General features: G+C 41.6%; 42 protein-coding genes, 1 tRNA gene and 1 pseudogene. 22 read left to right on the forward strand and 22 right to left on the reverse strand.

What is annotated here, in order from left to right; genetic code table 11:
• Positions 1 to 144 precede the first annotated feature (144 nt).
• The 4 genes from IQ230_RS17665 to priA form a co-directional block, all read right to left on the reverse strand.
• Positions 145 to 819, reverse strand: coding sequence for an SAM-dependent methyltransferase (locus IQ230_RS17665; RefSeq protein WP_193933594.1), 675 nt, complete (start codon positions 817 to 819; stop codon positions 145 to 147).
• 128 nt (positions 820 to 947) lie between these two features.
• Positions 948 to 1,154: a hypothetical protein gene (locus IQ230_RS17670; RefSeq protein WP_228055097.1), complete on the reverse strand. Its 207-nt coding sequence runs from the start codon at positions 1,152 to 1,154 to the stop codon at positions 948 to 950.
• 359 nt (positions 1,155 to 1,513) lie between these two features.
• A complete protein-coding gene (locus tag IQ230_RS17675) occupies positions 1,514 to 1,723 on the reverse strand; it encodes a DUF2283 domain-containing protein (protein ID WP_193933595.1) in 210 nt (69 codons plus the stop codon).
• A gap of 261 nt (positions 1,724 to 1,984) precedes the next feature.
• Positions 1,985 to 4,540: a primosomal protein N' gene (priA, locus tag IQ230_RS17680; RefSeq protein WP_193933596.1), complete on the reverse strand. Its 2,556-nt coding sequence runs from the start codon at positions 4,538 to 4,540 to the stop codon at positions 1,985 to 1,987.
• 742 nt (positions 4,541 to 5,282) lie between these two features.
• Here priA and IQ230_RS17685 point away from each other — a divergent pair.
• The 4 genes from IQ230_RS17685 (at position 5,283) to IQ230_RS17700 (ending at position 8,151) form a co-directional block, all read left to right on the forward strand.
• Positions 5,283 to 6,419, forward strand: a complete 1,137-nt coding sequence (locus IQ230_RS17685; protein ID WP_193933597.1) for an RpoD/SigA family RNA polymerase sigma factor — start codon at positions 5,283 to 5,285, stop codon at positions 6,417 to 6,419.
• A gap of 102 nt (positions 6,420 to 6,521) precedes the next feature.
• Positions 6,522 to 7,025: a GNAT family N-acetyltransferase gene (locus IQ230_RS17690; RefSeq protein ID WP_407646678.1), complete on the forward strand. Its 504-nt coding sequence runs from the start codon at positions 6,522 to 6,524 to the stop codon at positions 7,023 to 7,025.
• 102 nt (positions 7,026 to 7,127) lie between these two features.
• Positions 7,128 to 7,334 (forward strand): glycogen debranching protein, encoded by a 207-nt coding sequence (locus IQ230_RS17695; protein ID WP_099701151.1) that lies wholly within the window; start codon positions 7,128 to 7,130, stop codon positions 7,332 to 7,334.
• A 136-nt stretch (positions 7,335 to 7,470) separates the two neighbouring features.
• Complete coding sequence (locus IQ230_RS17700; protein WP_193933598.1) at positions 7,471 to 8,151, forward strand: class I SAM-dependent methyltransferase; 681 nt, start codon at positions 7,471 to 7,473, stop codon at positions 8,149 to 8,151.
• Between the two features lie 63 nt (positions 8,152 to 8,214).
• Here the strand turns inward: IQ230_RS17700 and trhO are convergent, their stop codons facing one another.
• On the reverse strand, positions 8,215 to 9,120 hold the full coding sequence (gene trhO, locus IQ230_RS17705; RefSeq protein WP_193933599.1) for an oxygen-dependent tRNA uridine(34) hydroxylase TrhO: 906 nt from the start codon (positions 9,118 to 9,120) through the stop codon (positions 8,215 to 8,217).
• Between the two features lie 105 nt (positions 9,121 to 9,225).
• Between trhO and IQ230_RS17710 the strand changes: the two genes are divergently transcribed.
• The 3 genes from IQ230_RS17710 (at position 9,226) to IQ230_RS17720 (ending at position 12,767) form a co-directional block, all read left to right on the forward strand.
• Positions 9,226 to 9,298, forward strand: a tRNA-Ala gene (locus tag IQ230_RS17710).
• A 452-nt stretch (positions 9,299 to 9,750) separates the two neighbouring features.
• On the forward strand, positions 9,751 to 10,560 hold the full coding sequence (locus tag IQ230_RS17715; protein WP_193933600.1) for a PD-(D/E)XK nuclease family protein: 810 nt from the start codon (positions 9,751 to 9,753) through the stop codon (positions 10,558 to 10,560).
• The gene (locus IQ230_RS17720; RefSeq protein WP_193933601.1) at positions 10,557 to 12,767 is read left to right on the forward strand and encodes a Piwi domain-containing protein; all 2,211 of its coding nucleotides are present in this window, start codon (positions 10,557 to 10,559) and stop codon (positions 12,765 to 12,767) included. The genes IQ230_RS17715 and IQ230_RS17720 overlap by 4 nt, the downstream gene beginning before the upstream one ends.
• Before the next feature lie 5 nt (positions 12,768 to 12,772).
• Here the strand turns inward: IQ230_RS17720 and IQ230_RS17725 are convergent, their stop codons facing one another.
• The 3 genes from IQ230_RS17725 to IQ230_RS27445 form a co-directional block, all read right to left on the reverse strand.
• The gene (locus IQ230_RS17725; protein WP_193933602.1) at positions 12,773 to 12,988 is read right to left on the reverse strand and encodes a DUF1816 domain-containing protein; all 216 of its coding nucleotides are present in this window, start codon (positions 12,986 to 12,988) and stop codon (positions 12,773 to 12,775) included.
• A 174-nt stretch (positions 12,989 to 13,162) separates the two neighbouring features.
• Positions 13,163 to 14,251 (reverse strand): potassium channel family protein, encoded by a 1,089-nt coding sequence (locus tag IQ230_RS17730; protein ID WP_322742463.1) that lies wholly within the window; start codon positions 14,249 to 14,251, stop codon positions 13,163 to 13,165.
• Positions 14,238 to 14,363 (reverse strand): hypothetical protein, encoded by a 126-nt coding sequence (locus tag IQ230_RS27445; RefSeq protein ID WP_265576227.1) that lies wholly within the window; start codon positions 14,361 to 14,363, stop codon positions 14,238 to 14,240. The genes IQ230_RS17730 and IQ230_RS27445 overlap by 14 nt, the downstream gene beginning before the upstream one ends.
• Before the next feature lie 74 nt (positions 14,364 to 14,437).
• Between IQ230_RS27445 and IQ230_RS17735 the strand changes: the two genes are divergently transcribed.
• Together IQ230_RS17735 and IQ230_RS17740 are read left to right on the forward strand one after the other, a co-directional pair.
• On the forward strand, positions 14,438 to 15,112 hold the full coding sequence (locus tag IQ230_RS17735) for a potassium channel family protein (RefSeq protein WP_193933603.1): 675 nt from the start codon (positions 14,438 to 14,440) through the stop codon (positions 15,110 to 15,112).
• A gap of 2 nt (positions 15,113 to 15,114) precedes the next feature.
• Positions 15,115 to 15,678, forward strand: coding sequence for a DUF3124 domain-containing protein (locus tag IQ230_RS17740; protein ID WP_193933604.1), 564 nt, complete (start codon positions 15,115 to 15,117; stop codon positions 15,676 to 15,678).
• A 63-nt stretch (positions 15,679 to 15,741) separates the two neighbouring features.
• Here IQ230_RS17740 and IQ230_RS17745 read toward each other — a convergent pair whose 3' ends face one another.
• Positions 15,742 to 17,343, reverse strand: coding sequence for a cation:proton antiporter (locus IQ230_RS17745; protein WP_228055098.1), 1,602 nt, complete (start codon positions 17,341 to 17,343; stop codon positions 15,742 to 15,744).
• A 324-nt stretch (positions 17,344 to 17,667) separates the two neighbouring features.
• Between IQ230_RS17745 and IQ230_RS17750 the strand changes: the two genes are divergently transcribed.
• The 4 genes from IQ230_RS17750 (at position 17,668) to IQ230_RS17765 (ending at position 23,741) form a co-directional block, all read left to right on the forward strand.
• Positions 17,668 to 18,945 carry an aspartate aminotransferase family protein gene (locus IQ230_RS17750; protein WP_193933605.1) on the forward strand — a complete coding sequence of 426 codons (1,278 nt, stop codon included), beginning with the start codon at positions 17,668 to 17,670 and terminating at the stop codon, positions 18,943 to 18,945.
• 85 nt (positions 18,946 to 19,030) lie between these two features.
• Positions 19,031 to 19,987, forward strand: a complete 957-nt coding sequence (locus tag IQ230_RS17755) for a helix-turn-helix transcriptional regulator (RefSeq protein ID WP_193933606.1) — start codon at positions 19,031 to 19,033, stop codon at positions 19,985 to 19,987.
• Positions 19,988 to 20,174: 187 nt separating this feature from the next.
• On the forward strand, positions 20,175 to 22,637 hold the full coding sequence (locus tag IQ230_RS17760; RefSeq protein WP_228055099.1) for a TonB-dependent siderophore receptor: 2,463 nt from the start codon (positions 20,175 to 20,177) through the stop codon (positions 22,635 to 22,637).
• Positions 22,638 to 22,724: 87 nt separating this feature from the next.
• Entirely contained in the window at positions 22,725 to 23,741 is a 1,017-nt protein-coding gene (locus IQ230_RS17765) for an ABC transporter substrate-binding protein (RefSeq protein ID WP_193933607.1), read from the forward strand.
• Here IQ230_RS17765 and IQ230_RS17770 read toward each other — a convergent pair.
• A complete protein-coding gene (locus IQ230_RS17770; protein ID WP_193933631.1) occupies positions 23,738 to 24,445 on the reverse strand; it encodes a Uma2 family endonuclease in 708 nt (235 codons plus the stop codon). The two genes, IQ230_RS17765 and IQ230_RS17770, sit on opposite strands and share 4 nt — an antisense overlap.
• Positions 24,446 to 24,540: 95 nt before the next feature.
• Between IQ230_RS17770 and IQ230_RS17775 the strand changes: the two genes are divergently transcribed.
• Complete coding sequence (locus IQ230_RS17775; RefSeq protein ID WP_193933608.1) at positions 24,541 to 25,809, forward strand: MFS transporter; 1,269 nt, start codon at positions 24,541 to 24,543, stop codon at positions 25,807 to 25,809.
• Between the two features lie 84 nt (positions 25,810 to 25,893).
• On the opposite strand, the gene ruvC is transcribed toward IQ230_RS17775, so the two are convergent.
• The gene (gene ruvC / locus IQ230_RS17780) at positions 25,894 to 26,430 is read right to left on the reverse strand and encodes a crossover junction endodeoxyribonuclease RuvC (RefSeq protein ID WP_193933609.1); all 537 of its coding nucleotides are present in this window, start codon (positions 26,428 to 26,430) and stop codon (positions 25,894 to 25,896) included.
• A gap of 251 nt (positions 26,431 to 26,681) precedes the next feature.
• Between ruvC and IQ230_RS17785 the strand changes: the two genes are divergently transcribed.
• The 3 genes from IQ230_RS17785 (at position 26,682) to IQ230_RS17795 (ending at position 31,551) form a co-directional block, all read left to right on the forward strand.
• Entirely contained in the window at positions 26,682 to 28,064 is a 1,383-nt protein-coding gene (locus IQ230_RS17785) for a gluconeogenesis factor YvcK family protein (protein ID WP_193933610.1), read from the forward strand.
• Positions 28,065 to 28,209: 145 nt separating this feature from the next.
• Complete coding sequence (tsaE, locus tag IQ230_RS17790) at positions 28,210 to 28,680, forward strand: tRNA (adenosine(37)-N6)-threonylcarbamoyltransferase complex ATPase subunit type 1 TsaE (protein ID WP_193933611.1); 471 nt, start codon at positions 28,210 to 28,212, stop codon at positions 28,678 to 28,680.
• Between the two features lie 963 nt (positions 28,681 to 29,643).
• A complete protein-coding gene (locus IQ230_RS17795) occupies positions 29,644 to 31,551 on the forward strand; it encodes a CRTAC1 family protein (RefSeq protein WP_193933612.1) in 1,908 nt (635 codons plus the stop codon).
• A gap of 125 nt (positions 31,552 to 31,676) precedes the next feature.
• Here the strand turns inward: IQ230_RS17795 and IQ230_RS17800 are convergent, their stop codons facing one another.
• Entirely contained in the window at positions 31,677 to 33,011 is a 1,335-nt protein-coding gene (locus IQ230_RS17800; protein WP_193933613.1) for a dihydroorotase, read from the reverse strand.
• A 439-nt stretch (positions 33,012 to 33,450) separates the two neighbouring features.
• Here IQ230_RS17800 and lepB point away from each other — a divergent pair, with 439 nt between their 5' ends.
• Both lepB and IQ230_RS17810 read left to right on the forward strand, forming a co-directional pair.
• Complete coding sequence (lepB, locus tag IQ230_RS17805) at positions 33,451 to 34,029, forward strand: signal peptidase I (RefSeq protein WP_193933614.1); 579 nt, start codon at positions 33,451 to 33,453, stop codon at positions 34,027 to 34,029.
• A 151-nt stretch (positions 34,030 to 34,180) separates the two neighbouring features.
• Positions 34,181 to 34,423, forward strand: a pseudogene (locus IQ230_RS17810) (TetR/AcrR family transcriptional regulator C-terminal domain-containing protein); the annotation flags it as partial.
• A 22-nt stretch (positions 34,424 to 34,445) separates the two neighbouring features.
• Here IQ230_RS17810 and IQ230_RS17815 read toward each other — a convergent pair.
• Together IQ230_RS17815 and IQ230_RS17820 are read right to left on the reverse strand one after the other, a co-directional pair.
• A complete protein-coding gene (locus tag IQ230_RS17815) occupies positions 34,446 to 35,723 on the reverse strand; it encodes a dihydroorotase (RefSeq protein ID WP_193933615.1) in 1,278 nt (425 codons plus the stop codon).
• Positions 35,724 to 35,773: 50 nt separating this feature from the next.
• The gene (locus IQ230_RS17820) at positions 35,774 to 37,129 is read right to left on the reverse strand and encodes a histidine phosphatase family protein (protein WP_193933616.1); all 1,356 of its coding nucleotides are present in this window, start codon (positions 37,127 to 37,129) and stop codon (positions 35,774 to 35,776) included.
• A 316-nt stretch (positions 37,130 to 37,445) separates the two neighbouring features.
• On the opposite strand from IQ230_RS17820, the gene IQ230_RS17825 reads away from it, so the two are divergent.
• Entirely contained in the window at positions 37,446 to 39,035 is a 1,590-nt protein-coding gene (locus IQ230_RS17825; protein ID WP_193933617.1) for a CPBP family intramembrane glutamic endopeptidase, read from the forward strand.
• Between the two features lie 113 nt (positions 39,036 to 39,148).
• Here the strand turns inward: IQ230_RS17825 and IQ230_RS17830 are convergent, their stop codons facing one another.
• From IQ230_RS17830 to IQ230_RS17840, 3 genes are all read right to left on the reverse strand, one after another.
• Positions 39,149 to 39,604, reverse strand: coding sequence for a hypothetical protein (locus IQ230_RS17830; RefSeq protein WP_193933618.1), 456 nt, complete (start codon positions 39,602 to 39,604; stop codon positions 39,149 to 39,151).
• A gap of 148 nt (positions 39,605 to 39,752) precedes the next feature.
• Positions 39,753 to 40,532 (reverse strand): PIG-L deacetylase family protein, encoded by a 780-nt coding sequence (locus IQ230_RS17835; RefSeq protein ID WP_193933619.1) that lies wholly within the window; start codon positions 40,530 to 40,532, stop codon positions 39,753 to 39,755.
• Positions 40,533 to 40,537: 5 nt separating this feature from the next.
• Positions 40,538 to 41,461, reverse strand: a complete 924-nt coding sequence (locus IQ230_RS17840) for a glycosyltransferase (RefSeq protein WP_193933620.1) — start codon at positions 41,459 to 41,461, stop codon at positions 40,538 to 40,540.
• A gap of 427 nt (positions 41,462 to 41,888) precedes the next feature.
• On the opposite strand from IQ230_RS17840, the gene aroA reads away from it, so the two are divergent.
• A complete protein-coding gene (gene aroA, locus IQ230_RS17845; protein WP_193933621.1) occupies positions 41,889 to 43,232 on the forward strand; it encodes a 3-phosphoshikimate 1-carboxyvinyltransferase in 1,344 nt (447 codons plus the stop codon).
• 4 nt (positions 43,233 to 43,236) lie between these two features.
• Here aroA and IQ230_RS17850 read toward each other — a convergent pair whose 3' ends face one another.
• The 4 genes from IQ230_RS17850 to IQ230_RS17865 all read right to left on the reverse strand — a co-directional run bounded on the left by IQ230_RS17850 (position 43,237) and on the right by IQ230_RS17865 (position 45,910).
• Positions 43,237 to 43,791, reverse strand: a complete 555-nt coding sequence (locus IQ230_RS17850) for a PsbP-related protein (protein ID WP_193933622.1) — start codon at positions 43,789 to 43,791, stop codon at positions 43,237 to 43,239.
• A 69-nt stretch (positions 43,792 to 43,860) separates the two neighbouring features.
• Complete coding sequence (locus tag IQ230_RS17855; protein WP_193933623.1) at positions 43,861 to 44,844, reverse strand: glutathione S-transferase family protein; 984 nt, start codon at positions 44,842 to 44,844, stop codon at positions 43,861 to 43,863.
• 106 nt (positions 44,845 to 44,950) lie between these two features.
• Positions 44,951 to 45,244 (reverse strand): Asp-tRNA(Asn)/Glu-tRNA(Gln) amidotransferase subunit GatC, encoded by a 294-nt coding sequence (gatC, locus tag IQ230_RS17860; protein WP_099701121.1) that lies wholly within the window; start codon positions 45,242 to 45,244, stop codon positions 44,951 to 44,953.
• A gap of 150 nt (positions 45,245 to 45,394) precedes the next feature.
• The gene (locus IQ230_RS17865) at positions 45,395 to 45,910 is read right to left on the reverse strand and encodes a photosystem I assembly protein Ycf3 (RefSeq protein ID WP_193933624.1); all 516 of its coding nucleotides are present in this window, start codon (positions 45,908 to 45,910) and stop codon (positions 45,395 to 45,397) included.
• Positions 45,911 to 46,091: 181 nt separating this feature from the next.
• Here IQ230_RS17865 and IQ230_RS17870 point away from each other — a divergent pair, with 181 nt between their 5' ends.
• On the forward strand, positions 46,092 to 46,622 hold the full coding sequence (locus IQ230_RS17870) for a GrpB family protein (RefSeq protein WP_193933625.1): 531 nt from the start codon (positions 46,092 to 46,094) through the stop codon (positions 46,620 to 46,622).
• Positions 46,623 to 47,094: 472 nt separating this feature from the next.
• On the opposite strand, the gene IQ230_RS17875 is transcribed toward IQ230_RS17870, so the two are convergent.
• A partial coding sequence (locus tag IQ230_RS17875; protein WP_193933626.1) for a cobaltochelatase subunit CobN occupies positions 47,095 to 48,482 on the reverse strand: 1,388 nt, incomplete at its 5' end.

Below are 48,482 nucleotides of genomic sequence, written 5' to 3' on the forward strand. Positions count from 1 at the left end.
CCCCAACTACTGCATTCAGGGTTGATCTTCTCATTGCCACTGCACTCGATTTAATTAATCCCGTGCATTTGAAAAACTGGTTTACTCACTGTTGCTACTGTGCCTCATAAAACTGCAATAGGCTGTAAGTGCGCCCCTAACTGCTTATTTATTAATCTTCAACATCTGGTTGCCACCTTTTTGAAACTCGTAACTAACTACTTGAATCTGTACATTAAAACCTCTGCTGGAAAGCTCTTGGATAACTGACTCAACATAGGGTGATGGTAAACCATCAAGTTTTAATAAGGGGAAAATCCGAACATCTGGAGAGATTCGCAGGAGTTCATGGATGGATGCGATGTGAAAATCGAGTGATAACTGTTCGGAGTACAGAAAGAGCAAATGGGAACACACGCATAGCTCAAATTGGTTGTCAAACAGTTCTAAACTCGGTAAAGATTGGGGCAAATAGCGTCCTGCTGCTTTACCAGCTTCATAGTCCAATAAAAAATTTTCCATTGCAGCAATTCGGGCATGACCGAGTTCATCTGCATCGCCGAAGTTCTTCCACAGATAACGGTTTGCATTTTGCTTAACCTGTGAGATAACTGGCTCATAGGTTTCTTGGATTCTCTGTTTGATTTGCTCAGCAGAGAATTGGTAGATGGGATCAACGGACACAACAGAATATCCAAGTTGCGTCATCTCAGCGTTGAAGCTAGCCGGACCGTCGCCACATCCAATAATTTTGGTGTTCAAATCTGCTTCTGACAGATTAAACATTAATTTGTATTCTTCCAGCGTTCTGCCCCAAGGCACAACTTCATTTAGTTTCATAAGTGTATATGACAATTATGGTCAAGTGTCGCGATACCAAAAGTTCATGTAAAAAATCGTAAGTTCGGCTATTTCTGACACCATTGACTGCACCACGAAACAGCACCGATTGGGATCAAGCCCGACAGCTAGGTAGTCGAGCATAATCCACGGATGTTGGCTTGGAGCCGTTCTGGGGTAGCAAAATTGTCAGTCAATGCCTGTACATCAGCAATCAAGATGTTTGTTTCGTAGTCATGCTGAAGCTTGAGACGATTTTGCAGACTGCCAAGATAATGCCCCAAATGCAATCTCCCAGTGGGGCGATCGCCGGTCAAAATTCTCTTATGCGTCATGGCTGATAAGTTGTCTAAATTTTATTGAGTCAATTAGGCACAAGCGTGAATGATAGTTTAGATACGCCATCGCCACGGCTGCAAATTTCCAGCCATGTTGCACTCAATCAAATTTCGATTCAACTTTTCACTCATGCTCAGAATATATACAAGCTCTAGAACGTTATGGTAGTCCTAAAAGAAGCACATTGCAATAATTAACTTGAGACAAATTCCTCACCCTTCATCAAGTTTGTTAAAAGTTTAGCTCAATGAAGAAGCTTAGAAAAGAACTGCATTGTTAGCTAGATACAAAATCTTCTGTAGCAGTAGCGCGTAAATCCAAAATCATTTGCTTACATAAAATTCAGTGGTTCGACTCAATGGTGAGATTGACTGAGGTTGGAATTAGCAACAGATTGAGGAAAGTTTTTAATTCGCTTTGAGGCATCTAAAATTTCCAGCCCTACGACATTGCCTTGCTTATCATAATCCACAATAATACCAGGTTCAGTTTCATCGCTCTCATCAATCTCATTACTCCAACGAATCCACAGTACATCATCTTCTTGGTTATAAGTTGCTTTCATCCCCTTCCCTCCAATACTTTTTGAGCTTACTTGTTTTGTATAGCGATTTAACTCGTGATGGATCAACGCTATCGTTAATGAATGCTCTTAGTAAGTAGGTTTTACCATTCGTTGCTAAAAACCTTGACTGATAAACTTTTGTTCCGTCTTCTTGTACAAGAATTTGCTCTGGTGTTTCCAAGAGAATCTAGTAAAATTTGGATAGGAATGTCTCGTTCCTCTAACCGCTCATAAACATGGATAGAAAGTTCAAAATTCACTTTACATAAAATTCAGTGGATCGACATCGATAGTGAGACTGACTGACGTTGGAATCTGCGATCGCACATCTTCCCAATCAGGTAATTCGATTTGTGCAGTGGGTAAGAACTTAAGTAAAATTTGCCAGCGGTAGCGGTTAGAGACTCGAAAAACACTTGCTGGTGCGGGTCCTAAAATCTCACACTCCGAGATACTATTTAACTGAGTAGCAATTTGTTGAGCTGTACTTTCTACCATTGCTGGATCAGTGCTACTCAAACGCAACAAAATCAATCTTCCATATGGTGGATAATTTAGTGCAGCACGTTGTTCTAATTCTGCAGTGGTAAAAGCTTCATAAGCGTGTTGCTGCACTGCTTGAATGACAGGATGTTCTGGCGAATACGTTTGTACAATGACTCTTCCTGGATCTTCACCTCGACCAGCACGACCTGCAACTTGTGTCAAGGTTTGAAATGCACGTTCAGCAGCGCGATAATCGGCCAGATGTAACAATCCATCCGCAGCAACAACACCAACTAAAGTAACTTGCGGTAAATCGAGTCCTTTCGTTAGCATTTGCGTTCCTACCAATAAATCAGCTTCTCGGTTAGCAAATCGCGTCAAGAGTGTACGATGCGCTCCTTTAGTACGAGTTGTGTCACTATCAAACCGAATTATTCGTAATTGAGGAAATTGTCGCGCTAACTCTTGTGTAACTCGCTGCGTTCCACTCCCAAAAAACTTTAAGTAAGGCGAACTACATTCAGGACAATTGCGTGGATGCAACTGTGCATAATTACAATAATGACACCGCAAGATTTCTGGCGCGTTTTCCTCAGTTTGGTGATACGCCAACGAAACATCACAGTGCGGACACTCAATCACATATCCACAACTACGACAAGAAACAAACGTACTGTGTCCTCGACGATGGATAAATAAAATTCCTTGCTGTTCGCGTTCTTGCAATTGTTCTAAAGCACTTTGTAGCGTTCGGCTAAAAATTGAACGATTTCCCTGCTGTAACTCTTGGCGCATATCGACTATTTCCACTGGGGGAAGAGGGCGCGATTGAATGCGTTCGGGAAGCGATAGGTAATGGGAAGCCAGGGCGTTGCGGAGGTGTCCTCCGTTGTAGCAACTGGCGTTAATTGGTAATCGGTAATCGGTAATGGGAGTCGATTCCTCTCGTTTTTTTGTCTCCTCACTCCTTACTTCCACCCAAGTTTCCAAAGAAGGGGTAGCGGAACCTAAGACTAGGGGACAGTGTTCTAGTTCAGCACGCCAAGTCGCTACAGTACGCGCATGATAGGTAGGAATTGGTTGATCTTGTTTGAAACTGCTATCGTGTTCTTCATCAAGGATGATTAAGCCTAAATGGGGTAGAGGGGCAAATACTGCTGAACGAGTTCCGATGACGACTTGCGGTTCGCCTGCAAGCATTTGTCGCCAAGTGTCATAACGTTCTCCATCTGATAACGCACTGTGGTAAACACAGACTTTATTACCAAAACGCGCGCGAAAACGATCTGTTAATTGTGGTGTCAACCCAATTTCGGGAACGAGAACTAAGGCTGATTTACCTTGGTTGAGTAATGGCGCGATCGCCTGTAAATAAACTTCCGTTTTTCCTGAACCTGTGACTCCATGAAGTAAGACTTGGGCGTAGCCATCCAACTTGATAATTGTTTCTAAAGCTTGTGACTGCGCTTGCGTTAAAGTTTTGGGTTGCTCTTGTACAATCGAATCGCGTTCGATGCGTAAAACTTCTCGTTCTTGGATGACAACATAACCTTTTTGTTCTAATGCTTTGAGCGTTGCTGAACTCGTACTACAAATCTGCAACAACTCACTTAACCACATATCGCCACCACGGCGTCGCAATACTTCTAAAATTTCCCGCTGACGGGAAGTTACATCGCCTTCCAGTCCAGTATCTACCAGAGTCACAGCTTTTTGTAGCTTCGGTTTAGACAATCGTGGCGGTTCTAAGTAACTTTCTATTAAGTGCGATCGCAACAGTTCGCGTACTCCGCGATATGCTCCTTTAACTTGACGTTGGATGTGAGTAAAGCTGTAGTCTCCTTGACTCTGCGCTTGCAACAGTTCTAATATTTGTCGTGCTGCGGGAGTCAAAAATTGAGTTGAAGAATTTGTGTTTTTAACTAGCCGAATTCGTCGCTGCGATCGCCCAAGTAACCCTGGTGGTAAAGCAACTCGAATCACTTGTATTAGTGGCGTATAGTAGTACTCAGCGATGCGATTGAGTAACTGCCAATATCCAACAGGAAAAAAGCCCGCACTCACCACGTCTGTCACTTCTTTGATTTTGTCGGGTGCTAAATCTGCTGGTGGCTGTGAAACTAAACGAATTGCGATCGCCCCGACTTGAGATGTACCAAATGGCACACTCAAAATATCTCCTGGTTGTACATCTAATGCTGTCAACTTGTAAGTATAAATACCTTGTGCTCCTGGACAATCTACTAACACCTCAATCCAACGTGAGGAAACTTGAAAAGGAACTCTCGGTTCTGCTACTACAATTGATGACTCCAAACCACGAAGATACATAGAACACATTTTGAAATTCAAATAGAACTTTAAACACTGATGATCCGAACTAGCGATCATTGTGTTATTACTTATACCAGTATTATAAGTATTTTATTTACTAATCCCTTGACTGTGTTGATACTGATTCATTAAGTCAGTAACTTTTTGTAGCCTAATATACTAAGATTTTTGTGCAAAGTTTTTTTGTTAATTAGTATACCTATCCTCATTCTTACAATATAGGTGTTCTGTACAGCATTTTCTCCCTATTGATAGACAACAAACAATCACAGAATATGAGATCCTTGCTTCATGGTGAAGAATAAAAAAATAAATCTTCAATAGATTAACAAGACTTTACAAAGTTAAGTGATCTCATGTGCAAATTTGCAAACAGGTTATTTTAGTAAGTCAGAATAGCAAAGTAGTAACAAGATTTAGATACATTAAATCCGAGTTAAAGAAAACTAAGTTAGAAAGTAAGCATTTACTAATTTTATTATTTTAGCCCACTTATTCTGACAATATAAATTTAGTTTGTTAACATAGCAAAAAGGCTTTACTACTGCAAAAGATAAAAACTATCAAGAGGTATAAGAGAAATCAGCACAAGTAATTGAAGAGGAAAAGTATTCATTTGATAAGCATGAACGATTCAACATAAAACTAGAAAAGTAAATACATTTCCTCTTTAACCAAAGAAGTCAAACAGCACAACTTAGCAAGCCAATCATCTGTCAGTTCTAAACTAATATAAAGTATGAATATTGCTGAATTAGACGCAATCGATTCCTTAAAAGATAGTGATATTAACGGTGCTGATTTGGAAGAACCATCCCCAGAAAATTTAGCAGCAGTAGTATCAGAAATATCACCAATAGACCAAATAGAACTAGAAGACAAAGACAAATTAGCTGTAGCCAAGCCTTCAGGGTATCAGAAAACAAAATCTGATGATGCTGTAGGTGCCTTCTTTAAAGAAATGGCACGATATCCTTTGCTCAAACCAGATGAAGAAGTGGAATTAGCACGGCGAGTTAAGTTCATAGTAGAGTTTGAAGAGCTACAGCAACATCTGCAAGCAGAAATAAAGCGCAAGCCAAGTAAGTTAGAAGTTGCAGCTTTACTAGGAATTTCAGAACGCCAGTTAGAACATCGTCTTTATCAAGGACGAGTAGCAAAGCGAAAGATGATTCGCTCCAATCTAAGATTAGTAGTATCAATTGCTAAGCGGTATTTAAATCGAGGTTTGCCGTTCCTAGATTTAATTCAAGAAGGAGCAATGGGGTTAAATCGGGCAGCAGAAAAGTTCGATCCAGACAAAGGATACAAGTTTTCGACTTATGCTTATTGGTGGATTAGACAAGCAATCACGCGCGCGATCGCTAATGATGCAAGAACAATTAGATTACCCATTCATATTGTAGAAAAATTAAATAAGCTTAAAAAAGCACAAAGAGAACTTAAACAACAACTTCAACGTAATCCTACTGAAGTAGAAATTGCTCAATTTTTAGAAATTTCAGCAGAACATTTACGTCAACTGTTACAACTACGACGTAAATCACTTTCTTTAAACCACCGAGTTGGTAAAGAAGAAGATACTGAATTAGTAGATTTATTGGAAGACGAGGATAGCCAATCTCCAGAGCAACAAATGAGTGAAACTATGATGCGTCAGGAAATTTGGGATGTTTTAGGAGACGTATTAACTCCCAGGGAAAAAGATGTCATCTCTCTGCGCTATGGTTTGATTACAAGTGAACCGTGTACTTTAGAAGAAGTAGGTAGTATATTCAATCTTTCACGCGAAAGAGTCCGCCAAATCCAAAGCAAAGCAATGCGCAAGCTACGTCGTCCTCAAATTGCCAAAAGATTAAAAGGGTGGTTATTTTAGGAGCAATTAGCTATTAGCATTAACTAGTTTTAGTTGCGCTTTGATACAGTAGTGTGACATTGTTAAATAATTTGGTTTTTATCTATAGAAGTTGCAACTCGCGTGATAAGTCCTGAACTAACGTTACGTCCTGCTACTCCAGATGATGTATCAGTGCTATTTCATTTAATTCAAGCACTCGCTGAGTATGAAAAATTAACTCATGCTGTAACAGGCAGTGCTGAAGCTTTAGAAGAACACTTGTTTAGTGCTCAACCCTATGTAGAAGCTATTATTGCTGAAGTGCAAGGGAAAGCTGCGGGTTTTGCGTTATTCTTTCACAACTACTCGACATTTCTGACTCAGCCTGGAATCTATCTGGAAGACTTATTTGTACTACCAGAATATCGGCGCAAAGGTATAGGGAAAGCCTTGATAAAATACTTAGCACAACTTGCCGTAGAGCGTGGTTGTGGACGCCTGGAGTGGAGTGTTTTAGATTGGAATGAACCAGCGATCGCCTTTTATAATCGCATGGGTGCATCGATTTTACCTGACTGGCGCATTTGTCGCGTGAGTGGGGATGCGATCGCATCAATTGCAAATACCGAGGTTTTAGAGTTTTGAGTTATAAATTTCGTCTTTAATTCAAAATTCAGAACTCCACAAAGCGGTAAGCTATCAATTGTCAGGTTGTAATCACTGATTTTCAAGTGGAGGAGCTATCTGATGAAAATCTGGGTAAATGAGCAAATTGATCCTTCTGGTATGATTCATGCTTGTATCGCTTGCGCCAACGAAGAACAAGCCAACGATTGTCATGTTTCCTACGAGCGTAATTTAACTGATACGCAAAAAGCAGCAGGTTGGATCGCGCGCATCCGCACAGTTAATTCTTGGGATGAAGTACCAGTCAACGCTCTTAAACTCGATTAAACTCATTTTAAAATTAAGGATCGTCAAAATCACTACCCCTTGAGGGTTAAAAATAAGGCGCTAGTAGATCTGATGAATTTCACTTCTAATCACTTCACTAGCCCTTTTTTGTTATCTTCCTTTGAGCGAAAACCAGATGGGTGTTCAAACGTTAAAACTTGACGAACAGCTTTACAACTACATGCGATCGGTTTCTTTAAACGAGGCAGAAGTATTAACTCAACTACGACAAGAAACTGCAAATCATCCTATGGGTAATATGCAAATTGCACCAGAACAAGGGCAATTTATCGCGCTACTTGTGCAACTAATGCAAGCCCAAAAAACCCTTGATATCGGCGTGTTTACTGGCTATAGTTCGCTTGCTGTAGCATTAGCCTTACCTCCTACGGGTAAAGTTGTTGCGTGTGATATTAGCGAGGAATATACCAGTATCGCGCGTCATTGGTGGAACCAAGCTGGTGTTGCTGATAAAATTGAGTTACATATTGCACCTGCCCAGGATACTCTGACACAATTACTTGCAACAGGTGCAGCAAATAGCTTTGATTTTGCCTTGATTGATGCCGATAAAAGCAACTACGACACTTACTATGAGCTAGCATTGCAATTAATTCGTCCTGGTGGGTTAATTGCGGTTGATAATGTATTGTGGTCAGGAAGAGTTGCTGATCCTCAAGTACAGGATAATCGAACGAATCACATTCGTGCTTTTAATCAAAAACTGCATCAAGATTCGCGAGTTGCCATTAGCTTAATTCCAATTGGTGATGGATTGACTTTGGCTTGTAAACGCCCTCATATCATATCCGATTAGAATAGCCAGACTATATATTAAGTAATTTAGTGACTAGTAACTAACCACTAATCACTAGTCACTTCAATTTGAGGAGATAACATTAGTTTTATTCTTAGCTAACTCGATCTGTTTTTGTTTTTCTTGCTGACGCTTGCGTTTTTCCTCAGTGAGATTCTCAAAACAGTAAGGGCAAGAAATACCTTCTTCGTAATGCATTGATGCTTTATCAGCTTCAGAAATCGGATGTCCACAGCTACGACACATGTCATGCGTTCCAATTTCTAAATCGTGAACTACTGCAACTCGTTCGTCAAAGACAAAACACTCGCCTTCCCACAAACTCTCTTCGGCTGGAACTTCCTCTAGATATTTCAGAATACCGCCTTTGAGGTGATAAACTTCGGTGAAACCTTGGGCTAACAAAAAAGATGAAGCTTTTTCGCAGCGAATACCACCTGTACAAAACATTGCAACTTTTTTGTGCTTGCTTGGATCGAGGTTTTGATTAACGTATTCAGGAAATTGGCGAAACGATCGCGTTTGCGGATTTTGGGCACGTTGAAAAGTACCAATATCTACTTCGTAATCGTTGCGGGTATCAATCACAGTAACCTCAGGATCGCTAATTAAAGCATTCCATTCTGAAGGAGATATATAAGTTCCTACTTGCTCGTTGGGATCGACTTCTGGCACCCCTAGCGTTACAATTTCTTTTTTGAGGCGTACCTTCATGCGCTCGAAGGGTGGAGAATCTGCCGTAGATTCTTTATACTCTAAATCGGTAAAACGAGGATCGGCGCAAAGAAACGCTAAAACTGCATCGATTCCATCGCGTGTTGCAGCAATTGTACCGTTAATTCCTTCAGCTGCAAGCAGAATTGTTCCCTTGACATTGTGCGTTAAGCAGTAAGACAACAAAGGCTCTTGTTTTTCTGCTGCGTCTGGTAAACTGACAAACTTATAAAACGTTGCAACAATTTGGGTCATTATCCTGACAACTGTTGAAATTTGATCGACAAGGTACTTGATTTAATTTTAATCTATAGGTTAGAATAGCAAAGGCGAGTCAAGCAAGCCACTTCTTAAATTTTCGGGGGTATAGCTCAGTTGGTAGAGCGCCTGCTTTGCAAGCAGGATGTCAGCGGTTCGAGTCCGCTTACCTCCATAAAAGAAACGCAACTTAAGATTAGTACCTATTTACATTGCTCATTTTAAAAGCTTGTCAGCGTTTGATTGGTGTAGACATCAATACTCCTCGCTATCTAATAGCGCAGCGCGAAAAACTTCCTAAGCAAATGGGTTCTCTTGCATTCGCCGAAAAGCAGGCATTGCTTGAGAAGATCTTCATCATGCTATGGAATCCGCCCTGCTAAAAAAATTAATTCTTCTGCGTTTAAATCTCATTTCTGTGCCAGCGATCGCTCTCTAATTTAGACAAGTATATAAAATCCAATACCAATGTTAGCTCACACTGAGTGTATTCCTTGTCTTTACGCGCTCGGCAAAGCAGCTGGCTTTTTACACAATTCACATATTATATTCGATCTTGACGAAAAAATCAACATTGAGTTATTATTTTGTGCGTAAAAAAAATCAATATAACTATTAACAATACACATGACGTGGCTTCCCTTCGCCAGTTATAACTTGTGGTCACTATTTGCACCAGCTGTTGGACAAGAAAACTGGCATTGCGACATGAAACGAGGTTTCACTAAAGCACGTGGAAAAGAAACAGCGATCGCACAAATATTAAAGCAAGATAACATTCCTCAGCGAATTGGTCATTTAGCACAAAGAGGAGTATACGAGTTTCATCAAGACCATTCAATGTTGAATCGCAGCAATGCAGTGCAAATAATCGCAGAAACTTTGCAATTGAATCAAGAAACAGAGCAAGTGCAAGAACGCGTAGACTTGATTTTGAGAAAATATCAAGAAAACCCTATCCTTAAGGATAAACACATCATTCATCTTACACGGGGTGATGAAGGATTCCCCCAACCAATTCAAATTCAACAAGGTAATTATTTATTCAATTTATATGCAGCAATTGATTGTATCTTTACAGAAGATGATATTTTACACATTTTAGATTTTAAAACGGGTAAAACAGATTTCGATCTTCGACAAGGATTTGTTTATCTGTTAGCAGTTAGTTATCTGTATCCACAGCAACCTGCGATTGCCTCGTTTTACAACTTAGAAACTGGTAAATGGTCAAAGCCAATTTCAGCAACAAGTACTCAATTAAAAGCAGTTCAAATTGAGATTGTACAAATTGCTAAAAAACATCAGAATGACCTCCAGAGATATCGAAAAAATATCGCAGCTTTTCATCAGATTTTTCCACCAAATCCTGGTAGAACTTGTCAACATTGTCAATTTAAATCAGCTTGCGAGTTTTCCGATGAGGTTACTGCATGACAGCTACTGTTTCACAAACTGAAACATTTTTAAGTGAAATTTTACCGCTAAGTATATCGAATCATAACTTGATGTGTTTCCGATTAACACCAGAAATCGATCGGGAATTAGGCAATAGATTTGCTTTTCGTTTTAGTTTAAAGCTTCCCAAAGTTGTCACTGTATGGCAAGAAGTATTTTGGTTAGTTGGAATCAAACAATTACCTAGTCAAAACAAGTTGCAAGAAGTACTAGCAGAAATTCAAGATGAGCTGCATAATGATATTGGCGATCGCGACTATTCAATTGAGTGGATACGTCAGCCGTCACCAACGCCGCTCATTCTGGCGCAGCTTGCTGTACAGATATTAAGAATAAATCGTCCTTTTGCTTCTACTTCTGTATTATCGCAAAATTTGGTAGAAGTTGTTCGAGAAGTAGACTTTTGGGCAGAAACAGTTGAATGGCTATTAGCAACACTACCAGCAATGACATTAACGATTTGTAGTAGTATTGTGCCTAAATGTGATTTAGCAGATTTCTTTAATAATCATCCATACAGACACGAACCAGAACAAACTTTAGTTGTGCTTAAAGTTCAAGAAATTGAGCATGGTAATACTTGTAATATTATTAGTATTACTGGAACCGTGGGAGAACAACGAGAAGAACTGTTAGCATTAGCTCAAGGTTCAGTCAGTAAAAGAAAGCTAGAAGAAGCATCAGCAGATCAACCTGTAGTTGCAGTGCAATTTGGTAAAAACAAACAGCGATTTCGCTATCCATTAGCCGCACTACGTCCTTGTGTTACGGCTGAAACGGCAGAGCAATTTCAAGTCGATTATGGAGAGTTACTTAAAAAAACAAAAGTTTCTAATCAAGAGCGACAAAACTTATTAAAATCCTATAAGCAAATTGCTCAAGGTACTTTGATTGCTTATGGTTTTCAACTAGAGCGTAGTATTAACAGTAGAGAGTATCCCAACTTATTTTGGCAACCAGCAACGCCGATTGAACAAACTCCATTGCTTTTTGGTAACGGATTTACGGGAGTGAGAGGCAAAATTCTTCAGGGATTATCTAAGGGTGGTGTTTATCGCCGACACGATGATTTTAGCGATGAATCAAGAAGTATTAGAATTGCAGCATTGAAACTTTGTGATTTTAAATTAAATCCTTTTTTAGAGGAAACTAAACAACGTCTCAAACAATATAAATTTGCTAGTGACATTGTTAATAAAAAAGCTTTAGAACTTCAAAACTTAGCGGGTGCTAGTTTAAGAGTAGAAGTTGAACAAGCTGTCAACGAACTTATCATAGTTCCATGTGATGTTGTTTTAGTATTTCTGCCAGAGAGCGATCGCACTGCTGATCGTGACGAAAGTGGCAGTCTTTACTATCAAATATACTCACAATTATTGCGACGTGGAATTGCTAGCCAAGTCATTTACGCTGATACTTTAGAAAGTGTTGATTCGAGAAATATACTAAACTCCGTTATTCCAGGAATTCTTGGCAAATTAGGCAATTTACCTTTTGTTTTAGCCCAACCATTAGAAATTGCAGACTATATTATTGGGTTGGATGTATCGAGGGTTTCTAAAGCAAAATTACCAGGAACGTTGAATGCTTGTGCCAGTATTCGTCTTTATGGCAGACAAGGTGAATTTATTCGCTACCAATTAGAAGACGCTTTGATTGAAGGTGAAGAAATTCCACGACGAATTTTAGAAAGTTTACTTCCTGTAGCTGAACTAAGGAATAAAACTGTTTTGATTTACCGCGATGGTTTGTTTCGCGGTCAAGAAGTTCATAATTTAGTTGAGTGGGCTAAGGCGATCAGTGCAAACTTTATCTTGGTAGAGTGTCTTAAGTCTGGAAATCCTCGTTTGTATAACTTTAATAAAACAAATAAAACAATCTCAGCACCAATACCAGGGTTAGCCCTACGACTCTCATCACATGAAGCAATTATCGTCACCACAAAAGTGCATTCTAGTGTAGGCTTAGCTCGTCCGCTGCGTTTAAGGGTACATCCGCAAGGATGTCAAGTCGCAATTGAGCGTATTGTCGAAACTACTCTAAAACTCACACTATTGCACTACGGAGCGTTGAAAGAGCCTCGTTTACCAATGGTTCTTCACGGTTCGGATCGCATTGCTTATTTACGATTAAACGGCATAAATTTTAGCGGGGTGTTAACGGGCGATCGCCAACCTTGGTTATAAAGTTTTTATATCTTATCTTCTTCACAAATTGTCAATTCTTTAGGCTGACAGCGTTGAATTACAACAATAATTCCTTTTGCGCCTTCACCATCGAGATCTTTCACATATCCTGGGTAAGCTGCTTTAGCTTCTTCGTTTGTTTCAAACGGTCCAAAATAATAAATACAGCGCGGTGAAAGTGTCGTTATTTCCACCCACCAGTTCGTAGCAGCTTGTTGCATTCTTACTAAGTAGCTTCTTTGTAGAAGTGAGATTGAGTTAGCGTCAAAGTTGTAACATTATTTAATCTACTACGGTTATGTTCCTCTGCTTCTGCCAAAAGAAAGAAACAGGGCAAGGAAAGCCCATTAAATTGAGATATAAGCGCTAAATTGATGAATAAAGACAAAAAATGCTTAATTATGCTTAGGTGGACGGGGAAGCTTAGAATTAATTGGTCCAAGAATTTGATTGAGCCGTCGTAATTGTTCTGCAGTTCCCATACAAATCATTAAATCTCCTGCCATTAACTGCGTATCTGCGGTAGGACCACCAATCAAAGTTCCATCACTGCGACGAATGGCGAGAACTAATGCCCCAGTTTGCGATCGCAATCGGGCTGCACCTAAACTTTGACCAATACACGGACAAGTATCAGGATCGAGTCGGACTTCTTCCATGTATAATTCGCGACCTGCACCCGTGAGAATTCCATCGACAAAATCCATCACTTGTGGTCTCAAAGCGGCGGCTGCCATGCGCCTACCACCTGTAATATAGGGAGAAACAACTGCATCTGCACCAGCACGTTGCAATTTTTGTAGCGCTTCTTGCGTACTAGCTCGTGCGATCGCCCGAATTTGGGGATTCAGTGCTTTTGCGGATAGTACAGTATAAAGATTTTCAGCATCAGAAGGAAGAGCCGCAACTAAACAAGTGGCACGTTCGACACCCACCTTCAATAAAACCTCATCAAGCGTAGCATCACCTTCAACGACGGTATAACCGAGTTGCTGCGCGGCTTGCACCGATTCAGGATCGGAGTCAACCGTCACAAAAGGAATCGCCTCAGTCGCAAACTCTAAAGCAATCTGCCGACCAGTACGTCCAAATCCACAGATAATATAGTGATCCGATAAAGAGTCTATCAATAGTCGCTGTTGCCGGAGTTGAAAACCAATTTGAAAATAGCCCTGAACCAAAGCATCAGTAAATCGATTAACGATGTAACCGATACTGATTACTCCCATGATAATCAGAGTTACAGTAAACAAGCGACCGCGATCGCCCAACGGACGAGTTTCACTATAACCAACAGTGGAGAGCGTAATCACCGTCATATACGCTGCATCTATCCACGACCAGCCTTCAATTAACCAATACCAGAGAGTCCCAACAAGGAGAACAACCCCAAGACCAATGACAGATAAAGTGAGTTCTCGGCGAATACGTCGATATTTCTGCTCAATTTCTGCTTGCGAACTAAACACATTAACTGTACTCACTAAGTTGAGCCGTATACCATTTTGGATTGAAAAATTGTGAATAGTTCATTAGCGATCGCATCAAGCCCACATCTTTCTTCCAAACGGTATTAGTATAGCGATTTTGACTCATACACAATACGATGTGGATGGCTCAATGCGATTACAGTAAAGTAAAACTGAAAGCTTCAATTAAACAATCTTGTAATGTATGTACTTATCGGTGGCGCAGGACTTGTTGGGTTAAGTTTGGCACAAAGATTGATCGAACTAGGACACACTGTTGCAGTAATTGATATCGATCCTACAGCTTGTCGTTATGCTCGCGAACAAGTAGGAGTCATGGCGTTTGAAGGTAGCGCAGTGAATACTGAAGTTCTACTAGAAGCTGGAATTCGCAAAGCCGACTCAGTAGCAGCCGTTCTAAGACACGATGCGTTGAATTTAGCGCTAGTAACGCTTGCCAAGCACTACGGAGTTCCCCACATTCTGACACGGATGCGCCATCGTGATTTTGCCGAACCACTGCGCCTTGTCGGAGCAAATCACATTGTCAGTACTGTTGAACTTGCGGTTTCCACAATGGTAAATGCAATTGAGTATCCGCAAGTCGAATCAATGATGCATTTTGAGCAAGGACAAATCGAAGTCTTAAAGCTTTCCATCCCAGAACATTGCAATGTTTCAGGGAAAAGCGTTGCAGAAGTTGCGCAAGATTCGCGTTTTCCGCGTGGATCTTTAATTATTGGCTACCAAGCGCATCCTCATGAAGACTTAAAGATTCCCAATGGCAGCACCATACTCGAACCTGGTTCCACCGTACTGATTGTGACCAAACCAGGATCATTACATCAAGTAATTGATTTCGTGGAAGGCTGCTAGCGATGTCTGAGAAAATATCCCGTTTTTTGGCAATCGCCGCCATGATTGTGCTGAGTGCGTGTACCTCATCGACAACGACACCACAGGGACAAGGCGATCAAACCTCCGCCAATCAAGCGCAACAGGTAATTTTAGATGAAAATTCTAAAATAGTTACTGGTCAAACGCTTTATGTCCCAGTATATTCGTACATCTATCATGACGATCAAAAACGACTTTTCAACTTAGCAACGACTCTGAGTATTCGCAATACTGATTTAGCAAATCCAATTATTATTACCTGCGTACGCTACTACGATTCGGAGGGTCAATTGGTTCAGCAGTATTTAGAGAATCCTATTCAACTTGCCGCCTTAGCTTCTACCGATTTTTTCATTAGTACATCTGACAATACTGGAGGTTTAGGCGCAAACTTTATTGTCGATTGGGTAGCTCAAACAAACGTTTCTGAACCAATAATTGAAGCAGTAATGATCGGGACTGGCTTTCAGCAGGGAATTTCTTATATTAGTCCTGCTAAGGTAATTCAAAATCAAACTAACTATACTTGCTCGTCAGCGCCTTAGTGACTAATAGCTAGTGGAAGAGTGATTGATGATTAACCTCTTGTCCCTCGCCTCTCAATCATATTAATCATCTTCAAGTCGCAGCAACTGTTCGTCAATCACTCTCAGCCGTTCTCGCACAACTTCCTCTGAGAGAATGCGTTTGCGCAATGCTTCGTTCAATGTTCCCTTTTCTGCTAAAAGCAAGCGGCGTCGAATCGCATCGAGTTTAGTATGGTCGTTACCAGTAATTGCGAACTGATCGGGACGGCGGTTATACAAGTTTCGCAAAGCTTTTTCTGCGCCAGCCACTCGCACCTGATACGTCGCGCGTAGTTCTTCATAAATTGCCTTGGGTAAAACTCCTCCCTTGAGTAAAGTTTCCAACTCATCTTGTGCAGCTTTAGCAGTCATAAGTTGGGCTTGTAACTCCTCGACGTGCTGTTGAGAAGAGGAAACCTGAGCAATTTTTAACCGTTTGACGATCCAGGGTAAGCTTGTTGCTTGAACTACCAACGATAACAATACAGCGCCAAACACCAAAGCAATTAGTTGCTCGCGTCCTGCCAATGCGAGCGGTAAACTCAAAGGAAGCGCCATCGAAAGCGAACCCTTAATATTGCCGAAAAATAATACGTGTTGCCAACGTAGCGGTACTGGACGATCAAACCATTTAACAATTGCCAATAGTGGATAAATTGTCAGTAGTCGTCCCGCTTGAAATGCTAAAACGGCTAAAAGAATACCAGGTAAAGTCTGCCAAAAGACCGTCAAGTTAATTTCTACACCAATCAACAGAAAAATAAACGTGTTGACCCCAAATCCTGCGTATTCCCAAAAACTCAATAAAGTAATGCGGCTAGAAGCCGAAATACTGCGCGCAAGTCCAATATTTCCAAAAATCAATCCTGCGACGACTACAGCCACAGCCCCTGAAACACTCAAAAATTGCCCAGCTTGAAACGTTCCTAAGGCTACGGCAACTGTGAGTAATATACTACTGAGAGGATCGTCTAAACGATTGAATAAACCGACGCTGAGGTATCCTAAGACTAATCCGACAACGATACCGCCTACGGAGACAACGAGTAACTCTTGCAGTCCTCCTAAAAAAGTGAACGAACCAGTAGAATAGGCATTCAAAATTAAGTTAAATAAAACCAGTGCTACCGCATCATTGAACAGCGTTTCTCCTTCCACAATCGTAGATAAACGAGAAGGGACAGGAATTTCTTTAAATACAGCCAAAACAGAGACTGTATCAGTGTTTGCTAAAATTACCCCTGCAAGTAAAGCTGGTATCCAAGTTAATTCCAGCCCAAATTTCAATAGAATGGCAATTATTCCTGCAGAAATTATTGCCCCTGGACCTGCTAAAAGTGCGATCGCCTTGAATGTGCTGCGTAAGCGACTAATGTCAGTGTTGATCCCCGCTTCAAAGATGAGAATGGGCAAGAAAAGATTTAAAACTAAAGCAGGATCTAAACCAAACTGGCGCGGTAAAATTTCAGTAAATACGAGTCCGGCTAAAACTAAGCCAGTTACATAAGAAACTCGAAATCGACGCGACAATAAAGCAACGCCGGTTGCAACCAATAATAGAATAATTAGCCCAATAACTAACTCAGCAACATTTCCTGGGGGCTGCAAAACAGTTTCCTGAATTGGTAAGTAATTAGTAGCCAAGCTGTGATTGTGGATGAATCGATGAACATTGTATTATAGTCACTGATGCAACTTATAATACTGACGCCAATTAGTCTAGCGATTGAAGTTGCAGCTAACCCAAAAATTCAAATAATGCCCAGTTTGATTGCCAAAACTCAGATAAAGTAGTGCAATATACTTAGTCTGTCTAGCACTCATTCAGTTTATAGGAAGAAGGAATTCACTTCACATTTTTTCCTCATTCCTTCTAAAATCAAGTGAATATCTGATTCAGATGCGACAAAAGATTTTGCAGAATTTGATTAAGCTGGCAAATAATTAAAAATTTTTGAGGAGTAACGAGTGAGTATAGAAACGCTTATTCAAGATCCAGCAATACCAGCTGAAGCAGGAGCGGTATTATCTGCTGCATACGATGCTGAGAGCTTCGATCAGTACGTGATGACAACTTACGGGCGGTTTCCTTTAGCTTTAGAGCGCGGATCAGGTTGTCGTGTTTGGGATACTCAAGGTAAAGAGTATCTTGATTTTGTAGCAGGAATTGCGACTTGTACTTTAGGACACGCACATCCTGCGATGGTGGAAACTGTGACACAGCAAATTCAAAAGCTGCATCATGTTTCTAACTTGTACTACATTCCCGAACAAGCGCAACTTGCTAAGTGGCTCATTGAGCATTCTTGCGCTGATCGCGTCTTTTTCTGCAATTCTGGTGCAGAAGCAAACGAGGGTGCAATCAAATTAGCACGGAAATATGCGCATCAGGTCTTAAAGATCGATCAGCCGATTATTTTAACCGCACACGCGAGTTTTCACGGGCGGACACTTGCAACAATTACCGCAACAGGACAACCAAAGTATCAAAAAGACTTTAGCCCACTTGTACCTGGTTTTCATTACGTACCGTATAACGATATTAAGGCAATCGCAGCTGCGATTTCTGAACTTGATGAGGGCGATCGCGCTGTCGCTGCAATTTTGCTCGAACCTCTCCAAGGAGAAGGCGGTGTGCGTCCTGGCGACAAAGCCTATTTCCAAGAAATTCGGCGAATGTGTGATGAAACAGGGATCTTACTTATTCTTGATGAAGTGCAAGTTGGGATGGGGCGCAGTGGTAAACTCTGGGGCTACGAAAACCTAGGGATTGAACCTGATATTTTCACTTCTGCCAAAGGTTTAGGTGGTGGTATCCCGATTGGTGCGGTGATGTGTAAAGCCTTCTGCAATCTGTTTCAACCTGGAGATCATGCCAGTACGTTTGGTGGTAATCCGTTTGCGTGTGCTACTGCCCTTAGCGTTTGTGAAACACTAGAACGTGAAAATATTTTAGAAAACGTTCAGCAACGTGGCGAACAACTCCGTGCAGGTTTGAGTGCGATCGCGGCAAAATATTCCGAACACATCACCGAGGTACGCGGCTGGGGTTTGATTAATGGTATGGAACTAAAAGCTGAGAGTTCATTAACTTCTGCGGATGTTGTCAAAGCGGCGATCGCTGAAGGTTTATTACTTGTTCCCGCAGGACCAAAAGTAATCCGCTTTGTGCCACCATTAATTGTCTCAGCACAAGAAATCGATACAGCATTGCAAGTTTTGGAAAAAGTGATGGGTAGTTGGTAATAGGTAATGGGTAATGGGTAATTGGAGAACTGATTACCCATTATTTAGCAGTATTTAATGATCGAATTTGTCATTAAAAACAATCATGACACTTATTCTTTCCGTTCTAGAATTCCTCAGCCAGCAGCAGGATATATCGACACAAACGTATGAAATTCCATTATACGATCCTACAGGACAGAGCCAAGGGTATCGGCGATCGCAAGACTTACGTCCTGGATTAAATCTTCTAATTGATAACTATACGCTACAGGAACATCTGATTGTAGACACGCGAGTCCCTAATTTACCAGATGAGGCGCACGGCTTAGAGTTTAGTTTCATGATTTGCGGTAATAATACAAACGAGCAAGTTCATGACGGGCAAAACTTTGTGGAGGTTGGCTGGAGTGCAGGAGGCTTTGTAGAATGGCAAGCAGGACAACAGATTTTAAAGCTTGATATTCACATCGGTCAACCGCTTTATGAATCAATCGTTGCCGCTTTAGCTGAACGTTCGGTTTCAATAAGTCGGGCAATCTCGCAGCAACAACACTACTTTCAAGTCAATACAACTACACCAACAATGCAACTAGTGTTGCATCAAATTTTTAATTGTCCTTATCAAGAATTGACAAGGGGAATATATCTTGAAAGCAAAGTATTAGAACTTGTTGCCTTAAGACTAGAGCAAGCAATGACAAAGCATTCTAAGTCAGATTGCAAGCGTTTGAAACCAGACGACATCGAACGAATTCATCACGCCAAAGATATTCTTTTATGCAATGCAGATAATCCACCGTCACTCGTAGATTTAGCACGACAAGTTGGTTTAAATGACTACAAACTAAAACTTGGTTTTCGCTACTGTTTTGGCACAACTGCGTTTGGATATTTGCATAGTTACCGCATGGAACAAGCGCGATCGCTTCTCGAACACAATCAACTTAGTGTTAAGGAAATAGGACAAAAAGTGGGTTATACCAACTCTAGACGCTTTGCGATCGCCTTCAAGCAACGATTTGGCGTTAGTCCGCAAGCATATCGTATGGGAATGCGATAGTCGAGCGAAAAAAATCCGTTTTGGTACTCAAAAAAATCCGTTTGTGGTTGGGTGTCAGTCGCAACATCACGCTCAATTAGCTGTAGTCTTATTAACAAGTTTTCTCAATTTCATCTGAAAATTTAACAGTGACAACAGCAAGGCTCCTCGGTAGCGCAACTAGAGGCGGCAAGTTTTTGCTGAGGTTATGATGTGGTGTGAAGGAATGCATAAAAGAGATTTCTTGTCAATTCTAGTTACGAGTATGGCGATCGCATTGAGTATCCCTGTGTGGAGTGATGTGGCGATCGCATCAGATTCAGTCGAATATACAACACAAAATCTCACTGTGGCTCAAGTGACAGGGATACGCATAAACCCTACTGCAACTGGAATCGAAGTGATCCTTGACTCGGTGGGGCAACTATCTTCGCCTACAACATCAGTTGCAGATAATACACTGATTGTCGATCTTCCCAATGCGGTATTGGCGTTACCTGATGGTGGAGAATTTCAGCAAGCTAACCCAACTGAAGATATTGCGCTTGTGAGTGTGACTCGTGTCAGGAATTTGGTGCGAGTCGCGATCGCTGGTTTAGATGCACCACCAGTAGTCGAGGTTAGCACCACACCACAGTTTACTCTCAGTGTGACTCCTAGCAGTAACACAGTAGCAGATGAAGAAATTGAAATCGTCGTTACAGGCGAACAAGAAGGCTATAACCCTTCACAAGCTGCGACAGCAACACGAACCGAGACTCCATTGCGTGATATTCCTGCTTCCATTCAGGTCATTTTGGAACAAGTGCTAGAAGATCGCGGCACAGTCGGATTGCGCGAGGCGGTACAAAACTTTGCTGGTGCGACATTAGATGGTAATTATGGCAACACCGGCGCTGGTTCATTAATTATTCGTGGTTTCTCGCAAGATATTACATTTAGAAACGGATTTCGCATTAGCAATTTTTACTCAATTCCTGAAACGGCAAACGTTGCCCAAACTGAGATTCTACGCGGTCCCGCCTCGGTGTTATACGGTCAAGTGCAACCAGGAGGAATCGTTAATATTGTCACCAAGCAACCTCTAGAGTCGCCTTATTATTCAGTAAATCTTCAAGCTGGACAATTTAGCTTTTATCGACCGACGATTGATCTTTCTGGTCCACTGAGTGATGACAATAGCGTATTGTATCGCTTGAACGCGGCGTATGAGAACTCTGGAAGTTTCCGCGATCGCGTTAATACCGAAAGATGGTTTATCGCGCCAGTTTTGCAGTGGAATATGAGCGATCGCACTTCGCTAACATTTGATTTTGAGTATCTGTATGATGACCCAGTATTTGATCGCGGCATAGTTACACTCAGCGATGGCTCATTTGTATTACCAATCAACCGATTTTTAGGTTATCCGCAATTAGATGACTTTGCAACAGAAGTTTATCGCGGCGGATTAACGTTTGAACATCAATTTAGTGGCAATTGGCGAATGCGTAATGCATTATCGATAAGTTCCATTGAACAGGGAGGGGCGCGATCAGATCTCGACGGCGGATTGATTGACGATCAGTTTATTCCCAGACAACTGAGAGATGATAACAGCATTGCAGAAAACTACGGTTTCCAAACCGACATCATCGGTAACTTTGCTACAGGTACGATTGAGCATCAACTCCTATTAGGTTTCGATTTCAACCGCGTTACAGACAGCTATAAATCAGAAGCTGTGAGTTTACCACCGCTAGATATTTTTAACCCTGTCTACGATATCGATGTTCCTACCGAACTTGAACCAAGGTACAGCGCCGTGACGCGCACTAATGCTTTAGGGCTTTATCTTCAAGATCAGATCGCGTTACTCGATAACGTAAAGTTACTCGTTGGCGGACGTTTCGACTTTACCGAACAAAATCAGACAATTATTCTCGATGACGCAAGTGACTCGCAGTCAGACACTGCATTTAGTCCGCGTGTTGGTATTGTCTATCAACCCATCGAACCGATTTCACTTTATGCAAGTTTTAGCCGATCATTTTTGCCTGTGATTGGTCGTGCTGCGGATAATTCTATATTTGAGCCTGAACGCGGAACGCAATACGAGGTAGGAATTAAAGCTGATTTAGCGACTAATCTTTCCGCGACACTTGCTGCGTATCATTTAACAAAAACTAATGTGCTAACTACCGATCTCAACGACCCAGATTTTTCGATTCAGGTGGGCGAACAGCGCAGCCAGGGAATCGAACTCAATGTCGCGGGTGAAATTTTACCAGGTTGGAACGTTATTGCGGCGTATGCTTACACCGATGCAGAAGTGACAGAAGATAACGAGTTACCTGTTGGTAGTCGGCTTGCCAATGTAGCAGAAAATACCGCAAGTTTATGGACAACTTACGAAATCAAAAATGGTAATCTTCAGGGGTTAGGATTTGGATTAGGGTTATTGTATGTAGGCGATCGCCCAGGCTCAGTAGCTTTCGATCCTCCTGATTTTAGACTGCCTAGCTACTTACGTACAGATATCGCTTTATTTTACCGACGCAATAACTGGCGGGCGCAAATTAATGTCCAAAATTTGTTTAACATCGAGTATTACCAAACCGCGCAAGGCTATGACATTGTGTATCCAGGTGCGCCGTTGAATATTGTTGGTAGTGTTTCCTTTGAGTTTTGATGTGAGAAATGGGTAATGGGTAATAGGAAATAGGGCTTCTTTTCAATTACCAATTACCAATCATCTATTACCAGTTACCAATTACCAATGACTAAATACCGCATCAAATTTTTGTTTTTAGGGTTGCTAGCAATTTTGTTTGTAACAGCTTGTAGTAGTCAATCGCCACCAACTGCGGTTTCAGTTGCATCATCAGGATGTCGCTTGGTGCAACATTCCATTGGCGAAACGCAAGTTTGCACTCAACCTGAAAAAGTCGCGGCGCTGAGTCCGCATATTTTAGATAGTATTTTGGCTTTGGGCGTGCAACCTGCTGCGTATGCTGAGACAGTGCAATTAAATTTACCGCGTTTTGACAATCCAACAGCACAAATTCCTTATTTAGGACATCGCATTACAACACAACCAGTTAATTTAGGCGATCGCCAAAACCCATCTTTAGAAACTTTAGTACAACTCAAACCTGATGTCATTATCGGAGAACGTTGGTTGCATCAAGACAAATACCAACTTTTCTCAAAAATTGCCCCAACGCTGCTTTTTGACGATACCAAAGGTGAGAATCAGCATTGGACAAATGATATTACAGGAATTGCCCAAGCGCTCGATCGTGAAGCTGCTGCAAAAAAATTACTTGCAGCATTTCCCCAACAGTTAGCAACTGCGCGTGAAAAATTGGCTCCTGTGGTTGCGGCGTATCCGCGCGTTCTTGTTCTTAGCACAAACCAATTAGCAAGTCAAGTTTCAGTCGCGCCTGATAGTACCGCAGGGGAATTAATGAATGCGATCGGATTTGAAATTGTTAATCCTATACCAACGACACCCGATACGTGGGCGCAGATTTCGCTTGAAGTTTTACCCACGATTGATACAGATTTAATTTTTGTTATTGGCTGGACAGAAGGTTTATACAACCCAGAAAAGGAGTTAAAGCAAGCATGGAGTCAGCATCCACTTTTAAAAACAATGAAAACTTTTCAAGAAAACCGCGTATTTTTTGTTGATTATCAGCTTTGGGGAAGTAATATTCGCGGACCAATTACGGATGAATTGATTTTGCAACAGTTACCCGAATTGTTGTTACCACTTCTTAGTAAAGATTAGCTTTCAGGTTCAATACCTTGCGATCGCAACTGTTCTCGTAAGCGCTCAATCGATTTTTCCGCCTGCTTCATCTGTATCTCCATTTCCTCAACTCGTTCCTCTGGTGAAGGAATCAACACGTTATCTGCTGTAAAGAAGCGTAATTTACGCTCATGCACACCCAAGTATAGCTCTAGTTGCTGACTCCATAATCTACCATCTTCTGTCGGTGCAATTTCTTCATACTGAGCATTTTGCAGATGAAATCCTTTAAATTCTAAACTCACTGGATCAAACCAAAAATATTCTGGCGTGCGAAACGTATCTTGATAAAGCTGTTTTTTCAACCCTTTATCAACAGTTGCTGTCTTATCCGACAAAATCTCGACAATCACATTAGGATATTTGCCTTCTTCATGCCACACTATCCAACTTCTACGGTCTTTTTTTTGCGTACCCAGGACGACGAAAAAGTCAGGTCCTCGGAAGTCACGCGATTTGAGTTGTCGTTCGTTGTAGTAAATCGTCAAGTTGCCAGAAACATAAAAGTCTTCTCGTTCGCGCCACCACCATTTGAGTAAACGAATTAATAAGTCAATCTGATCGCGATGAAAGTCTGTTTCCAAGGGCGGTTCATCACTTAATAAATCACTAGGAGGAAATTCAATGTCGTCTGCGATATCGTCAGCTAATAATGCGGAGGACACCTCCGCATCTGCTGCCATGTCAATATCCAATAATAAGGATTCTGGGGTAGTGGATTGAGACATGAATGTAACCCTCAAAACACGCTTCTATCTTATCAATAACCCTAATTAACGTGCGGATCTTTATCATCATTTGGCTGGGTCAACTTGTCTCAACAATTGGCAGCATTATGACAGGCTTTGCGATTGAAATTTGGGTGTGGGAGCAAACACAACAAGCAACAACATTAACGCTGTGGAGTTTTTTTACTCTACTGCCAAGTATCTTAATTTTTCCAATCGCAGGCATTATCGTTGATCGCTGGCGGCGGAAGTATTTGATGATCGTTGGCGATACTGTTACAGTACTGACAACAGTTGCATTTTTGCTGCTTTACACGAGTGCGAATTTGCATATCTGGCAGTTATATCTGATCGGTGCGATCGCCGGAGCATTTCAACAAGTCCAAGAACTCGCTTATTCCGCTTCAATTACCTTGATGGTGCCACAACAGCAGTATGTCCGCGTCAGTGGAATGCGAGCATTATCCGGTCGAGTTTCGCAAATTATCGCCCCACCTCTAGCCGGATTTCTATATTACGCGATCGGCATCGCAGGAATTGCAGTAATCGATATCATTACTTTTGGTGTTGCGATCGCAACAGTCATGTTTGTCGCCATTCCCCAACCCACTTCCCACTCCCCACTCCCCACTTCCCTGACACACTGGCAAGAATTGCAATTTGGTATTCGCTACATTCTCAACCGTCGCAACTTACTCGCATTGTTGGTTGTTAATTTGTTGTTCTGGCTACCGCACGATCTTGGTGATTCGCTCTATGCGCCGCTGATTCTCTCGCGAACGCAAAACGATGCCCGTATCCTCGGAAGTACAGCCGTTGCTGCGGGACTTGGTGGCGTTACAGGCGCATTGTTAATTAGTACGTGGAGGGGACCGAGCCAACGAATTGATGGTGTCTTGCGCGGCATGATCGGGGCAGGAATCAGTAAAATTGTGTTTGGCTTAGGGCGAGGAGCGCAAGTTTGGCTACCTGCACAATTCTGCTCCTCATTAAATTTTCCGATCTTGGGTAGTTGCGATACAGCAATTTGGATGACAAAAGTTGAGCCAGCAATTCAAGGAAAAGTATTCGCAGCACAGTCTTTGGCTTTGCAGGTTATTTCAGCGATCGCAGTTTTACTTGCAGGTCCCTTGGCAGATAAAGTATTTGAACCGATGATGCAATCTGAACATGTTATTGCACATCACTTAGGAAGTCTCTTCGGTACTAGTGCAGGCTCTGGAATAGCGCTTTTGTACGTGCTGTGTGCTGTGTGTATGTTTTTAGCTGGTTACACTGGTTATACTATACCAATTCTGCGCAAACTCGATACTCAGTAAGGATTGGTAATAGGTCGTGGGTCATTAAAAAGAATAACTGCTCCCTCTGCTCACCCATACACAACAACCTAAAATCAAAGGGTATTACAACTGATACCAAGCTGTTAGCGCGACAGCAAGCGCATCTGCAGCATCATCAGGACGCGGAATATATTCTAAGTCTAATTCTTGGGCGACAGCTTGTTGGACTTCGTATTTCTTGGCATTACCCCAGCCAGTGAGTGCTTGTTTAATTTGGGCTGGCGTAAACTCGACAAAAGGGATATCGTGCTGTGCTAACACCAGCATAATCACACCACGAGCTTGAGCTACACTAATCGTACTTGCCATTCGGTAGAAAAACAGCTTTTCAATAGCAACTAAGTCAGGTTGTGACTGTTCCAGCAAAGTATTTAAGTCTTCGTAAATCGTACACAGCCGCTTTCCCATCTCAACATTGGCTGAAGTTTGAATGACGCCAAAATCAAGCAATGTTAATTCTCGTTTAGTGATGACTTCTGAGTTGGTAGCTTTGGTAGCGATCGCCCCAGAGGAATTAAAATCTCGCTGCAAAGTTGCGCTAATTGTGCCGAATCCCAAAATAGCTAGACCAGGATCTATTCCTAAAATTCGCTTTTCCATACTGATTTCCTGATCGCCAGGTTGTTATTAACACCTAGTACCCAAATTGTGTAAAAGTAGATGCAACTTTAATGACAAAGTACTAGTCAAATACGGTGAATTCCATCGATATTACATGAAAATACATAAAATTATGAGTTCTCCTATCTCAATTAGAGCTATAAGTTAAGCTACTTGACAAAGTTAGATCGCCTACTAAAGTAACAAGGGTTTGGTATACATTTTGGTATCTCCCTGCTGAAGAGTCGCATATGCCGTTTGCTCCTTTCAAAACCTTACGAAGCATTAAGCAGGATTCATTCCATCGCGCCCCCCATCGAGTTGGTCAGTGGTTTAAGTGGTTAGCGCCTGGGCTATTTGTCAAACGCTGGTTACTTTTAAGCGCTGGTGGAGTGTTGTTAGTTGGCTTGGGTTTGGCAATTTGGGTCAAACTGACGCCTATTTTTTATGCATTGCAGTTAGCACAGGACATTGTAGGCACGATCGCTAATGTTGTTCCTAATTATATTAGCGGTCCGTTGGTGTTGCTCATCGGAGCTTTATTGATCTTCTGGGGACAAACCCGCACAGTAGGTTCGATTACTGAAGTACTAAGACCAGAAGGTGGCGATGAAGAACTCATCGATGTATTGTTAACACACCGCCGCTTGCATCGCGGACCAAAAATTGTCGCAATTGGTGGCGGGACGGGATTATCAACGCTACTGCGGGGACTCAAGGCATACAGTGCAAATATTACTGCGATTGTGACTGTAGCTGATGATGGTGGTTCTTCAGGAAGGTTGCGGCGTGAAATTGGGGTTCTTCCCCCAGGAGATATTCGTAACTGTTTAGCTGCCCTTGCTTCCGAGGAAAAACTTTTGACAGAACTGTTTCAATACCGCTTTCGGGCTGGTGATGGTTTAGTTGGTCATAGTTTTGGCAATTTATTCCTCACCGCAATGAGTGAAATTACTGGAGATTTAGAACAGGGAATCGCAGCAAGTTCTCAAGTACTTGCTATTCGCGGACAAGTTTTTCCTGCAACGCTGAGTGATGTGCGTTTATGGGCAGAATTAGCAGATGGTCGTCGCATTGAAGGTGAATCTAATATTACCAAAGCAGGGGGCTGTATTCTCAAAATTGGCTGTACTCCCGCCGAACCGCCAGCATTACCTAAAGCACTCCAAGCGATTCATGAAGCTGACTATATTATTATTGGTCCTGGAAGTCTTTATACAAGCGTCATTCCTAATTTATTAGTACCAGAAATTGCGCAGGCGATCGCGGCACGCTGTAAAGGAGGAAAAACACCTGTTCCTTGTATTTATGTGTGCAACGTGATGACTCAACCAGGAGAAACACAAGGCTATACAGTCTCCGATCATATTCGCGCGATTGATGCTGCGTGTGGACAAAAACTGTTTAGCGCAGTCTTAGTTCATAGAAGAACTCCCTCAGAAAAAAGCCTTTTACGCTACGCACAAGAAAACTCTCATCCTGTATTTCTAGATCGCGATGTTGTCGCCCGCTTAGGAAGGCGAATTGTTTTAGCAAATGTGATGGACGAGGATGAAGAAACAGGACTGGTGCGACATAATCCCCAAGCATTAGCACGAGTATTACTACGATGGTATGGTCGCGCTCATAGATAAGCTTCTAATTGGCTTGCACAAGTATTATTAGATATGACCTCTAACCTTGCACTATGGAGTTTTATATCTACCAGCTCTTTTATAATAATTATCAAATTTAATATTGGTTATTTTTATAATATCTACCGAGGTTACGCGCTAACTTATGATAGTTGATTATTTTAATTTTATCCTTACAGATACAGAAGCTACAACACATTTAGGTAGTTTATTAGGGCAATATTTAAAGGCTGGAATTGTAATTTTATTAGAAGGCAATTTAGGTACTGGCAAAACAACTTTAGTTCAAGGTATTGGTAAAGGATTAGGAATTACCGAATCAATTGTTAGCCCTACTTTTACTTTAATTAATGAGTACACAGAAGGACGCTTACCACTTTATCACCTAGATTTGTATCGTCTAGAACCTGAAGAAGTTGCTGCATTGCACCCAGAAGTTTACTGGGAAGGTATTGATGTGGATTCGGGCATCACGGCGATTGAATGGGCAGAACGCTTGCCTTACTTACCACAAAGTTATATCAGCATCCGTCTCAGTCATCATAATCTTCATGGTCGTCAAGTAGAATTGTCTGCTGTTGGCGTTCAACTCAACTTCTTGGATTTAACTAAATGAAGATACATTTTTATTGCTGTAGTAGAGCGATCGCCTTTTTAATCTCATACTAATATTATTTATCACTTTTGATAGATGCAAATATTTTATTTTAAATTTATTAGCTATTCGCTCAATATTATCTAAAAACTGTTTTTGTAAAGTTCTATTTAGTTCGTTGATTTTACCTTTTAAAATGGCTTACAAGAGATATATAGGTAGAAATTATATTTCTATCTTTTATATGTACGGTTTATTAACTTGCATAAGACTTTTAGTAAGTTTGGCATTAATCCAGGAAGTATAAATGCTATGTTCTGTGGTCTATTTATGCTCATGAACAACAATTATACTATCCGGAGTAATCCATCTTAACTCAATTAAGAGAAGTTAAGAGATAAATGCTGACATAATCTTAACTTTAAGGTACTAGTCTACTAGTTAAGTTGACTTAACATAAAGGAGTTGTTAATGCTACATTCACACTATATTTGCATCTAATAAGTTTGATTTTCTATATTCTATTAGCTGAGGTTTGGGCTTTCGAGCTTAAACCTATAAATTCTGCTAAAAGTTTGGTTATCTTAATCTAACCTTGCATTTCTAGCTCTATCTTGCCTAGAAACTAGAAACTTTATTATCCCTAATTTTTTAGGGAAGGTAGATATCTGCTACCTATCTAACTTCTCTGCCTTTTTGAGATTGGCTTACTGCTATCTCTATAGCGACTCTTAGGTACAACTTTGCTACCTAGGAACACGTTGCTATTTATTAAATTCCGATTCTATTTCTAACACGACATCAATCTGCTGTCAAGTCCAGCGGAAGGGGGTGCATGTGCGACTTCATAAACTGCTAAAAATGCTGTTATGCTTTGGCATAGCAACACTAGTTTTCAGTCTTACAACTAAGGTTAGCCATAGTTTTACTAACCAGGTAAATTCTACAATCAAGTTTCAGGATTCTACTGCCAATGCTGGAATTATGTCAACTAAGGATGAAACTCACGGTGTTTCTTGGTTAGATTTCAACAGTGACGGCAAGCCTGATTTATGGATTACGCCTCATGGATACAGAAGCCCAAATGAGCCTAAAGGAGCAAAATTTCCTAGTCTTTATCTCAATATGGGTGGTGGTAAATTCAAAAATATCATTTCGCAAGTTTGGCCCCAACGTGGCGTGACTGGTGATTCGCATGGTTCAACTTGGGGTGATTTTGATAATGATGGCGATCCTGATTTATTTGTAGTAACAGGGGCACGGGCTGGCTATGGTCAAGAAAAAAACTTTTTTCTTGTTAATAATCAAGGAAAGTTGCAAGAGCAAGCGGCGGCTTGGGGTTTAGATTTTCCTTTAGGCAGAGGTCGCGCACCGCTGTGGTTGGACTGGAATAAAGATGGACTGTTGGACGTTCTGCAGTTAAATGATATCCGACCAGATGGAAGAGCACCCAGTACCTTATTCAGACGACTTCAGAGTGCTTTTCACAATGCTAATGCAGCGGTTGGTTTACAAACAAACCACGCTTCAGACTTTGCCCAACTTGCTGATGTGTCTGGTGATGGCAATCAGGATATAGTGATCCATAGTGCAGCCAAGTATCCACAGAAAATATACGATACTACAACACTACCTTTTCGCGATATTACTGGTAGATTACCCGCTCATCAGTTTACTTCAGACTCAGTTATTGCTGACTTCAACAACGACTCGTACCCAGATGTTTTTCTACCTAGAAATCGTTTAATTCGCGTTCCTAGCGTACATCAGACAAATGCAAATCTAGCATTGGCGAAGCTAGTAGCTTTCCAACGGGAAGTAGGAGTCAGTTTTAAGACGAGTGGAAACGTTACATTTGATTTCCGCACTTCACCTGTAGGAGAAGGACCAGTAGATATAAGTCGTCCAGAGATCTTCATTGGTTCTCAAGGAAGACAACCAGGGAAGTTAGGATTTTCGCTATCGCCACAAGATTCAACAGTTAGAGGAATGAAACCACATACTGCCGGTGTTGATGCTGGCTTATATATTGGCTACACGCCAGCTACTCAGACTTGGACAGTGCGGCTTTCTTCTCCTCGGTATAAGTTAGTTCATTTAGTCATAGAAACGGCTCAACCAATGTCTAACTTAAATCGAATTGGTTTTGGTCAACTTAATCTATCCCAATTCGATTTACCAGATGTGTTACTTCTTTACGATCCCAAGACTAAACAATATGTTAATCGCACACAAGGATCTGGTATTGGTAATCCACTGTTAGCACACTCTGTTGTTGCTGGAGATTTTGATAACGATATGGATGTTGATTTGTACGTCTTACGGGGTTATGAATCTTACAGCTTACCAAGTGTTCTGTATGAAAATCTAGGTAATGGAACTTTTAGAGTCGTTCCTAATGGAGGTGGTGCTGCAGGGCGTCATCCAGGATTTCATGTTGTTACTCAAATGACAAAAACTATCTTTGGTCCATGTGTTGCAGTAGCAGATTATGACGTTGATGGTTTTTTGGATTTGTTTATGGGTAGTACTGTATTAAGAGCTACACAGAAAACTTATACAGGAACTCCACATCAACTCTTCCGTAACCTTGGCAATAAAAACCATTGGGTGGAAATTGATTTACAAGGGATAGCATCTAATCGCGATGGCATTGGTACTAGAGTGTTACTAACAGCAGGCGGTGTCACTCAAGTGCGAGAACAGGGAGGAGGAATGCACTTGTATGGTCAAGATCATCAACGCGTTCATTTTGGGCTAAAAAACAATACCCTCATTGACCGAATTGAAGTTTATTGGCCTTCAGGAGTTGTTCAAAGAATGTACAATCTCCCTGTTGATCGCGTTATGAAGATTGTTGAAGGTAATGGCATGTTGAGACGCAGTGGATAATCTTAATCGAGTTTTGATTAGAAGCGGTTAGGGAGTTTTGAATGCGTGAGTTTTGAATTAAAAGAATTTTCTTAACTCAATACTTCACTACTCAAAACTCATAACTTTCTTAAACTCATCACTCTCTATTGGCGAGCATCAAACCGCAATGCTTCGCCTTTAACGTTTGTATCAAGCTTGCCTTTGTTGTATGCAATCTGACCGCCAACAATTGTCGTTACAGCCCATCCTGTAAGTTCCCACCCTTCAAAAGGACTCCAGCGACACTTGGTTTGTAACTCTTCGCGCAAAACGGGGTGATAAGTGTTGAGATCGACTAAGACAAGATCCGCATCATAACCAGCAGCGATCGCACCTTTATTTGGGATACGGTAAGCCTTAGCAACTGCAGTAGACATCCAATGTGAAACTTGCGCTACTGTACAACGCCCTTGCATAGCTTGCGTCAGCATTAACGCTAACGATGTTTCTACTCCTGGCATTCCTGAAGGTGTATTCGGATACTCTTGCGCTTTTTCTTCTAGAGTATGCGGTGCATGATCGGTCGCAATAAAATCAATCACACCATCAAGTAAAGCTTGCCACAATACTTCGTTGTCATGGGGCGATCGCAGTGGTGGATTCATCTGTGCCAAAGTACCAATCTGGGCATAAGCATCAGTATTCAACAATAAGTGCTGTGGCGTGACTTCTGCTGTTACCCAACTTGGTTTGTCCTGACGCAACAATTCGGCTTCGTCACCGGTTGACATATGCAAAATATGTAATCGTCGCTGATATTTTTTAGACAGTTTTAACGCAAGTTGTGTCGCATTTAAAGCTGCTGTAACATCTTGAATTTGTGAATGAATTGCTGGATCTTTAATTCCAGCAAACTCTTGTCTTCTTTGATTAATTCGGGCTTGATCTTCTGCATGAACTGCAATTAAGCGATCGCCTTGCGCAAAAATTTTCTCTAGGGCAGCTTCTTTATCGACTAATAATTGACCGTGCATCGAACCCATAAAAATTTTAATTCCTGGAGTAGGATTTACTGCGAGTAAATCAGGTGTATTGTCTCCAGTAGCTCCGATAAAAAAGCCGTAATTTACCAAGCACTTTTGCTTTGCCCGTTGGAGTTTATCATCCAAAGCTTGCTGATTGGTAGTTAATGGGCGAGTGTTAGGCATTTCTAGAAAGGAAGTGACGCCGCCTCTCGCACACGCGCAGCTTGCAGTAAATAAATCTTCTTTGTGTTCTAAGCCTGGTTCGCGAAAATGGACTTGAGGATCGATAACACCTGGCAACAAAGTTAAACCTGATGCGTCTATTTCAGTAAAATCTGTTGCATCCTCTGGTGGTCTAATTCCTGGTGCGACTTGCGCAATTTGGCGATCGCGTATCAGCACATCCCCACTCAAAAAGTCACCATTAGGTAAAAGAATTTGGGCGTGGCGGATTAAAAGATTTGTAGATGACATGACAATGCAGAAGGAATGGAGTTTAGTGTGATAGGTGACTATACTTTGAAAATAGCAGAACTTACATAAAAACTGACCAAATAGCACATATATAGCAGAGGTCAGGGATCAATGGTCAGAGTCAAAAGATAGTTAGAGCAGCAAAGATTAGATTGCCCGCAAACTTACAAGACAATAATTATAAGCTTTTAAGTAATGTCCTAACCACATTAACCATCGCTACACAAGTTGTTTGGGCGCTCCTTCGTGACTATCTTCTTCTACAGTAAAACCACACAACTATCATGTTTTTCGTTCAAATCCTAAAAATTCAACAAAACTTTTCAGGATACCAGTGTTACATTAATGTAAGCTTTTTCTAGTTAGAATTAATAAATCAAAGTATTTTCGCTCGTTAGATTAGTTATTAACATCTTTCCGTTGTTTTAATTAAAGCTCTATGTCTCGTGTGCCAGATCAAGCATCGAATAAAAATTCGCGACAAGAAAACGAAGGTTCTTGGATCGGTGAACTAGGAAGAACAATCTTTTTGAGTATTATTCTTGCGTTAGGAATTCGTACCTTTGTAGCTGAAGCGCGTTGGATACCTTCTGAATCGATGCTACCAACGCTACAAAAGTATGACAAGTTGATTGTCGATAAATTGAGTTATCGCTTCACGAACCCACAACGAGGAGATATTGTCGTATTTTCTCCCACTGAAGGGATTATTCAAGAAAATCCGAATCTCAAAGATGCTTTTATCAAAAGAATTGTAGGGCTTCCAGGAGATAAGGTAGAAGTTAGAGGTGGACGAGTTTACATTGACGACCAGCCGTTACGAGAGAACTACATTGAAGCTCCTCCTCAGTACTTGTATGGACCTGTGTTCGTACCAGAAGACTCTTACTTAGTCCTGGGTGATAACCGAAACAATAGTTATGATAGCCATTTTTGGGGCTTTGTCCCGCGCGAAAACATCATAGGACGTGCAGTAGTCCGCTTTTGGCCTCCTAATCGAGTAGGGGAATTAAACTGAGAAACTATCAATGTCTTTTAGATACTTGGCAATACAACTGCTGATCTTAAGACCCGCTCCTTGGTTATATCTGACTAATGTGAGTAGATTGGCTACGATAGCTAAGTTCGGGCAACGGCGATCGCTCTACTAGTTTGAGGGTGAATCTGGGCGCTTTCCAGAATTTGCTCAACTCTTTATTCGCAAGCTAGAAAAACCAGGAATTGAAGCAGTTAGTCAATACTTAGACTCGCAACCTCAACTTAAACTAGCAGATCCAGAAGTTGCTGCTCGAATCTTTGTGGGAACACTCGTTCATTTCGTCCTTATTCAAAAAGTCCTGCATGGTCAAGATCTTTTACCGATGGAACGCGATCGCTTAATTAATGGAGTGCTTGACCTGATTTGCCGTTAAACTGCTTAGTTCAATCTCACAGCTAACTATAAAAGTCTTCTTGTGACAACCAAGTTTGGACAACACGACCAGTTAATGTTTGTCCCAACCAAGGGGTATTAGTAGAAAGCGATTTTAGTGTTTGTGGCTCTACCGCCCACTTCTGCTGAGGATCGAAAAGAATCATTTCTGCAGCGGTGTTAGGAGAAATAGTACTAGGTCTTTGTTGTAAACAATGAGTCGGATAAGTGCTGAGACTGCGCCATAATTCAACTGCTGACCATTCACTCGTTTCTACAAGATTTTGCCACAGCAAAGGTAAGGCTAACTCTAGACCAATTGCGCCAGGAGGAGCTTCAGCAAAAGCAACGGTTTTTTCTTCGTAGGTATAAGGAGTATGATCGATAGCGATCGCATCTATAGTTCCTGAACGTACCCCCTGACGTAGTGCCTGAACATCGACAGTATTGCCCAAAGGTGGTTCTAATCGCAGATGCGGATTGTAACTTTTTATCGCTTGAGTATCGCGGAGCAAGTGCATCCAAGTCGTACTTGCAGTAATTGGTAAACCTCGTGCTTTTGCCGCCTGAATTAATTCGACACTGCGTGCAGTCGAAACCCGCATAATATGTACCGGAGTACCAATCGCAGCGACAACTTCCAGAATAGCAACCAATGCAGCAGTTTCAGCGATCGCCGGATTTCCTGGCAATCCAAAGCGAACTGATTGAGTACCTTCGCGCATCACACCATTGCCTGCCAAGTGCGAATCACACGCCCAAAGCGCAACAGACTTGTTGATTGGTTTAATGTATTCCAGCAAGCGCCGTAGTAGTGCTAAATTTTCAATCGCGCGACCATCGGCAAAACCGACTACATGAGATTCGCTGGCTAACTCTGCTAATTCGGTCATTTGTTGACCTTTAACACCAAGCGTAAGTGCTGCCCAAAAATTAATCTTAACTGCGGCTGCTTTTTCTATCTGTTGTAGCCGAGTTAACACTGACAGGTTATCAATTGCAGGCATAGTATCCGGCAAAATATGCAATCGAGTAAAACCGCCAGCCGTTGCAGATGCAACTAGCGATCGCCAAGTCTCTCGTTCTTCAAAACCTGGCTCACCGGAGTGGCTATACAAATCTACCAATCCAGGTCCTAATACAAGCCCGCGACAACTACGCACCTGCGTATCTGTTGGATAATCAGAAATATTTTCCTGTAATGCTTGAATAACACCATCAGCAACTAAAACATCAACCACCTTATCGGTATTCGATACAGGATCAATTACTCGAACTTGTTGTAGTAGTTCACTCTTCATGAATTTTACTTGGATACAGATTGCTCACCTGACACCAATTACTCAGTACTTTACAACGCCCCTGCGGCAGTTTTATCAAGAACACCTCCACCAAGATGAGTTGTGATATTCATGGCTTGCAGTACAGGTAAACCTGCTGCACCTTGCGGATAGTCAATTACACTAACAGCCCCATTTCCTTGACGGAAGTTCCAGAAATGAGCAGGTGATAACCCTAAAACGTGACAAAGTAGCACTTTATTTGTCGCATCATGCGCTACGACTAGTGCAGTAGTTTGACTTGCTGCTGAATCAAGAATACTCCGCCACGCAGCGACACTACGTTGCCAGACTTGCTGTAAATTCTCGCCTTGGGGCATTTGGACTTCTGCTGGTGCTGTCCGCCATTGATGTAATTCACCTGGGAAAGCTTGCTCAATTTCTGCTTCTAATTTACCTTCCCAAAGTCCGTGATTAATCTCTTGGAGATCGGCATGTAAGTGCAGTTGAATTTTAGAATGATGCTGCAAAATAATCTCCGCTGTTTCTTTAGGACGCAGCATCGGGCTACTGAGTGCAAAATCTAGTTGGACATTTTTTAGAAATTCTGCAGCTTTTTGTGCCTGTTGCCGACCACGATCATTAAGCGGAACATCGATTTGCCCCTGAAACCGTGTTTGGCGATTCCATTCAGTTTCACCGTGGCGAACAAGTAGAAGGCGCTGCCCTTGATGATTTGGTCGTAGTGAAGGTAAAACTTCACCTAAATGAGCAGTTTGATTGAGTGATTCTAGCTGTACCGCTCCCCACTTGCTGTCTTTTTGATGTGAGGGAGTCGCCGGATCAAAGTTTAATACTGTGACATTACAGTTCGATTGCTGTATCGAGTGGTAACGTTGAGGTGAAATTCCTAAAGCAGTACTAATCAAAGCGCGGTTAATGCCATTGTGCCCAACGATGAGAATTGTTTCTCCTGCATGACGCGGCAAAGTTTCTTCCCAGAATTGCTTTGCCTGTTCGTACAAACTGAGGATTGGGAAATATTCGTTGTTTTCACGCGATTGAACTACCATGACAAGTTGCTCTGGATGTTCATGCCACAGACGGTAAGCATCAGGAAATTTCTCACGTACCTCAGATGAAACCATTCCTTCCCATAAAGGCAAATCAACTTCCATCAAGTTACTGGAAGGTTGGGGCTTTAGTGATGTAGCCAAGCTGCAGATTATTTCTGCTGTGTGTTTTGCTCGCTGTAGGGGACTCGTATAAACGGCAGCAAAATTTAAGTGACTCAGCGCAGCACCAACTTTACGAGCATCGTTTTGCCCTTTTTCAGTTAAAGTTGACACATCACTACGACCCTGAATGCGCTTTTCAGTGTTGTAGCTGCTTTGACCGTGACGCACAATGATTACACGAGTGGTCAATCTAGTTATCCTCCAACAGCACTTCTGTTACCTAGCTCACTGCATTCGCAGCACAGGCAAGCCAGCGTTATTTTAACGTGCGATGAACACTTGTTAACAAGAGAATTAGTGATTAGTGGTTAGTTTTGAATTTTGAGTTTTGTTAGCGTAGCGGTGCCTTAGCACGTTTTAAATTGAAGAATTTCTTAACTCTCTTAAACTCATAACTCAGTACTCAACACTTCACGACTCTTGTGTCCCCTGCCTCTCTCAATCCTTGCTATCATTCCACAAGGGTGCGAATCGCGCTCTCAATCAGGCTGTAATGGGAGGATTGATGACAATTAAGCGGATCATCTTAAGTTTGCTAACAGTAGTTGCAATCTTGTTTGCTGGTGCGTCTTTGTGGGAAAGCTGGCAACAACCACAAATTCAAAGTCGTTTGGAACTGTACCAAGCAAATTTACTTTTACATGCGCAAGAGTGGCAACCTCAAGGCGATGACAGCGCGAGTCTCAGCAATGCCCGCAGTGCTTTACTCGGAGAACAACCGCTTAATTCCGCATTAGAGCAATATCAAGAAGCAAGAACATCGGCGCAGATTAACTTAGACAAAGCTAACAATCAACTTAAACAGGTGCAGTCGGAACCTGTAACTACCCCTGCGACTCCTAAGCCACAGTCAGAAATTGCGCCGATTACCGATACTTCCCGTCTGCGCCAGCAGCAACAATTGCAACAATCCCGCGCTCAGTTGCAACAACTAATTGCTGAATTAGATCTACGGCTGGGACTTCTACAGGTACAGCAAGGACAAACAAATACCGCAATTCAAACTTGGACAAACTTTCAACAGCAAGTTAATAATCAACAGCAAGCTGTGCTCGCCGAAACTGCTACTGTTTTGATTGGACTTTGGAGCGATCCTCCTCGGATAATACCCGATGCAGAACAACTACTTCAAAATAACTTGGATGGTTGGTTTCGCTATCGTGCTCTATCTCAACTTTATCAAATCCAGCAACGCCAAGATACCCTGACACAATTACAAGCAACGGAACAAGCAACAGCGCAGCAAGCTTTAATCAAACTCGCATTTATCGGGAGTTTACCAGCTTTCGGTGGCATAGTAGGTATTGGGTTACTGCTATTTTTATGCGCCCAGCGCTTATTGAAAGGCAAAGATGCGCTATTAGCACAAAATGAAGATGCGCGTTGGTCAACTCCTTGGACTGGTGAAACTGTTTGGCAGGTGTTTATTCTCGGTTTTTTCTTTATGGGTCAAATTGTTGTCCCTTTGGGATTTGCGCTACTGCAAATTAGACCACCTTCAGGTTCAGGCGTGCGCGTTCAGGCTTTTTATATTTTGACAACTTACCTAACAGTAGCTTTGGGTGGGTTAATAGTGCTAGTTTTATCGATTAAACCCTTTTTTCCCTTGCCCAAAAATTGGTTTCGCTTTGACTTACAAGGAAATTGGTTTTTATGGGGATTAGGAGGTTATTGTGCTGCATTACCACTAGTTGTGATTGTGTCACTGATTAATCAACAAATCTGGCAAGGGCAAGGAGGTAGTAACCCGCTATTATCTTTAGCATTGCAGGCACAAGATCAAGTAGCACTGGCAATTTTCTTTTTCACCGCGGCGATCGCCGCGCCAATCTTTGAGGAATTACTGTTTCGTGGTTTTCTTTTACCCTCGCTGACACGCTATGTATCTGTTTGGGGCGCAATTGTTCTTAGTTCGTTGCTGTTTGCGGTTGCACACCTTAGCGTCGCCGAAATTTTGCCGCTGACAGTTTTAGGAATGGTCTTGGGTGTTGTTTATACGCGATCGCGTAATCTCCTCGCACCGATGCTACTCCATAGTCTTTGGAATAGTGGCACTCTTCTTAGTCTTTTTATCTTAGGTAGCAGTTCTACTTAAGTTGGATGAAAATAAACGTCACTTAAGCGCTGTTACCGGTCAATAGTCAGTGAAACAACAATCTTAACCATGAACCCGCATCAAACGTGCAGTTAATAATAACGCCCACTTCCTTAGTAGTGTATCTCTAATCGTAAAACATAACGCCCTAGTTGCACTTGTGACCACAATTCATACTCAATTCGCAGTTGCTGCGGTAAGGGATGACTCACTAAAGTTAACTGCTTAGTAAAATTACGCAGTTGCAGCATATTTTCGCTACCTTGAAAAAATCCGTTTCCTAACCAATAGCGGCTAGTTCCGTAAACTCCACGTTCCCAAAAGTGACGATAGCAAACTTGGTTTTCTGCTTGTCTAGTCATAATCACTCTATAAGGTGAAATTTCAAACCAAAGAAGACTGGGGCTAGTGGATGGATGCAGAGTTTTCCTTGAAGGTTCTGAGATCAAAAGATGAAAACTTTCACGATCTTTTTGTTCTAACGTAGCTGCAGTTTGCACAACGTACCGTAAGGGTAAATCTGTAGAAATGAGTGAGAGTGATACTGGTTGACGGTAACGAGTCAGCATGAGCAAAAAGACCGCATGGCTAGTACAGCGCTAGTTTATCTTGAACAAGACTTATACAACTGTTCTTAAAGCAAAGCTTAATACCATTACACCTAAGCACGCAGGATGAACATCAGGTGTATGTAAAATGTGTTGCAACAATTGTTAATTACGATGCTTTGAAAAAGATTTCGTATGGAGAACAGAAACATTGCATAAAACCTGATGGCAGAATTGGCTCAATACCAGGAACTACACTAGAGTACTGCGATTGATAAGCTTCTAAAGCCTTAATTTTTTTGTTAATGACATTATTAATTGGTAATCTATATACGTTGGCAAGCTCTACTGATTTGAAATCAAGTTGATGTGGTACCCAACGCGTCCATACAGGATACTGCAACACTTCAATAGGTAAGTTTGATTTTTGCACTGCAGCTTGTACTAAAGCATAAGTCTCTTTATGGTCAGGGTGAATATCTTGTTTATAGGGTATGTACACCTCTTGCGGTTGGCGATCGCGTAACAACTGTACTAGTTGATCAATAGTTTGCTGACGTTCTCTAGCAGATAATTGCAATAAACCACCATCAGGTTTACCAAGAAAGTGAATTGCAGATGGCAAAACACCAAGAGTTCTAAGGGCGGCGATCGCTTCTTGTTGACGAGTTTGTACTAACTGATCGGGGCAAATTTGCGGATAATCTGCATAGGATGCCCTACCATCTGTTAAAAATACAACATCTAAGGGAACTCCCTGCTCGCACTTTAAAGCAATTGCGCCACCACAACCTAATGTTTCATCATCTTGGTGGGGTGCAAAGACGATTGCTGATTTTTGATTTGAGGCGATCGCTTTGCTTTTCTTATACAACCACCATAAATAAATAAATCGAGATTTTAAGAGTAACCGCTGTTTGATTTTTTGATAGTATTTGTTAACCAACATATTTTCTAGTTAGCTGTAATAATTTTTACTTCTTGGTTGTTCTTCGGCAGTACATTATTTTTAAATGTCATATTCTGAGAATACTTAATACTTCCTTTTAAAAGTCCAATATTCCAACCAAGTATCCACACCCATTCTGCAAATATACTTTTATTTTTAAGGTGAAAGATAATTTTTATGGGATATAATAAGACCTTTATTAGATAACCAAATACTACAAAATTACTAACTGAAACGCCATATAGTAAGCGGAGGTAGATATGGCTTTCAGCCCAATTTTTTCCTTGTTTATGAATATCTTTTAATGTATGGCGCAGGCGAATTTGAGCTACAGCATCTTCAATAAAATGCAGTTGAGTACCTGTTAGTTGAACCCTGAAACAATAGTCAGTATCTTCGGCATATATTAAGTTTTCGTTAAATCCGCCCACAGCTTGATGTAATACTTTTTTAATACCAAGATTTCCACTTCCAGCAAAAGGTAGATAAGGTGAAAACTCATACTGCGAAAGTCCAGCTTTTTGAACCTGAAAGATCTCGCTGTTAATTAGCCATGACTCGTTGAGTTGAGTGTAATCAAATCGTCCAGCTACAAAATCATACTGCAAAAGTGCTTCTCCCATTGCAGTTAGCCAGCCTGGTTCAACTCGATCGTCTGCATCACAAAATAGTAGTGCTTCTCCAGTTGCAGCTTTTACACCAGCATTGCGTGCATAAGCAGCACCAGGGCGATCGCTTGCATAAATTAACCGGAGGTTTGGGATTTGTTTTTGATATTTTTCAACAATTGCAACTGAATTATCCGTGGAGCCATTATCAACAACAATAATCTCCCAGGCATCTTTCCATGTTTGATTTGCCAGTGCTTCTAATTGCACAGCAATTGTTTCTGCTGCATTATAACAAGGAATAATAACACTTATATTCATCTTCTTTTAATTAAACTAATTTGCTTTTTTTTACTTAGTAAGTATATTTTTTATGATGTTTTGATACTAAGATTTAATACAAGTAAAATCTTTTTCAAAGTTTGAAATTATCAATAAATATCTTCAGCTTATGTTTTTATTAAATTCAAATAGTATTAACAAACTCTTACCTTGAGATTATGTATGCAAATATACTGACAGGTGGGCAAAAAAAAGTAAACTGTGGCACTGCTACTTAAACAATGCCTTTACATTGTTGGTCGTTTTATGAATTTTTAGTGAGAAGACATGAAGGCTGATACTTTACTAAATACGGTTAGACTAATGTTGCAGGTAGCTCAGAGTTTAGGATTAGGCAAGACTAAAGTACCTAAGTGCTAATACTGCGGTAGGATAAAACGCACGCATATTACGTGAGTTTATCCCCATGTCGGTTGTCATCACGCAAGAAACGACGAATCGTCAACAAAATCTCATTATCAAGACTGCAGCTGGATTATCTTTACAAGGTCGTATCCGAGTTCCAGGGGATAAATCTATTTCCCATCGGGCTTTGATGTTAGGTGCGATCGCCTCTGGTGAGACGCGCATTCAAGGTTTATTGCTAGGTGAAGATCCGCGCAGTACTGCAAGCTGTTTTCAAGCTTTGGGCGCGGAAATTTCTGAGTTAAATACGGAATTAGTCACTGTTAAGGGTATTGGGTTAGGGCAATTACAAGAACCAGTTGATGTTCTAGATGCTGGAAACTCTGGAACAACACTACGGTTAATGCTGGGAATTTTAGCTTCACATCCTGGGCGATTTTTTGCCGTTACGGGCGATCATTCGTTGCGATCGCGCCCGATGTCGCGTGTCGTGAAACCATTACAACAAATGGGGGCGCAAATTTGGGGACGTCAAGCAAATTCTTTAGCCCCGTTAGCAATTCAAGGACAAACGCTACAACCCATTCATTACAATTCTCCGATTGCTTCTGCACAAGTCAAATCATGTATTCTGCTAGCAGGACTGATGACTGCCGGAGAAACAACCATCACCGAACCTGCATTATCTCGCGATCATAGCGAACGAATGCTACAAGCTTTTGGCGCACAACTCAACATCGATCCGGAAACGCATAGTGTTACAGTAACTGGTCCAGCCCAATTGCAAGGACAAAGCGTGATTGTTCCTGGTGATATTAGTTCTGCAGCTTTTTGGCTAGTTGCAGCAGCAATTGTTCCTGATTCAGAATTGGTTATTGAAAATGTGGGTGTCAATCCCACGCGCACAGGTATTCTAGAAGCATTATCGATGATGAACGCGGATGTTCAGTTAGAAAATCAACGGTTAGTTGCGGGCGAACCTGTAGCAGATTTGCGCGTCCGTTCGAGTAAACTTAAAAGTTGCACGATCGCTGGCGATTTGATTCCGCGATTAATTGATGAGATTCCAATTCTTGCAGTAGCTGCGGTTTTTGCCCAGGGAACAACAGTCATTCGCGATGCAGCTGAATTGCGAGTCAAAGAAAGCGATCGCATTGCAGTCATGGCAAATCAACTGCAACACATGGGGGCTAATGCGATCGAACTTCCTGATGGTTTAGAAATTGTTGGGGGAACTCCGCTTACAGGTACAGATGTCGATAGTCATACCGATCATCGCATTGCGATGAGTTTAGCGATCGCTGCCCTTAGTAGTGCAGGAACTACCACCATTCATCGTGCAGAAGCGGCAGCTATTTCCTATCCAGATTTTGTGCCCACACTCGAACAAGTTTGTCGTACTTAAGTTTTTACTCGCTTATTCGTAAAGAACCATGAATATTTTGAATAATGTTAGGTGCTGCGGTATTTTCTGCGGCATAAAAACTCGCGATGTAAATGGTTTCATTAGACTTATAGCGAATAATAGTTAAAACTGAGTTTGCACCAAAGCGATCGCTAACCCATAGTGTTAATGCTTCTCTACTATGAATTTTTGGTTGTTCTTTGCGAGATATTTGAGACACTTCAACTTCAGAATTAAGCATTTGGTTCGTGAGAAATTCAAACGAACTGGGTTCAATACGAACATCTGTTTTAATTAAATCAGGAGGAAATTTACCTATGCCATTCTTTGCAGGTGGTAATCTCATAATAATCACTAATTCTCTTCGCAAACGCTCAACAAACCAATTGGTTGGATATTGAATAGTATAAGTATTGCGTTCTGCATAAGTTTGCCATTGGGGATTTATTTGGCTAGTTTGATCGGGAAGAAGCTTGTTATGTATAATAATTTGAAAGAGAAAGATGACTCCTAATCCTGCTATAGTTGCTAACCCTAGGAGTATCAGTTTGAGTTTCATGTTTGATTGAAAAAATAACGTAGGTCGCTGTTAGTACCTACGTAGATGATTAAGAATTTTTTTTCGTTTTTACACTTGCAAAGTAGCGCCTAAGCGATAGCGATTATGCGGTGCATCTAAGTCAAGAACTGGTCCTTTTGGTACAATGCGCGTCGGATTAACTTTCGGATGACTCATGTAGTAGTGCTGTTTAATATGGTCAAAGTTGCACGTTTCTTTGACTCCTTTTTGTTGGTAAAGGTCTTTTAGGTAATTCCAAAGATTAGGATAATCCGCAATTCGCCGCAAGTTACACTTGAAATGAACGTAGTAAACAGGGTCAAAGCGCAGTAGTGTTGTGAACATACACCAATCGGCTTCAGTTAAGCGATCGCCACATAAATAACGCTGTTCAGATAAGACTTTTTCCCAGTAATCTAATGCTTGAAACAATTCTGTAACTGCTTCTTCATATGCAGATTGAGTTGTCGCAAAACCTGCACGGTAAACTCCGTTATTCACAGGTTGATAAATCGCGTCAATCGTTTCGTCAATTTTTTCCTGTAAGTATTGTGGATAGAAATGAATATCCTGTGTGGCATAAGCTTCAAACTCAGTATCCAACATCCGGATAATTTCGCGGGATTCATTATTAACAATTGTGCCAGTTTCCTTATCCCATAAAACAGGTACAGTCACTCTACCACTGTAGTCAGGCTCAGCTTTTAGGTAGACTTCCCACAAGTAATTTGTATTGTTAACTGTATCCGGAATACTCCCTGGTTCATCTTCAGAAAATTCCCAGCTATTTTGATCGATAACCGGTGCAACAACCGAAAGACCAATAACATCTTCTAAACCTTTTAAGCGCCGCATAATCGCGGTACGGTGCGCCCAAGGGCAAGCCCAGGAGATATAAAGATGGTAACGTCCTGGTTCAGCTTTAAAACCACTTGAACCGTCAGCAGTAATGGTGTCACGGAAGGTAGTTGAAGGACGCACAAACCGTCCTCCTTCATCCTCTTGTTCGCGTTCTGGCACCCACTTGCCATCAATGAGAACACCCAAACCCATTGTAAGAATCTCCTTTTATAGCTTGCTGTGAATTAACAGCAGTTATCACTTAAGTAAACGACACAACTTTCTACTCCCCACATTCATATCTTAAAAATTACAGTAATTACTCTTCAACATTCAATATTTGTGGCACTTTGAAGTATTCGCCCTCTTGTTCCGGCGCACTACTGAGAATTGCAGCGCGTTCCTGATAAGGTTGTAGTTCATCAGGACGTGTCACATTTTTTACCTCAATTGCTCTTGCTGTTGGTGGTACGTCAGTGACATCTAGTTCACTAAGTTGTTCAAAGTAATCTAGAATGCTACTCAATTGCGTGGTGAATTGCTCTTCCTCTTGTGGAGTCAACTCTAATCGAGCCAGAAGCGCCACTTTTCGGACTTGTTCGCGATCAATCATAGATAGAAGGTAACGGGTAATTGGTAATTGGTGATAGATAATGGAATCACACTGAGCTTTCTACTCACTAGTCACTCTTTCACTAGCAACTAGCCAATTCAAAACTCATAATTCAAAACTCAAAACTCAAAACTAGCCACTCACCACTCACTAAAAGTTCTCGTGCATTCTACCAGTTGTTTTCAGCCAGTTTTGCGCTTCTAGGTAGTTATTGGGGGCGATGCTAATAGCCCTTCTCCAATAATCAGCAGCTTGGTCGAATAAAGCTTCTGCACCGTCATTGTCACCTACTTCTTTAGCTCTTTCGCCTTGGTAGTGGTAAATTACCGCGATATTATTGAGTGCTTGGATCAGACGGGGATTTGTTTCTAGTGACTCGTGATAGTAGTTTAGAGCTTTTTCGTGTTCGCCATTACTTGCGTGAATTAAGGCAATGTTGTAGAAGATGTAACTGCGATCGTATGGGTCTTCTTCTAATTCTAAAGCTTCGTTGTAGTTATCCAACGCTTCAGCGTAGTCTCCATCAGCTTGGGCTGCCATCCCATCACGGTAGTAAACAAAAGCTTCTTTGGCTTTTTTATTCGCAGGCAAAACCTTGAGAATCAGATCCGCCATGACGGTAAATGATTTATCGATAAAGTTGTCGTTACGTTGAGTTCTTGGCATATCTGCCTCTAGATTACTAAAGAGTGTCTGCTATTAATTGCTTCCAAGGATATTGTAGTTGAGAGCAGAGTAGACATTAGGCGATCGCACTAGAATTCAATTGTTATATGGCTTCAGAATACTGGAGAGAGATTAGTTGATAAGTTTTGTGTTGGCACTCAGCATAGAATCAGTCATCCCTATGAGAAAAGTAGAAGTTGTTCCCCATAATCCCAAGTGGCGAGATGCCTTTGCACAAGAAAAACAGCAAATCTGGCAAACGCTTAGTGACAATATAGTTGCGATTCACCATATTGGCAGCACTGCAATACCTAATATTTACGCAAAACCGATTATTGATTTGTTGGTGGAGGTAAAAGCGATCGCAAAAATAGATCGATGCAATCCATCAATGGTAGCTTTAGGCTATGAAGCGATGGGTGAGTTTGGTATTCCAGGTCGCCGTTTCTTTCGCAAAAACGATGCAGTAGGTGTCAGAACACATCATGTGCATACATTTGAAGTTGGCGAACCACAAGTGGAGAAACATCTAGTATTCAGAGATTACATGATTGCCCATCAGGAAGACGCACAGCAATATAGCGAGTTGAAGCGCGAGTTAGCAAGAAAGCATCCGCATGACATTGATAGTTACATGGATGGGAAGGACGAATTTATTCAACAGATGAGTGCAAAAGCAGCCAAGTGGCATGAACAGATGCCCTCTGACTAAAGTCAGGGCTACCCAATTAAAGTATATTTTTTTACAATAAATACAAGAGATTTAGCAGTAATTCCACGATAGTAAACTTTGTTTATAAGCAGCGGATTTATTCGCAACCGCATTTATACAGGAGATCTATTGAACTAACGTTAATATTGAACAACTAATGAAAATAATGAGATGACAGAAGAGCAAAAGATTGCTTATGCTTTCCCTAAACTACGCTGTAGCTTTGGCGATCGCTCAATTGTTCCAGATATTGCGGTCTTCCAGTGGCAAAGATATTGGTAACATTCTTCACTGTTTACAACATGGAAGTCGATTAGGTTAGTTTATCGATCCAGACGATCGCAGTGTATTAGTTTTTCTACCAGGTTAGCAACCGGAATTGAAACAAAAGCGCGATCGCCTACCAGTGCTAGCAGAAATTCCCCTAGAGTTAACTACAGCAAAGGTTTTTGATTGGCTGAAAATGGCAAAATCACTTTAATGTTTGTTCAATGCTGGCTTCGGCATGATGAACAAGCGATCGCAAATTCTCTAGCATCTCGCGATCGACATTCTGCCACAAACCGCGTTGGTGGGCTTCTAGTAGTCTTTCAGCCATATCGCGCAACGCCCAAGGGTTTTTTTGTTGAATAAACTGCTGAACATCAGGGTCGAATAAGTACGCGGTAGCAATTCCCTGATACATATGATCTTCAACACAATTAGCCGTAGCGTCGTAGGCAAATAAATAATCTACCGTCGCCGCCATTTCAAATGCACCTTTATAACCGTGACGCATGACTCCCGCAATCCATTTCGGGTTAATAACGCGAGAACGATAAACGCGGGCAATTTCTTCTTTTAGTTGACGTACGCGAGGGTTTGCTGGAATTGAATTGTCACCAAAATAAGTTTGCGGGTTTTTCCCCTGTAGAGAACGTACTGCTGCGGTTAAACCGCCCTGAAATTGATAATAATCGTCCGAATCGAGTAAATCGTGTTCGCGGTTGTCTTGATTGTGTAGAACAATTTGCATTTGCTTTAGGCGCTGTGCAAAAGCTTCGGGAACTGCACATCCTTCAGTTGATCGCGAGTAAGCATAGCTACTCCAATTAATATAAGCACGCGCTAAATCTGCATCATCGTGCCAGTTTTGCGCTTCGATTAAGCCTTGGAGTCCCGCACCATACGCACCAGGTTTTGAGCCAAAAATGCGATAGCGCGATCGCATCTCAGCTTGTTCTAAACTCAACCCCTCTGCTTGCCATAATTGTGTTTCTTGGTGAACTTGCGCAGCTATTGGGTTTTGTTCAGGTGGTTCATCGAGTGCGGCTACGGCTGTAACTGCGGTGTCGAACAAATCAATTAAATTCGCAAAAGCATCGCGGAAAAAGCCTGAAATTCTCAAAGTGACATCGACGCGCGGACGTCCTAACACTGAAAGCGGTAAAACTTCCAAATCAACAACCCGTCGCGAGATACCATCCCATACAGGTTGCACTCCCAACAACGCCAACGCTTCGGCAATATCATCACCGCCAGTCCGCATTGTTGAAGTTCCCCAAATCGACAAACCTAAAGTTTTGGGATACTCGCCATTGTCTTGTGTATAACGTTCAACCAAAGCCTCCGCAGCTTTGCGCCCAATATCCCAAGCCGTTTCTGTTGGAATTGCCCGAATATCAACCGAGTAAAAATTGCGGCCAGTCGGTAATACTTCCGGACGACCGCGAGTCGGCGCACCCGCAGCCCCACTCGGAACATACCGCCCATCCAAACCGCGTAATAAGTTCGTAATTTCTTGTTGTGTTTGTTGGAGTGCAGGTAAGAGGCGATCGCGTATCCAGTGGAGAATAGGGGTGAGGATTGAGGGGTGAGGGG

This window comes from Gloeocapsopsis crepidinum LEGE 06123 (genome assembly GCF_015207655.1).
GTDB lineage: Bacteria > Cyanobacteriota > Cyanobacteriia > Cyanobacteriales > Chroococcidiopsidaceae > Gloeocapsopsis > Gloeocapsopsis crepidinum.

What these genes read in the sequence shown, in the direction of transcription:
- tsaE (WP_193933611.1), top strand. Translation starts at nt 28,210, where the DNA reads ATGATAGTTGATTATTTTAATTTTATCCTTACAGATACAGAAGCTACA.
- IQ230_RS17800 (WP_193933613.1), bottom strand. Translation starts at nt 33,011, where the DNA reads ATGTCATCTACAAATCTTTTAATCCGCCACGCCCAAATTCTTTTACCT.
- IQ230_RS27445 (WP_265576227.1), bottom strand. Translation starts at nt 14,363, where the DNA reads ATGAGTCAAAATCGCTATACTAATACCGTTTGGAAGAAAGATGTGGGC.
- priA (WP_193933596.1), bottom strand. Translation starts at nt 4,540, where the DNA reads ATGTATCTTCGTGGTTTGGAGTCATCAATTGTAGTAGCAGAACCGAGA.
- IQ230_RS17865 (WP_193933624.1), bottom strand. Translation starts at nt 45,910, where the DNA reads ATGCCAAGAACTCAACGTAACGACAACTTTATCGATAAATCATTTACC.
- IQ230_RS17740 (WP_193933604.1), top strand. Translation starts at nt 15,115, where the DNA reads ATGTCTGAGAAAATATCCCGTTTTTTGGCAATCGCCGCCATGATTGTG.
- IQ230_RS17785 (WP_193933610.1), top strand. Translation starts at nt 26,682, where the DNA reads ATGCCGTTTGCTCCTTTCAAAACCTTACGAAGCATTAAGCAGGATTCA.
- trhO (WP_193933599.1), bottom strand. Translation starts at nt 9,120, where the DNA reads ATGACCCAAATTGTTGCAACGTTTTATAAGTTTGTCAGTTTACCAGAC.
- IQ230_RS17825 (WP_193933617.1), top strand. Translation starts at nt 37,446, where the DNA reads ATGACAATTAAGCGGATCATCTTAAGTTTGCTAACAGTAGTTGCAATC.
- IQ230_RS17835 (WP_193933619.1), bottom strand. Translation starts at nt 40,532, where the DNA reads ATGTTGGTTAACAAATACTATCAAAAAATCAAACAGCGGTTACTCTTA.
- IQ230_RS17840 (WP_193933620.1), bottom strand. Translation starts at nt 41,461, where the DNA reads ATGAATATAAGTGTTATTATTCCTTGTTATAATGCAGCAGAAACAATT.
- IQ230_RS17735 (WP_193933603.1), top strand. Translation starts at nt 14,438, where the DNA reads ATGTATGTACTTATCGGTGGCGCAGGACTTGTTGGGTTAAGTTTGGCA.
- IQ230_RS17815 (WP_193933615.1), bottom strand. Translation starts at nt 35,723, where the DNA reads ATGAAGAGTGAACTACTACAACAAGTTCGAGTAATTGATCCTGTATCG.
- IQ230_RS17755 (WP_193933606.1), top strand. Translation starts at nt 19,031, where the DNA reads ATGACACTTATTCTTTCCGTTCTAGAATTCCTCAGCCAGCAGCAGGAT.
- aroA (WP_193933621.1), top strand. Translation starts at nt 41,889, where the DNA reads ATGTCGGTTGTCATCACGCAAGAAACGACGAATCGTCAACAAAATCTC.
- IQ230_RS17795 (WP_193933612.1), top strand. Translation starts at nt 29,644, where the DNA reads ATGTCAACTAAGGATGAAACTCACGGTGTTTCTTGGTTAGATTTCAAC.
- gatC (WP_099701121.1), bottom strand. Translation starts at nt 45,244, where the DNA reads ATGATTGATCGCGAACAAGTCCGAAAAGTGGCGCTTCTGGCTCGATTA.
- IQ230_RS17685 (WP_193933597.1), top strand. Translation starts at nt 5,283, where the DNA reads ATGAATATTGCTGAATTAGACGCAATCGATTCCTTAAAAGATAGTGAT.
- IQ230_RS17850 (WP_193933622.1), bottom strand. Translation starts at nt 43,791, where the DNA reads ATGAAACTCAAACTGATACTCCTAGGGTTAGCAACTATAGCAGGATTA.
- IQ230_RS17675 (WP_193933595.1), bottom strand. Translation starts at nt 1,723, where the DNA reads ATGAAAGCAACTTATAACCAAGAAGATGATGTACTGTGGATTCGTTGG.
- IQ230_RS17830 (WP_193933618.1), bottom strand. Translation starts at nt 39,604, where the DNA reads ATGCTGACTCGTTACCGTCAACCAGTATCACTCTCACTCATTTCTACA.
- IQ230_RS17715 (WP_193933600.1), top strand. Translation starts at nt 9,751, where the DNA reads ATGACGTGGCTTCCCTTCGCCAGTTATAACTTGTGGTCACTATTTGCA.
- IQ230_RS17855 (WP_193933623.1), bottom strand. Translation starts at nt 44,844, where the DNA reads ATGGGTTTGGGTGTTCTCATTGATGGCAAGTGGGTGCCAGAACGCGAA.
- ruvC (WP_193933609.1), bottom strand. Translation starts at nt 26,430, where the DNA reads ATGGAAAAGCGAATTTTAGGAATAGATCCTGGTCTAGCTATTTTGGGA.
- lepB (WP_193933614.1), top strand. Translation starts at nt 33,451, where the DNA reads ATGTCTCGTGTGCCAGATCAAGCATCGAATAAAAATTCGCGACAAGAA.
- IQ230_RS17770 (WP_193933631.1), bottom strand. Translation starts at nt 24,445, where the DNA reads ATGGCAGCAGATGCGGAGGTGTCCTCCGCATTATTAGCTGACGATATC.
- IQ230_RS17765 (WP_193933607.1), top strand. Translation starts at nt 22,725, where the DNA reads ATGACTAAATACCGCATCAAATTTTTGTTTTTAGGGTTGCTAGCAATT.
- IQ230_RS17870 (WP_193933625.1), top strand. Translation starts at nt 46,092, where the DNA reads ATGAGAAAAGTAGAAGTTGTTCCCCATAATCCCAAGTGGCGAGATGCC.
- IQ230_RS17760 (WP_228055099.1), top strand. Translation starts at nt 20,175, where the DNA reads ATGATGTGGTGTGAAGGAATGCATAAAAGAGATTTCTTGTCAATTCTA.
- IQ230_RS17695 (WP_099701151.1), top strand. Translation starts at nt 7,128, where the DNA reads ATGAAAATCTGGGTAAATGAGCAAATTGATCCTTCTGGTATGATTCAT.
- IQ230_RS17700 (WP_193933598.1), top strand. Translation starts at nt 7,471, where the DNA reads ATGGGTGTTCAAACGTTAAAACTTGACGAACAGCTTTACAACTACATG.
- IQ230_RS17725 (WP_193933602.1), bottom strand. Translation starts at nt 12,988, where the DNA reads ATGCAACAAGCTGCTACGAACTGGTGGGTGGAAATAACGACACTTTCA.
- IQ230_RS17670 (WP_228055097.1), bottom strand. Translation starts at nt 1,154, where the DNA reads ATGACGCATAAGAGAATTTTGACCGGCGATCGCCCCACTGGGAGATTG.
- IQ230_RS17665 (WP_193933594.1), bottom strand. Translation starts at nt 819, where the DNA reads ATGAAACTAAATGAAGTTGTGCCTTGGGGCAGAACGCTGGAAGAATAC.
- IQ230_RS17720 (WP_193933601.1), top strand. Translation starts at nt 10,557, where the DNA reads ATGACAGCTACTGTTTCACAAACTGAAACATTTTTAAGTGAAATTTTA.